The sequence below is a fragment of the Krasilnikoviella flava genome, assembly GCF_900167525.1.
Taxonomy (GTDB): Bacteria; Actinomycetota; Actinomycetes; order Actinomycetales; family Cellulomonadaceae; genus Isoptericola; species Isoptericola flavus.
This window is the reverse complement of sequence record NZ_FUZQ01000005.1, coordinates 440,154-496,779: the sequence shown is the minus strand read 5'-3', so window position 1 is coordinate 496,779 and position 56,626 is coordinate 440,154. Positions and strand designations below refer to the sequence as shown.

Genomic DNA, 56,626 nt, shown 5'->3' with positions numbered 1-56,626 from the left:
GACGTCGGGTCGGTCTCGGGGGCGGGGTCGACGGTCTGCGGTGTGGTCACGCGCCCCAGCCTGCCCGAGGGCAGGACATAAGTACAGGGCCAAATGACACTTGCGGTCCATGCTTAATGACCGCGACGATTGCGCGCGGCCGCGGCGGGTCAGTCCGTGAGGCGCTCGTCCAACAGCTGGTAGCGCACAGGCGGCCGCCCGACCTTCTGTGCCCGTGCGGGGGGCATCGGCCACGCCAGCCCCGCGTCCACGAGCGAGCGGAGCGTGCGGCGCGCGGTGCGGAGCGTGACGCCCTGCAGCTGCGAGATCCGCTCGGCGTCGACCACGCGGCTCGCGTCCCCCGATCCGTCGAGCAGCGTGATGATCTCGCGCAGTGTCTCGTTCTGGGGGTCCGCCACGGGCGCCGGCTCGGGCGCGTCGTCGTCGGCCGAGTCGGTCAGTGCGATCGGGCTGCCCTGCGTCCCGACCAGGTAGGCCAGGTCGCTGCCGGCCCGGGCCACCAGGTTCACGGCGGACTGGGCGTTCTCCTCCGCCTCGAGCGTGGTCCGGCCGAGGCCGATGCCGACCTCGGCTTCGATCCCGAGCGCCTGGCGCACCGAGGCGAGGAAGGGGGCGCGTGTGAGGTCGTCCGTCCCCGAGCGCAGCGAGCCCATGGTCGTGATCACGAGGTAGCTGTGCTCGTCGCGCTGCAGGACCGCTGCGTCCATGTGGCGCGCGTCGTGCAGCAAGGCCCGGTGCAGCGAGAGCTTGAGCTCCTGATACCAGTAGTTGCTGGAGCTCGTGCGGTGCGGGAGCGCCGAGGACGGGAGCCGGACGATGACCACGGCGATGCGCGAGTCCTCGAGGCGGGCGCCGCTGCCGAGGAGGCGGGCCGTGCGCAGCGCGTTCCGCAGGCTGAGCAGCGCGGGCACCATCGTGAGGTTCGGGACGCCGATCTCGGTGAGCGCGGCGGCGACGGACGGAACGGTGGTGATCGCGCCACTCGTGCGTCCGGATTCGAACAGCTCGCGGTGGAACGCGAGGAACTGCTCGGGTGCGACGGACTCGTGGTACTCCATGACGTGGACGTGCCGCCGCGGCACGCCGAGGTCGGCGTACGTCTCGCGGACGTCGCGCTCTAGGGCGGAGTCGATGCTGACCCGTGCCGGGTCGATGGTCCCGTCGAGCGCTCCGCGCAGCAGGGTCGTGGGCAGTGCCGCGCCGCCCGTCGGTACGAACGTCGCAGGCACCGGGAGCCGGCCGGCCGACATGGCGACGTCGTACGGCAGCGGGCCGGCGAACAGCAGGACGTCGACGTCGCCGATGATGCGCATCGTCTTCTCGTGCGCGTCGGACTCGCGATCGTAGACGGCCGTGACGAGCCGCAGCCGCGTGCGCGTCTCCTCGCGCGCGACGCCTGCCATCCGGTGCACGAAGTTGTCGGCGCCGACGACGCCGATCGTGACGCCCTCAGGCGCCGGACCTCCGAGTGCGGCCATCATCAACCTCGCTTCCCGTCCCGACCCCGCGAGCGTAGCGGCGGCGGGCGGCGTGTGACCCCCCGACGGGCCCGCGCTCCGATGGGACGCGGGCTCTACGGAGGGCTGATTTCGAATTTCGTGCATGCCCTATTGTGGATCATGGTCGTGACTCATAGTGTTCTTCGGCATGCGCATCGGAGTCGTTGACCTGGACACCTCCCACCCCGCCGCCTTCCACCCGCTGCTCCTCGAACGGGGCCACGACGTCGTCGCCGTCGTCGGCGGTGACGACGTCGCAACCGCTTCCTATACCGCCGCGTACGCCGCCGAACGCGGGATCAGCCGGGTCGCCAAGGACCCCGCGGACATCGTGGGCGACGTCGACGCCGCGTTCGTGCACAGCGTCGACTGGAACCGCCACGTGGAGAGGCTGCGGCCCTTCGTGGAGGCGGGGGTCGGGGTCCATGTCTGCAAGCCATTCGCCGGCAGCGTCGCGGACATCCGCACGCTCGAGGGATGGGCAGCCGACGGCGCCCGGATCACTGGAGGCTCTGCGCTGCGCTGGTCGGCATCGGCGCGGACGGGCGCCGGGCTCGGTCCGCGGTCCGCGTACGCGGTCACGTTCGGTCACCACCTGGACTACGGCATCCACGCATCCTCGCTGCTTCACGGCATCTTCGGCCCGGGAATCGAGGCGGCTCGGGCGCTCGACGGGACAGGGCGCCGGGCGGAGCTGCGCTGGAACGACGGGCGCACCGCCGTCGTCGACGTCCAGGAGGCGGGCACGGGCTACGGGTTCGTCGCGACGCTCGTGGGCGACGACGGCGTCACGCACCTGGACGCGACAAAGGACGACCTGTACGGCGCGTTCCTCGACGCCACGTGCTCCTACCTCGCCGGCGGCGATCTCGGCCTGACCTTCGCCGAGCTCGTCGAGCCGGAGCTCGCCGTGCTCGGCGCGAGGGCCTCGGCGGCGCACGGCGGCGACTGGATCGCCCTGCGCGGGGATGACCAGCGCCTGGTGGCGGGCGACGTCGACCCGGACGAGTTCGTGCGCAGATACGTCGCGACACGCCGCGCGGCGCTCGGCCTCGCACCCCAGGAAGCGACCCGGTGACCGCGCGGCACTCGCCGCGCGTGCCGGCGGCCGTTCCTGGCTGCGCTTCGCCGGGTAACACACCACGCTGCCCGCCGCCCGTATCTCTGACGAGTACGGCTGCTCTCTGACGAGTACGGCTGCGCGCGGGAATCCTGGTCAGCCTCCCGTCGTCTCGCGCAGTTCGAGTGTCCCAGGGATCTCCATTCGCGCGTTGCGGGGCTCGGTGTCCCCGAGCATCTCCAGCGCTGTGCCGGTCCCTCGCTCGATCTGCAAGCGGATGGTCCGCGGGTGGGTCTCGATCGGCAGGGCGTCGTCGCATCCCAGCAACTGCGTATCCTGCGGCACACGAACACCGCGGGCGGTGAGCCCGTGGAGCACACCCGGGGCGACGACGTCGTCGAAGGCAACCACCGCCTGCGTCTCCGCGCGCCGATGCTGGACGCGAGCGATCGCGCATCGGCATACGTCCCGCTTTCAACCTCCAGATAGCGCACCCGCAGCCCGAGCTCTTGCTCCGCGTCCATCTTGGCGTCGCGACGTTCGCTCTCGGACCAGGATCTGCGGGGGCCGCCGACGTAGCAGAACTCGCGCGTGCCGGCGGCGTGCATGCGCCGCACGCCTTCGACCAGCGCCTCTCGCGATGAGGTCAGGATGCGGCCGATCCCGGCGACATCGCGGTTGACCGGTACGGTCCGGGTGTGGGCGGCGAGGTCGCGCAACCGCACGTCCGAGAGCCGGGACGAGGCCCTCCACCTGCGGCACCAGACGCCTGACGAGCTGTTCCTCGCGCTCGGGGCCGCTGTTCGACTCGACGACGAAGACGCCGAGCTCCCTTCGCTCGGCCTCGCGCTCAGCAGTCCGTATCAAGGGCGGAAAGTACGGGTTGGTGACGTCCGGGATGACGAGGCCCATAGGCGCCGGACCGTCCCGTGATGAGCGCGCGGGCGTGCTGGTTGGGGGCGAACCCCATCTGGGCCGCAGTGGCGCGGATTCTCTCGACCGTCTCCGGACGCAACGGCCGCGGCTTGTTGAAGGCCCGGGACACCTTGACCGGGCGCCCTCGAGCCGTCAGGCCATCTCGACCATCGTCGTCCGAGTTGGGTACGCTGAGTTCCGTCCAGCGACGGTGGGATCCGTGGGCTTCCGGGTATCCCTGCAGGTCACGGCCACCCAGGGCGGCGCCGACCAGGACTCCTGAACCTCACACGGAGAAGTACTTCGCCTCCGGGTGGTGGAAGACGAACGCGTCGGTGGACTGCTCCGGGTGCAGCTGCAGCTCGTCGGACAGCGTGACGCCCACGCGCTCGGGGCGCAGCAGCTCGACCACCTTGCGGCGGTCCTCCATGTCCGGGCAGGCAGGGTAGCCGAGCGACATCCGCGCGCCTCGGTACCGCAGCTTGAACAGTCCCTCGACGTCCTCGGGCTCCTCGTCGGAGAACCCGAGCTCGTCGCGCACGCGCGAGTGCCAGAACTCCGCCAACGCCTCCGTGAGCTGCACGGACAGCCCGTGCAGCTCCATGTACTCGCGGTACTTGTTCGCCTCGAAGAGCTTCGCCGTGTGCCCCGAGACGAGGTCGCCGACGGTCACGAGCTGCACGGGGAGCACGTCGAACCGGCCGGTCTCCTCGAAGAACGACCGCGGGCGGACGAAGTCCGCCAGGCACAGGTGCCGGTCGCGCCGCTGGCGCGGGAAGTGGAAGCGCAGCCGTTCGGTGCCCGGCTCGCCGCCGGAGCCGCCGTCGGGACCGTCGTGGTGCGCGACCACGACGTCGTCGCCGTCCGACCACACGGGGAAGTACCCGTACACCACCGTGGGGTCCATGATCTGGTCCGTGCGGACCCGCTCGAGCCATGCGGCCAGCCGCGGCCGGCCCTCGGTCTCGACGAGCTCCTCGTAACTCGCCCCGTCGTCCCCGCGGCCTGGCTTGAGCCCCCACTGACCCATGAACGTCGCGCGCTCGTCGAGGAACGCCGCGTAGTCGGCGAGCTGGATCCCCTTGACGACGCGGGTGCCCCAGAACGGGGGAGCGGGTACGGGGTTGTCGGCGGCGACGTCCGAGCGGGCCGGCAGGTCCTCCGGCGCGGTCTCCGTCACCGTCACGACGCCGTGCCGGCGCTTGCGCAGCGCGGGCAGGCCGACCGACTCGGGGTCCGCGCCACGCGCGATCGCCACGAGCGGCTCCATGAGCCGCAGCCCCTCGAACGCATCCTTCGCGTACCGGACGGTGCCGGGGAACGCGGAGGCGAGGTCGTCCTCGACGTAGGTGCGGGTCAGCGCGGCGCCACCCAGCAGCACCGGCCACCGCTGGTCGAGCCCGCGCGAGGCCAGCTCCGCGAGGTTCTCCTTCATCACGACCGTGGACTTCACCAGCAGCCCGGACATGCCGATGACGTCCGCGCCGTGCTCCTCGGCGGCCTCGATCATCGCGCTCACCGGTTGCTTGATGCCGATGTTCACCACCGTGTAGCCGTTGTTGGTGAGGATGATGTCCACGAGGTTCTTGCCGATGTCGTGCACGTCGCCGCGCACGGTGGCGAGCACGACGGTGCCCTTCGACCGGTCCCCGTCGCCCTCGACCTTCTCCATGTGCGGCTCGAGCAGCGCCACGGCGGACTTCATCACCTCGGCCGACTGCAGCACGAACGGCAGCTGCATCTGCCCGGAGCCGAAGAGCTCGCCGACGGTCTTCATGCCGCCGAGCAGGTAGGTGTTGACGATGTCGAGCGCCTTGGTGCCGTCCGCCAGCGCCTCGTCGATGTCGTCCTCGAGGCCCTTGCGCGCGCCGTCGATGATGCGGCGCTCCAGCCGCTCACCGACCGGCAGCGCGGCGAGCTCGGCCGCGCGCTGGTCGCGCATCGCCGTCGCGTCCACGCCGGAGAACAGCTCGAGCAGGTGCGACAGCGGGTCGTGGACCAGGTTGCCCTCGTCGTCGTAGCGGCGCCGGTCGAAGACCAGGTCCTCGGCGGCCTCCCACTGCTCGTCGGGGATGGCCGTGCGGGGCAGGATCTTCGCGGCGTGCACGATGGCGGAGTCGAGCCCGGCCTTCGTCGCCTCGTGCAGGAACACGGAGTTGAGCACCGTGCGTGCCGCCGGGTTGAGCCCGAACGACACGTTGGAGACGCCGAGCGTGGTGTGCACGCCGGGGTAGCGGGAAGTGAGCTCGCGGATGGCCTCGATGGTCTCGATGGCGTCGCGGCGCGTCTCCTCCTGCCCTGTCGCGATCGGGAACGTGAGGGTGTCCACGATGATGTCGTCGACGTGCATGCCCCAGTCGCCGGTGAGCTGGGTGATGAGGCGCTCGGCGATCGCGACCTTCGTCTCCGTGGTGCGGGCCTGGCCCTCCTCGTCGATGGTCAGGGCGACGACGGCGGCCCCGTGCTCGCGCACCAGCGGCATGATGCGGGCGTACCGCGACCCGGGGGCGTCGCCGTCCTCGAAGTTCACCGAGTTCACGACGGCGCGACCGCCCACCAGCTCGAGCCCGGCCTGGATGACCGCCGGCTCGGTGGAGTCGATGACCAGCGGCAGCGTGGACGCCGACGCGAGCCGCGAGACGACAGCCCGCACGTCCGCGACACCGTCGCGACCCACATAGTCGACGCAGACGTCGAGCAGGTGCGCGCCGTCGCGCGTCTGGGCGCGGGCGATGTCGACGACGTCGTCCCAGCGCTCCTCGAGCATCGCGTCCCGGAACGCCTTGGAGCCGTTGGCGTTGGTGCGCTCGCCGATCGCGAGATAGGAGGTGTCCTGCCGCAGGTCGGTGTGCGAGTAGAGCGACGCGACGCCGTTCTCCCGGACGGGGTTGCGGTTCGGCAGCTCACGGCCGCGCACCGACTCGACCACCTGGCGCAGGTGTTCCGGGGTGGTGCCGCAGCAGCCGCCCACCAGGCCCAGGCCGAACTCGCCGACGAACTGGGTGTGGGCCGCGGCGAGCTCCTCGGGGGTCAGCGGGTACACCGCGCCGTTCGGCCCCAGCTCCGGCAGGCCCGCGTTCGGCATGCACGTCACCGGCACCTCGGAGTGCTGGGACAGGTGGCGCAGGTGCTCGCTCATCTGGTCCGGCCCGGTGGCGCAGTTCAGGCCGATGGCGTCGACGCCGACCGCCTGGAGCGTCGTCAGCGCGGCGCCGATCTCCGAGCCCATGAGCATGGTGCCCGTGGTCTCGACCGTCACGGACGCGATGACGGGCACGTTCCGCCCGACGTCCCGGATCGCGTCGTGGCACCCGGTCACCGCGGCCTTGGTCTGCAGCAGGTCCTGGCTCGTCTCGACGAGCAGCGCGTCCGCGCCGCCCTCGAGCAGCCCGGCGGCCTGCTCCGCGAACGTGCTGCGCAGGTGGGCGTACGTCGTGTGGCCGAGGCTCGGCAGCTTGGTCCCCGGGCCCATCGAGCCCAGCACCCAGCGCGGGTGGTCGGGCGTGGTGAAGGCGTCGGCCCGGCCTCGGGCGAGCGCGGCGCCCGCGCGGGCCAGCTCGCGGATACGGTCGTCGATGCCGTAGTCCGACAGGTTGGACCAGTTCGCGCCGAACGTGTTGGTCTCGATCGCGTCGACCCCGACCTCGAGGTACGCGTCGTGCACGCTCGTGATGATGTCCGGCCTGGAGACGTTGAGGATCTCGTTGCACCCCTCGTGGCCCTCGTAGTCCTCGAGCGTGGGGTCCGCGTCCTGGATCATCGTGCCCATGGCGCCGTCGGCCACCACGACGCGCGTGCGCAGCGCCTCGCGCAGGGCGGTGGAGCGGGCGTCGGCGGCAGGATCGAGCGTGATCGTCACCCGTGCAGCGTAGCGGCGCGCCGCGCCGCCCGGACGGCGCGTCCACAGCGGCCCGGAGGCGGTTCAGAGCAGCGGTGCGCCGTTCACGGCGAGCAGGATCGAGTACACCGAGGTCGACGCCGTGACGAACAGGCGGTTGCGCTTGGGGCCGCCGAACGCGAGGTTCGACACCTCCTCCGGCAGGTGCAGGCGGCCGAGGAGGGTGCCGTCCGGGTCGAGGACGTGCAGCGCCTCCCCGGCGGCCACCCAGACGCGGCCCGCGGTGTCGACGCGCACGCCGTCGGGGCCGCCGTCGAGCTCGGCGAAGACCTCCCCGCCCACCAGCCGGCCGCCGTCGACGCCGAAGGCGCGCAGGTGCCGTCGCTGCGTGTCCGCGATGTACAGGCGACGCCCGTCGACCGAGAAGGCGAGGCCGTTGGGCCGCTCGAGGTCGGTCGCGACCGCGGCGACCACGCCGGTGCCGGGGTCGACCCGGTACACGTGGCACCCGTCGATCTCCGGCTCCGCGCGCTCGCCCTCGTAGTCGCTCGTGATGCCGTACGGGGGATCGGTGAACCACACGGCGCCGTCGGGCGACACGACGACGTCGTTGGGGCTGTTGAGGCGGCGCCCGTCCCACCGGTCCGCGAGCACGGTCGTGGAGCCGTCGTGCTCGGTGCGCACCATCCGCCGCGGCCCCTGCTGGCACGTGACGACCCGGCCCTGCCGGTCGATCGTGCGGCCGTTGGCGTAGCCCGCCGGGGCGTCGAACACGCTCACCGAGCCGTCCGTCTCGTCCCAGCGCAGCACGCGGTCGTTCGGGATGTCGCTGAAGAGCAGGTACCGGCCGGCGGGCACGTACAGCGGGCCCTCGGTCCAGCGTCCGCCCGTCCAGAGGCGTTCGAGGCGGCTGTCGCCGCGCACGGCGCCGAAGCGCTCGTCGAGGCGTTCGTACACGGCGGGGACGGCGTCGGTCATCACGCGCTCCGTTGCGGGTCGGTGCTGGTCAGGACGCTGCACCGTGCCACACCGGGGCGCCGGGGGCAAGGCCCGGACCGGGCGCCGCCCGGCGAAAAGCCCGTGCGCGCGGCGGGCGGGCGCACCTAGCGTGAGTCCATGGCGACCCCGACCTCCACCGCGCTCGCGCCCCTCGCGGAGCGCGTCGCCGCGCCGTCCGCCCTCCCGGCGCTCGCGGCCGGCGGCCTGACCTGGCGGCCGGCGGCCCGCGACGACGCCCCCGTGCTGCTCGGGCTGCGGAACACGATCGCCGAGGCCGACCACGAGCCGTACCGGGAGTCGCTGGGCGAGCTGGTCGAGATCCTCGAGGCGCCCTGGCGGCGTCTCGAGCACGACTCGGTGCTCGGGTTCGACACCGACGGCTCGCTCGCCGCGTACGGGTACGTCGAGACGATGCCCGGCGACGTGAGCCGGGTGCGCGCCTTCCTGTGGGGCGGGGTCCGCCCGGACCGCCGCGGCGAGGGCATCGGGCGCGAGCTGCACGCCTGGCTGGTCGCGCGTGGACGACAGGTGCTGGGCGAGTCGGGCAAGGCACTGCCCGGCCGTCTCGCCGCCTTCGTGGAGGACGACCTGCCGCCCGCGCGCCTGCGGCTCTTCGAGCGGGCAGGGTTCACGGCGCAGCGGTTCTACTCCGACCTGGAGCGCGACCTGCGCGACCTCGACGCGCACCCCCTGCCCGACGTCGGGCTCGATCCGGCGCTGCGGCTGCTGCCGCTTCGGGCGGAGCACGACGAGCCCGCGCGGCTCGCGCACAACGACGCGTTCCGCGACCACTGGGGGAGCGAGCCGCAGACCCCCGAGCAGTGGACGAGCGGGCGCAGCACGTACGCGCCGGAGTGGTCGTTCGTCGTGGTCGACCCGGCGCCGGACGTCGACGCCCTGCTGACAGACCCGGCCACCGACGCCGAGACGGCCGCCGCGCTGCGTGCGGGCGCGCCGCTCGTCGTCGGGTACCACGTCGCCGCCCGCTACACGGAGGACTTCGCGGTGCGCGGCTACCCGTTCGGCTACACCGACATCCTGGGTGTGCGCCGCGCCTACCGCGGTCGCAGGGTCGCCCCAGCCCTGCTCGCGGCGGGGATGCGGGCCTTCGCCGCCGACGGGATGGCGGCCGCGGCGCTCGACGTGGACACGCAGAACCCGAGCGGTGCGCATGGCCTGTACGCCAGCCTGGGCTACACCAAGCGACACGGGTCGCGGCTCCTCACGATCGAGTTCTGAACACCGTCGGGCGGCGCGGACCGCGGCCGGCGTCCCGGGTGTCCGGCCGGCTTCCGGCGCGGCGCACCGGGGGCCTAGGCTGCGCGACGTGACCGACGTCGTTCATCACGGGCTGCTCCCTGCGCCGCCGCCCCGGCTGCTCCCCACCGTCGCCTCGCGCGCGGCCGCCGTCGCGCTCGCGATGCTCACCGTGCTGCACCTGTCGGCACAGGTCGCGGACGCGGGCACGTGGGCCCGCGTGACGCAGACGTGCCTCATGCCCCTGCTCGCCGTGACGCTCTGGTGCGCGGCGCCGCGCTCGAGGCTGGTCCGCCTGGTGCTCGTGGCACTGGGACTGTCCTGGCTCGGGGACACGGCGCCCGCGGCGTTCGACGGTGACGCCGCGTTCCTCGTCATGGTGGGCTTCTTCCTGCTCGCCCAGGCGGCGTACGTCGTCGCGTTCTGGCCCGCCCGCGGCGCGAGCGTGGCGCGCCGGCCGGCGCTCCTGGCGCCCTACGCGGTCGCGGCGGTGGCTCTCGTCGCGGCGTGCGCGCCCGGCGCGCCGGGGCCGCTGCTCGCCGCCGTGGTCGTGTACGGGGTCTGCCTCGTCGCGATGGCGGTGCTGGCCACGGGCGTGCACCCGGTGGCCGGCGCCGGCGGGATCGTCTTCCTGGCGTCGGACGCGATGATCGCGCTGGGCGCGTTCACCGACTGGTTCGCGCCGCCCGCGTCCGGCTTCTGGGTGATGCTCACCTACGTCGCGGGTCAGGCGCTGCTCGTCGCGGGGGTGCTCGCGCGCAGCTCCAGCCAGGTCTCGGGCTCGGGCACCGGCGTGAAGCCGGCGCGGTCGTAGATCGGCCGGCCGTCGTCGGAGGCCCTCAGCAGGACCCGCTTCAGCCCGAGGGCCTCGACGTCGGCCAGCGCCGCGGCGACGACGGCGCGGCCCAGCCCACGCCCACGGTGCGCCGGGTCGACGACGACGTCCGCGAGCCAGCCGAACGTGGCCCCGTCGGTGACGAGCCGCGCGTAAGCGACCAGCGCGCCCGTGTCGCGGCTGAGCGCCGCGTAGCTCCGGGAGCCGGCGATCGCCGCCTCCTGCACCTCGCGGGTGCGCCCCGCGGCCCAGTACGCGTGCGCGGCAAGCAGGTCGTGCACGCGCGCCGGGTCGATCCGGGCGCGGTCGGCGGAGAGCTCGTAGTCGGCGTGAAGGGCCAGGTCGTCGGGCACCCCGACAGTGAACCAGGCGGCGTGTCGGGGGTCACACCTAATCTCGGGCCATGGACATCATCCTGGTACCCGGGTTCTGGCTCGACGGATCGGCGTGGGACGAGGTCGTCCCGTCCCTCACGGCGGCGGGCCACACCGTGCACCCGGTCACGCTGCCCGGCATGGGGTCGGTCGACGCGGACCGGTCCGGCGTCCACCTCGCTGACCACGTGGGCGCCGTGGTCGAGGCGATCGACGCCGTCCGCGGCGGCGTGCCCGTCACGCTCGTCGGCCACTCCGCCTCCGGCGGCCTCGTCTACGCGGCCTCGGACGCCCGGCCCGAGCGGGTCGCGCGCATCGTGTACGTGGACACCGGGCCCGTGGCGGACGGCCAGGCGGTGAACGCCGACTTCCCGGCCGACGCCGTCGAGTACCCGCTCGACTGGGACGAGTTCGAGGCGGACTCGCTGCGCGGCATGACGGACGAGATCCGCGCCGACGTCATGTCCCGGTCGGTGCCGCAGCCGGGGGGCACGGTGCGCGAGCCGCACCGGCTGAGCGACGACGACCGCCGCCTCGACATCCCGTCGACCGTCGTCGCGTCCGAGATGTCGGGCGAGGTGCTGCGCAGCCTCGTGGCGCAGGGCCACCCGTTCGTCGCGGAGCTCGCCCGGCACCGCAGCTACGAGATCGTCGACCTGCCGACGGGCCACTGGCCGATGTTCACCCGGCCGGCGGACCTGGGGGAGATCATCGTGGCGGCTCTCCGGGGCTGACGGCGTGTACCTCAGCAACTGCCGGACGGTGGCAGGCAGCTGCTGAGGAAGAAGACGTCATGTCCACGACGGGCGCGTCGTGGACACGGCGGGCCGGCGGTCAGCCGATCGCGGCGACCGGCGCACCCAGGGGCTGACCGGAGCCGTCGCGGCGGTCGGTGCTCTCCGGCAGCTCGACGGGCTGACCCGCGCCCCCGACGGCGCGGGCGGGGCCCTCGCCGACCCAGGCGAGGACGAGCCCGTCCTCGCCCTTGAGGAAGCGGTGCGCGCGCACGCCGCCGGTGCCCCGCCCCTTGCCGGGGTACAGCTCGTACGGCGTGACCTTGGCGGACCCGCCGCCCGTCCCGGGCAGCGCACCCGACGTCCCGGCCACGGTGACGACCGTGTGCAGGTCGCGGGTCGCCGCGCGGGCGACGCCGAAGAAGACGACCTGCTCGCCCGCGCCGAGGCGGATGCCCGCCATGCCGGCCGCGGCGCGGCCCTGGGGGCGCACCGCCGAGGCGTCGAAGTGCAGCAGGCTCGCGTCGGAGGCGACGAACACCAGCTCGTCCTCGTCGCCGACCGGGCTCGCGCCGACCACACGGTCGCCGTCCTTGAGGGCGATGACCTCCCACTCGTCGCGGTTCGCGGGCACGTCGCCCGCCGTGACGCGCTTCACCACGCCGTTCGCGGTGCCGAGCGCCAGGGTCGGAGCGTCGTCCTCGAGGGAGACCACGGCCAGGGCCGACTCGCCCTGTGCCAGCGCGACCAGCTCGCTCACGGGGATGCCGCCCGACAGGGACGGCGGGCCGTCGACCGGCGGGAGTGCCGGCAGGTCGAGGACGGACACGCGCAGCAGGCGGCCGGCGGTCGTGACCAGGCCGACGTCGCCGCGGGTGCTCGTCGGGACGTCGCCGCGCATCGCGTCGTGGGCGTGCCGGCGGCCCGCTCGCTCGACCGGCGCGTCCGAGGCCTCGCCCGACGTGCGGGCCAGCAGCCCGGTGGCGGACAACAGCGCCCGGGTGGGGGAGTCCGCGATCTCGAGGCTGATGGCCGGCGCCTTGCTGCGGCCGTTCGTCGCCGCGGGCGCTGTGGCGCCGCCGGCCGAGTCGAGCAGCACGGTGCGGCGCGGGGTGCCGAAGGTGGACGCCACCTCGCGCATCTCGGCGCTGACCACCGCCCGGAGGCGGGCCTCGTCCGCGAGGATCTCCTGGAGCTCTGCGATCTCGCGCTCCAGCTCCGACTGCTCCTTCTCGAGCTCGATGCGGGAGAACTTGGTGAGGCGACGCAGCTGCAGGTCGAGGATGTAGGTGGCCTGCGGGTCGGACAGGTCGAAGACGCTCATGAGGCGCTCGCGCGCGGCGGGCGCGTCGTCGGACGAGCGGATGACCTGGATGACCTCGTCGATGTCGACGATGGCGAGGAGCAGACCCTCCACCAGGTGCAGGCGCTCCTGCCGCTTGGCGAGCCGGAACGACGAGCGCCGGCGCACGACGTCGATGCGGTGGGCGACCCACACGTGCAGCAGCTCCAGCAGCCCGAGCGTGCGTGGCTGGCCCTCCACGAGCGCCACGTTGTTGATGCCGAACGAGTCCTCGAGCGGGGTGGTGCGGTACAGCTGCTCCAGCACGGCGTCGGGGTCGAAGCCGGTCTTCACCTCCACCACCAGGCGCAGGCCGTGGCTGCGGTCGGTGAGGTCCTGGACGTTGGAGACGCCCTGGATCTTCTTGGCCTTCACGCCGTCGGCGATCTTCTCGATCACCTTCTCCGGGCCGACGCCGTAGGGCAGCTCCGTGACGACGATGCCCTTGCGGCGCGAGGTGACGTTCTCGACGCGCGCCGTCGCGCGGGTGCGGAACGACCCGCGGCCCGTGCGGTAGGCGTCGCGGACGCCGTCGAGCCCGACGATCTTGCCGCCCGACGGCAGGTCGGGGCCCGGCACGAAGCGCATCACGTCGTCGAGCGTGGCCTCGGGGTGCTCGATGAGGTGCTGGGCCGCGGCGACCACCTCGACGAGGTTGTGCGGCGCCATGTTGGTGGCCATGCCGACCGCGATGCCGGACGAGCCGTTGACCAGCAGGTTCGGGACGGCGGAGGGCAGCACGGAGGGCTGCGTGAGCTTGTTGTCGTAGTTCGGGACGAAGTCGACGACGTCCTCGTCGAGCCCGGCGGTCATCGCCACCGAGGGCGGGGCGAGGCGGGCCTCGGTGTACCGCGGCGCGGCCGGGCCGTCGTCGAGCGAGCCGAAGTTCCCGTGCCCGTCCACCAGCGGCAGGCGCATGGAGAAGTCCTGGGCGAGGCGCACCAGCGCGTCGTAGATGGCCGTGTCGCCGTGCGGGTGCAGCTTGCCCATGACCTCGCCGACCACGCGGGAGGACTTCACGTGGGCGCGGTCGGGCCGCAGCCCCATGTCGGCCATCATGTACAAGATCCGGCGGTGCACCGGCTTGAGGCCGTCACGGGCGTCCGGCAGCGCGCGGGAGTAGATGACGGAGTACGCGTACTCGAGGAACGACGTCTCCATCTCCGCCGCGACGTCGATGTCGACGATCTTCTCGTCGAACGGCTCGTCGGTGGCGGGTGCGCTGCTGCTCTTGCGCGCCATGCGGTGCGGCTCCTGGTGCTCGGTGACGTGCGGGGCGAGATGCGGGAGTGCCTCCCGTGGACGGCACCAGACTCTAGCCGCCGGCGCCCACAGCGCCGCGCAGGCGCGGCGACGGGACGCCGTCGGAGGGCCCGGATAGCCTGCACGGGTGGACGCACCCGACCAGCCGGACGACCGGCCGGGCCCCGAGTACCCGGTCGCCTGGGAGGCCGACGTCGTGCTGCGCGACGGCACGACCATGCACGTGCGGCCCCTGCGGCCGGACGACGCCGACGCGGTCCAGCGCTTCCAGGAGGCGCAGTCGGAACGCTCGGCGTACTTCCGGTTCTTCGCGCCGGTGCGTCGCCTCACCGACCGGGAGCTGGCCCGGCTCACGCACCTCGACCAGCGCGACCGCGTGGCGCTCGTGGCCGTGCGTCCCGGCGCCGACGACGGGGGCCGCCCGCGCGAGGACGTGCTCGGCGTCGCCCGGTACGACAAGGTCTCGCCCGCCGAGGCGGAGGTCGCGTTCAACATCGCCGACGCCATGCAGGGCAAGGGGCTGGGCTCCGTGCTGCTGGAGCACGTCGCGGCCGCGGCGCGTGAGCGGGGCGTGCGCCGCTTCACCGCCGACGTGCTGCCGCAGAACTCCTCCATGCTCGCCGTCTTCCGCGACGCCGGGTACGCGGTGAGCCAGCACCTCGACGACGGGGTGGTGATGGTCGCGTTCGACCTCGATCCCACGGAGCGCTCCCGCGAGGTGATGGCCGACCGTGAGCACCGTGCCGAAGCCCGGTCGATGCAGGCGCTCCTGTCCGCGCGCCGCGTGCTGCTCGTCGGCCCGGGCCCGGCGGGACCGGGGCCCGCGACGCCGGAGCACCATCTCGCGCAGCGCGTGGTCGACGCCGCGGCGGCGGATCCCGGGGACACCTTGCTCACCGTGCTCGGCGCACCCGGTCCGGTCCCGGACGCCCCCGGCATCGCGGTCGCGGAATCGTGGGACGAGGCGCTCGGCGCCGACGGCGCCGCGCACGCCACGGCCCGTGCGGACGACGACCACGACCACGACCACGACGACGACGCGACCGGCGTCGACCTCGCGCTGTTGTCCGTGCCGCCGGACGACGCCGTCGACGCCGTGCGCCGGTTGGCCGGCCGGGGCGTGCGCGGCGTCGTCGTGCTCGCCGCCGGATACGCGGAGACCGGGCCGGACGGCCTGGCGCGGCAGCGCGAGCTGGTCCGCGCCGCGCACGCGGGCGGTATGCGGGTGGTGGGCCCCGCGTCGTTCGGCGTGCTCACCACCACGCCCGGTGCGCGGCTGCACGCGAGCCTCGCCGAACGGCCCGCGCGGGCCGGCGTGGTCGGCATGTTCTGCCAGTCGGCGCCCGCCGCGGTCACCCTCACCCGGACGCTCGAGCGCCGAGGGCTCGGGGTGTCGGCGCTGGTGTCCGCGGGGCACCGCGCCGACGTGTCCGGCAACGACCTCATGCAGTTCTGGCAGGACGACCCGCGCACCGCCGTGGTGTGCCTCTACCTCGAGTCCATCGGCAACCCGCGCAAGTTCTCGCGGATCGCTCGCCGGCTCGCCGGGGTCAAGCCCGTCGTCGTGGTGGTCGCCGGTCGGTCCGGGCAGGTCGTCCCGCCCGGGCACGCGGTGCGGGCCACGCGCGCCCCCCGCCGCCTGCTCGACGAGATGCTGCGGCAGTCGGGCGTCATCCGGGCCGAGAACACCCACCAGCTCATGGACGTCGCGCAGGTGCTGGCGCACCAGCCCCTCCCGACCGGGGGCCGGGTCGGCATCCTCGCGTCGTCCGCCGCGCTGGCCGCTCTCGTGGCGGAGGCCGCGGCCGCCGCCGGCCTGGTCGTCGCGGCGTCGTCCGACTTCCTGCCGCCCGACGCGACCGACGAGCAGATCGCCCAGGTGACGGACGCGCTGTACGCGCCGGGGGCGTGCGATGTGGTCGTCGCCGTCGACGTGCCCGTCGTGGTGCCGCGGACCGGGGCGGTGGCGCGCGCGGTCGCCGAGGCGGCCGCGCGGACCGGGCGCACCACCGTGGCGTCGATGCTCGGCCTGAGCGGCCTGCCGGACGAGCTGGCCGCCACGGGGCCGGACGGCACGCCCGTGCGCATCCCCGCGTTCTCCACGCCGGAGGACGCCGTGACGGCGCTCGGCAAGGTCGTGACCTACGCGCGCTGGCGCACCGAGGACCGCGGCACGCACGTGCGGCCCGACGGCATGGACGCGCGCCGCGCGCGCCGGCTCGTCGAAGGCTGGCTCCGCGAGGCCGAAGGCGGGGACGGGCGGGTGCTCACCCAGGACGAGACGGCGGAGCTGCTCGACTGCTACGGCGTGCGGCTGTGGCGCTCGCGGACCGTGCGCACGGCGGACGCGGCGGTCGCGGCGGCCGACGCGCTCGGCTGGCCGGTCGCCCTCAAGACGGCGTCGACGGCGCTGCGTCACCGCACCGATCTGGGCGGCGTGCGGCTGGACATCGCCGACGAGGCCGAGCTGCGGGCCGACGTGGAACGCATCCGCCTGGTCGCGCACGAGGTGCTGGGAGAGAAGGACCCGGCGATGGAGGTGCAGCCCATGGCCCCGGTCGGCGTGCCGTGCGTGATCCGGTCGGGCGAGGATCCGCTGTTCGGCCCGAAGATCTCGTTCGGGCTCGCGGGCGACGCGACCGACCTCCTCGACGACGTCGCCTATGGCATCCCGCCCCTGACGGACGTCGACGTCGCGGCCATGGTGCGCACCGTGCGCGCGGCGCCGCGGCTCTTCGGCTACGGCGGGGCGCCCCCGGCGGACATCGACGCCCTGGAGGACGTCCTCGCGCGGGTGTCGGTGCTGGCCGACGACCTGCCCGAGCTGGCGTCGCTGGAGCTGTACCCCGTCGTGGCGGGGTCGGTGGGCGTGAGCGTGCTGCACGCGGTCGTCCGCCTGCGGTCGGCGGCCCAGCGGGCCGACGCACCGCGGCGCGCGCTGCCGGGCTGAGCGCGGTGCCGGCGCCGTGCCCGGGGCCGCCTGGGGACGGCGGTGGTCACGGCCCGCGCGGCGGTGGGAGAATGCGCGGGTGCCGCATGCCACCGCTCGTGAGAACCTCCGTGCCGACCTGTCCGCCCACGTGCGCCGGGCCGGGTACTACCCGGACCTCGTGGAGGACGTCCTCGACGTCGCGCTCGCCGACGAGGACGTGCTCGCCCACCTCGTCCAGGCGGAGACCACCTTCGACGACGCCGTCCGCCGGCACCTGACCGTGCTGGCCCTCACGCCCACCCGCCTGGTGACGGCGCACGTGGACGACCACGAGGGCGACGCCGCCCACCCGTCGTCGGCGGCCGCGACGACGGAGGCCGTGCCCCTCGGCGAGATCCGGTCCGTCGCCCTCACGCACATCGTCGACGAGCCGGCCGAGCACCGCCCCGGCGACAGCGCGTCCGAGCTCACGCTCGCGATCGGCTGGGGCGCCGTCTCCCGCATCGACCTCGAGCCGGCGCAGTGCCCCGACCCGGCGTGCGAGGCCGACCACGGGCTCACCGGCCAGCTCACTCCCGACGACATCGTCGTGCGCGTCAGTGGTGCGGCCGAGGGCCGCGACGCCCTGCGCCGCGCGATCGGGTTCTCGCGTTCCCTGTCGGCCGCGACGGGTGCGGGCGGGCGCACCGCCCGATGACGGCGACGCTCGCGCTGCCCGACGGCCTGCTCGCGCCCTCCTACGGCACGGGCTCGCTCGCCGCCGTGCTGCCCGCCGTCGCGGGCGCCCTCGGGACGGACGTCACGACGGCCACGGGGCTGCGGTCCGCGGACTGCCGCGACGCGCTCGGGCTGCCCTCGGGCGTCAGCCGGGCGGTGGTCGTGCTGGTGGACGGCCTGGGCCTGGGCAACCTCGCCGAGCGCGGCGGCCACGCCCCGTTCCTGCGCTCCCTGGCCGCGGACGGCCGGTCGGTGCTGTCCAGCTTCCCGTCGACGACGGCGGCCGCGCTCGCGACGTTCGGCACGGGCACCGCCCCGGGCCGGACCGGGCTGCTGGGCTACACCCAGCGCAACCCGGCGACCGGCGGCCTCGCGACCACCGTGTCGTGGACGGAGCAGTCCGACCCGTACCGGCCGGGCACCAAGCTCTCGGGCCCGATGCGCGCCGAGCCGGAGTCGGTGCAGCGCGAGCCCACCGTGTTCGAGACGCTCGCCGGGGCAGGTATGCGCGTCACCTCGCCCGGCCCGGCCCGGTTCGCGGGCTCCGGGATGACGCGGGCAGCGCTCCGCGGTCCGCGGTACGTGGCGGCCGAGGGCCTGGACGCCCAGGTGGGCGTCGCGGTGCGGGAGCTGCGCGAGCCCGGGCTCGTCTACCTGTACCACGGCGCCGTGGACAAGGCCGGGCATCAGTACGGGCCGCAGTCGTGGCAGTGGGGCGACGCTCTCGAGGAGGCGGACTCCGAGCTGCGCCGCCTCGTCCGGTCGGTGCCGCGCGGCACGCTCGTCGTCGTCACCGCCGACCACGGGCAGGTGACGGCCGACCCGGCCCGGCAGCACGACGTCGCCGCGCTCCCGGAGCTCGCGCACGACGTCGCCCTGCTGGGCGGCGAGCCGCGGGCAGGCCACGTCTACGTCACGCCCGGCACCGACCCGCGCGACGTCGCGGCGCGCTGGGCGGCGGTGCTCGGGGACGACGCGCTCGTCGCGGTGCGCGACGACGCGATCGCGGCCGGGTGGCTGGGCCCGGTGGCCGAGCACGTGCTCCCCGCGGTCGGCGACGTCCTGGTGGCGGCGCGCGGTGCGGCGACCGTCGTCGACTCGCGCCTGCACCCGTCCGGCGCCCGGGAGATGCCGGGCGTGCACGGGTCGCTCACCCCCGCGGAGATGGTCGTCCCGCTGCTCGTCGCGCAGGCGTAGCCCGCGGGTGCGCGGCCCTCGAACCGGAATTGTCGTGGCAGGCCGCATCGGGCGGTGCCACGATGCCGTGATGGAGCCCCGTGAGCAGTCCTCGGAGGAGCAGGCCGGAGCGGGCGCGTCCCGGTGGACGCGCGCGACCGTGTACCCCGACATGTGGGTGGACCCGGACGACGACCCGCGGGAGAGCGACGTCGAGCTGCTCGACGAGCGGGCGATCCTGCTCGACTCCCTGCGCTCGTACCGGTTGACCGTCGAGATGAAGTGCGCCGACCTGGACGCGGCACAGCTCGCCCGCCGGTCGGTGCCGCCGTCGACGATGTCGCTGCTGGGCCTGGTGCGCCACCTCACGGAGGACGAGCGGCACGTGCGCCGGATCATGACCGGCGAGGACGCGCCGTGGCTGTACCGCACGTCCGAGCACCGCGACGGCGACTGGGACGGGGCGGTGGCCGACCGCGCCGTCGTCGCGGACGCCTTCCGACGCTGGCACGAGGAGGCGGCCGCCACCGACCGGATGATCGCGGGCTTCGACGACCTCGGCGTCACGAACGCGGGGTTCTCCGACCTCGGCGCCGAGCCGGGCGGCGCGATCTCCCTGCGCGAGCTGCTTCTCAGCCACGTCGAGGAGTACGCGCGGCACTCCGGGCACGCCGACCTGCTGCGCGAGTGCGTGGACGGGCGCGTCGGCCAGTGAGGAGCGGCCGGCGCCGGCGACCGAGCCGGTGATCGAGCCGATGACCCGGCTGGCCGCCCGGGTCTGACAGGATCTGGCCCATGGCCGAGCTCGTCTTCTTCTCCGGGACCATGGACAGCGGCAAGTCGACGCTGGCGCTGCAGACCGACCACAACCACGCGGCGCGTGGCCGTTCGGGTCTGATCTTCACGCGCGACGACCGTGCGGGCACGTCCCGGCTGTCGTCCCGCCTCGGGCTCGAGGTCGACGCCCGCGAGGTCACGGACGCCACCGACTTCTGGGACATGGTGGCCGCCGAGCGGCAGTCCGGTCGCGTCGTGGACTACCTCGTGTGCGACGAGGCGCAGTTCTATTCCCCGGCACAGGTGGAGCAGCTCGCCCGCCTCGTGGACGAGGTGGAGCTGGACGTGTTCGCGTTCGGCATCACGACGGACTTCCGCACGCGCCTGTTCCCCGGGGCTGCCCGCCTCATCGAGCTCGCCGACCGCGTCGAGGAGCTGCAGGTGCGGTCCCTGTGCTGGTGCGGCGCGCGGGCCACGCACAACGCGCGCACCGTGGGCGGCGTCATGGTCGTCGAGGGAGACCAGGTGGTGGTCGGGGACGTCGCGGGAGCGCCCGACGGCGGCCCGGTCTCCTACGAGGTCCTCTGCCGCCGGCACCACATGCGGCGCATGACCCAGGCCGACGCCCGCCGCCGGTCGACCGTCACGGGCCAGCTCGACCTGGGCGGCGGCGCGTAGCGCGCGCGACCGCGGCAGTCCGTCAGGGACGGGCCGTCAGGACGACGGCCGGCCGCCGCCGAAGACGATCTCGTCCCAGCTCGGCACCTGCGCGCGGCCCTTGCGCCCGGAGCGGCGCGCTCCCGACGCCTTGTCGGTGCGGGGCGCGGGTGCGGCGGGCTGCGGACCGGGGGCGCCCTGGGCCGGCGGGCCGCTCGGCGCGGGCGCGTCCTCCACGACGTCGGCCCGCCCCTGGGCAGAGGCATGGTCGGCGTCGCCGGCCTGGCCGTCCGACTCGTCCGGCTGCACGCCCGGCATGGGCCGTCGCGAGGCCGACGGGTGGGTCGAACGGTCCGGCACCGCGGCGCGCTGGCCCGCCCGCCGCGACCCGAGGTCCACGACGCTCGCCCCGGCGGGGTCCGCCTGCGCGGCGTCGGGGTCTTTGCCACCGAGGTCGGCGTCGGGAGCGGCACCGTTCGTTGCACCGGTCATGACCGGGGGAGCGCTGACGTGCCCCACAGGGATCGGTGTCGGTACCGCCGCGCCGCCGTCCGCGTCGCGCGCGGGAGACGGCCGCCGCCGGTCGCCGGGGCGCTGCCCGCGCCGCCCGGCGAGGTCGTCCAGCAGCAGCGCCGTGGTGTCGTCCTCGGGGTGTCGCCGCGGCGTGCCGGCGCGGCCGCTCATCGAGGGCACCCCGAGCACGTCGGGGGAGACCGGGTCGTCCGGCTGGCCGAGCCAGCGCGCCTCGTCGTCGAGCGGTGTCACGACACGGCCCTTGGGGTCGAACGTCCATCGTGCCGAGCGGTCGCGGTCGCCGGCGGAGAACCGCACCTCCACCACCCACGGGGCGGTGCCGTCGCGGCGGGCTGACCAGTGGGCCTCGGCGGTCGTCACTCCCCGCGCGGCCAGGCGCGTGTCGGCGACCTCACCGAGAGTCGTGGTCTCGTCGTCACCCGGCAACCGGTGGGCGCGCACCTGCCCGATGACATGGTCGCGCTCGGCGGCCACGGGCCACTCGTAGCGCTGCACGTGCTCGACGGGGAGCCCGGACTCCTCGGCGAGCTCCTCGACCGATGCGCCTGCGCGCAGCCGCGCCTGCAGGTCGCGTGGCCGCAGGGTCGTCGCCGCCTGGGCGCGCAACGCCTCGGTGCGTGGTCGGTCGCGCCGTACCGCGGCGCGCAACGCCTCCGTGATGGGCAGCGTGCTCTCGGTGCCGTCGGGACCGCGCAGGACCAGGCGCTCACCGTCCTCGTGCAGCCTCACGAGCTCGAGCTCGGCCATGCTTCCTCCCTCACAGGTCGCCCGCGGGTCTGTCCGCCGGGGCGGGTCCGCCTGTTCGAGGGTGCCACCGGGGCGCGGCACGGTCGCGCAGGCGCGTCGGTGTGCCGCCGATTTGGCGCGCCCTGTCGTGGTGCGCCTGGGAGGATGACGTCCCGTGGACGCGTTCACCTCCGGCCCGGTCTCCTACCTAGAGCTCGTCGCGGTCTTCGTCGCGGCGGTCTCGGGCGGGCTCGCGGCCGTGCGCAGGCGGTTCGACGCGTTCGGCGTCCTGGTCCTCGCGTGGGTCACCGGCCTCGGGGGCGGGATCCTGCGCGACGTCCTGATCGGGGACACCCCGCCGGTCGGCATCTCGAGCTGGCGCCTGGTCACGGCCGCGCTGGCGGCCGGCGTGATCATCTTCTTCTTCCACCCCGGCCTGGAGCGCATGCGCCGCTCGATCCTCGTGCTGGACGCCGCGGCTCTCGCGCTGTTCGTGCTCCAGGGCACGACGAAGTCGCTCGGTCTCGACGCGGGCATCCTGGCGTCCGTCGTGGTCGGGGTGCTCACGGCCGTGGGCGGCGGCGTCCTGCGTGACGTGCTCGTCGGCGAGGTCCCGCTCGTGTTCGCCGACCGTCAGCTCTACGCCGTGCCCGCCCTCGTGGGAGCGGGCCTCACCGCGGCGCTCTGGTCCGCCGGGGTGCTCGAGGTCTGGACCGCGCTCGCGGTGGTCGCGCTCGTCTTCGGCTTCCGCATCGTGTCTCTCGCGCGCGGCTGGACCGTGCCGCACCCCGGCCCGGGCTGGACCGCCCGCTGGGGGCGACGGTCGGGCAAGATGTAGCGCGTGGAGGATCGAGCGGCTGGTCAGGACCTGTCGGACGACGATGCCGGTGCGGTGCCCCCGGGCACCGATGTCGAGGAGCTGCGCGCGCTCGCCCGGAGCCTCGCGCGCGAGGCCGGAGCCCTGGTGCGCGAGGGACGCCCGGCGCGGGTGGAGGTCGCCGCGACCAAGTCGAGCGCCGTCGACCCGGTGACGGCGATGGACCGGGCCTCCGAGGAGCTCCTGCGCACGCGGCTCGCCGCCGAGCGGCCCGACGACGCGATCCTCGGCGAGGAGGGTGACGACGTCCCCGGCACGTCGGGGCTCACCTGGGTGCTCGACCCGATCGACGGCACGGTCAATTACCTGTACGGCGTCTCGTCGTACGCGGTGTCGGTGGCCGTCGTCGCCGGGCCGCCCGACCCGGAGCGGTGGACTGCGCTCGCGGGCTGCGTGCACTCGGTGGTGGACGGTCGCACCTGGACGGCGGCCCGCGGCGGAGGGGCCGAGCGGGACGGGCGCGCGCTGCGGGTGAGTGCGCCGCCTTCACTCGCCCAGTCCCTCGTGGGCACGGGCTTCGGGTATGCGGCCGAGCGGCGTGCACGCCAAGCCGAGGTCCTCGCCGAGGTGCTGCCGCGCGTGCGCGACATCCGCCGGCTCGGCGCCGCCGCGATCGACCTGTGCCTGGTGGCGGAGGGCGCGCTCGACCTCTACTACGAGCGCGGCATCAACGCCTGGGACGTGGCGGCGGGCGGCCTCGTGGCCGCGGAGGCCGGCGCCTGGGTGGGCGGGCTGCGCGGCCGGGGCCCGAGCAGCACCATGACCGTCGCCGGGGCGGTCCCGGTCGTGGCCGAGCTCGTCGCGCTGCTGGAGGACGCGGGCGCCGACGGACGCGAGGGCGTGACGCGCAGCTGACCGGCTGACGAGGTTCGGCCCTTCCGCGGCGGTTCGCCGGGGTGAAAAAACGTGTCAGCGCCCCCGTCACGCCCAGGGCGAACATCTCACCGGCGAGACGTGTCGGTGCAGGTCAGGGGCGGATGGCGACGCTGTGACACGGGGAACAGCGCGTGGTGTCGCGCGCCCGCGCGAAATGGTGCACAATCCGTGGGCCGACCGGGAACAAAACCCGGTCACCGAGCATTATCAGCGCGTACCGATACCGACCTCACGGAGCGTGACCACACAGATGGCAACCGACTACGACGCCCCCCGCAAGACCGACGAAGACGCGGAGCAGGACTCGATCCAGGAGCTCCAGGCGCGTCGTTCCGACAAGTCGTCGGGTGTCGTCGACGAGGACGAGACGGAGGCGGCGGAAGGCTTCGAGCTTCCGGGCGCCGACCTGTCCGGCGAGGAGCTCGCGGTCCGCGTCCTGCCCCGCCAGGCCGACGAGTTCACCTGCACGAGCTGCTTCCTCGTCCACCACCGCAGCCAGCTGGCGTACGAGAAGAACGGCCAGATGATCTGCACGGAGTGCGCCGCCTGACCCACTGCCGGTCGGGGCACCAGCACCACGGACGACACAGGCCGTCACGTCGAGACGTGACGGCCTTCGTCGTCCCCGGGGACGCCGGGGCTCAGCTCCGGAGCGCCGCGGCGAGCTCCCGCGGCCGCCGGGTCGACAGCAGCCAGTAGGGGGTCGGGTCGAGCGGGTCCTGCAGCTCCACCTGCACGCCGGTGCGCGCCCACGCGCGCAGGCACACGAACGCGCGCGCGTCGAGCGCCGGGCCCAGGGCGGTGCGCATCGCCTCGGCGTCGTCCATCGGCGTCACCTCGCCCAGGAGATCGACCGAAACCTGCGCCCTGCCGGCGCGCAGGTTCCCGTCGGTGACCTCGATGACCGGCGACGTCGCGACGAGCGCCGCGAGGGTGCCCGCGGCGACGACGACGCCGACCACGGCCGCGACCACGTGCGCGAGCGGCCACAGCGTCACCCCGACGATGACGCCCAGCCCGACGGCGCCGCACCAGGCTCCCGGACCGGGCGAGAGCCGCTCCCGGAAGGCCGGGCCGGTGACGGGGGACAGGTCGGGCGCGTGCTCGCTCATGGCCCCATCATCCCAGCACCCCGGGCACCGGGGGGCCGCCCGCCGGTCGGCTACGCTTCCCGGGTGCCCGACACCGCCAGCCAGCCCGTGACCCCGTCCGCGAGCCACGACGCGAGCGCCGTGAGCACCGACCCGAGCACCGTGGATGTGCTGGTCACGCTGCTCGACGACGTGCCCACCCCCGCCTATGCGCACCCGGGTGACGCGGGCGCGGACCTCGTGACCACCGTCGACGTCGAGATCCCGCCGCAGGGCCGTGTCGTGGTCCCCACGGGAGTGGCGATCGCGCTGCCCGAGGGGTACGCGGCGTTCGTGCACCCGCGCTCCGGGCTGGCGGCCAAGCACGGCATCACCGTGGTGAACGCGCCGGGCACCATCGACGCCGGCTACCGCGGGGAGATCAAGGTGATCCTCCTCAACACGGACGTCGCCGAGCCGGTGCGCCTGCGGCGCGGCGACCGGGTCGCTCAGCTCGTGGTGCAGCGCGTGGAGCACGCGCGCTTCCTCGTCGCGACGACGCTGCCGGGCTCGCACCGCGGCGACGGCGGCCTCGGTTCGAGCGGCGGGTTCGCCGGCAGCTGACCGCCCCGGACGCAGACCGGAGGAACGCGCGAACCGGTCTACTGTGGGAGATGGGTAGTGCCCGCCCGGGTCGCCGGGAGGGCAGGACGACGAGAAGGAGATCCTCCGTGGGGTTGTTCCGGCGCAACGCGTCGAAGAAGGCGAGTGACGAGGCCCTCGAGCCCGCGACAGCGGAGGCCGACGCTCCCGCCACCGCCGACGACCAGGGCACGGCGGAGCGTCCCGAGCGCGGGCCGTTCGACTCGGACCAGGTGACGGGCATGGGACCGCGCGTGGACCTCGGCGCCATCTGGCTGCCTGTCCTGCCCGGCCTCGAGCTGCGCATGGAGGTCGACAAGAAGACCCAGAAGGTGACCGGCGTGTCCGCCACCCTCGCCGGGTCGGGCCTGCAGGTGCAGGCCTTCGCCGCCCCCCGCACGGAGGGCATCTGGGACGAGGTGCGTGCCGAGATCGGTGCGTCCATCACCCGCCAGGGCGGCACCGTCGACGACGTGCCGGGCATGTTCGGCCGCGAGCTCATCGCCCGCATCCCGGCCACCGGTCCCGACGGCCAGCCCGCCGTGCGTCCCGCCCGGTTCGTGGGCGTGGACGGGCCGCGGTGGTTCCTTCGCGGCGTGCTGTCCGGGCGTGCCGCGGTCGACCCCGAGGCGGCCAAGCAGCTCGAGTCCGTGTTCGCGAACGTCGTCGTCGTGCGGGACGGCAACCCTCGGCCGCCGCGCGACCTCCTCACGCTGACCCTGCCCAAGAGCGCCCGCCAGGACAGCGGGGACGACGCGGCCGGCCCTGAGGGCGCCGCGCCGCAGACGCCGTCGTTCGACCCGCTCACCCGCGGGCCGGAGATCACCGAGATCCGGTGAACGACCCGGCCACGACGCCGGCTCGTCCGCCAGCCTGGAGCATCTGATGTCCCTGCGAACCGCCGTCCAGCACGCGCTGGCCTCGGCCGACGAGGTCGCCGCCGACGAGGAGCGGCACGAGGCCGCGACCTACCGCGGCTGCACCCCGGTGTCCGACCTCGGCGACCGCCGTCGCGCGAGCGCGGCCGGCGTGCTGCGCTCCGTCGTGCTGCGCCCGCGCGAGGGCGTGCCGACCGTGGAGGCCGAGTTGTACGACGGCTCCGGGTCGCTCGACCTCGTGTGGCTCGGACGCCGGTCCATCGCGGGGATCGACCCGGGCCGGCGCATCCGCGTGCAGGGGCTGGTGTGCGACGTCGACGGGCGGCGCACGATGTTCAACCCCCGGTACGAGCTGCGCGCGCGAGCCGGCGAGTGAGCGACGGGTATCCCGCGGCGGGGAAGCCGACGGGTCCGGCCGCCCCGCCCCCGGACGGTCGCGGGGTGCGGGCGGTCACGGGTGACTCGTTCTCGTTCGCGCAGGCCGTCGGGGGCGTGCGCGGGGTGGTCGAGGCCGTGCTGCCCGGGCTGCTCTTCGTGGTCGTCTACGTCGTCGCGTCGATGGGTGGCGACGACCGTGCCGCTCTGACCTGGGCGCTCGTCGCGTCCGTGGGCGCGGCGCTCGTCGCGGTCGTGGCCCGGCTCGCCCAGCGCACGCCGATCACGCAGGCGCTCGGCGGGCTGCTCGGCATCGGCGTCGGCGTCTTCTGGGCGTGGCGCTCCGGCGAGGCCCAGAACTTCTACGTGTGGGGGCTGTGGACCAACGCGGCGTACCTCGCGGCCATCCTCGTGTCGCTGGCCGTGCGCTGGCCCGTGGTCGGGCTCGTGGTCGAGGCAGTGCGGGGCGGGTTCGCCGACGTGGCCGCCGAGCGTGCCCGCGGCGGCGACGACGGCGGGCAGACCGCGGGTGCCGCGCCCGAGGCGGGCAGCGCCCCGGCGGCAAGCCCGTTCGCCGCCCTGGCGGCGTGGCGCAAGGACCCGGCGCTCGTACGGCGCTACACGCTCGCCACCTGGTTCTGGGCGGGGCTGTTCGCGGTGCGGCTGGCGGTCAAGGTGCCGCTGTACTTCGCGGACAGCGTCGGCTGGCTGGGCACGGCCCACCTGGTGCTGGGCGTCCCGCTGTGGGGCCTGGTGCTGTGGCTCACCTGGGTCGTCGTGCGCGGCGCCCACGAACGGCCCGACGACCGGCCCGAGCGCGGCGAGACGGAACCGGCCGGCCCCGCGGGCTGACCTGGCCTAGTCGTCGGCGTCGGGCCGGTCGGCATCCGGCTCCTGGGCGGCGGCGAGCTCGGGCGGCACGAGCGGCTCGCCAGCGGCGATCGCGGGGACGGACGGGCTGCCGTGGGAGAGCAGGTACTGGAGCGACTCCTCGTCGGCCTGGCTTCCCATCACCAGGACGAGCTCGTCGCCGACCTCGAGCGTGTCGTCCACCGTCGGCGCCAACGGCTGCGCGCCGCGCACGACGCACGCGAGCACCGTGTCCGTGGGCCAGGTGACGGCGCCGACGCGGGCGCCCACCAGCGGCGAGTCGTCGGGCAGCGTCACCTCGACGATGTCCGCGCCGGACTGGTGGAACGTGAAGATCCGCACCAGGTCGCCGACGGCCACGGCCTCCTCGACCATCGCCGTCATGATCCGCGGGGTCGAGACGGCGACGTCGACGCCCCAGGAGCCGTCGAACATCCACTCGTTCTTCGGGTTGTTGACGCGCGCGACCGTGCGCGGGACCCCGAACTCCGTCTTGCACAGCAGGGAGAAGACGAGGTTCGCCTTGTCGTCACCGGTGGCGCCGACGACGACGTCGGCGCTCGTGACGTCCGTCGCCTCCAGGGAGGACAGCTCGCACGCGTCGGCGAGGAGCCAGTCCGCCTCGGGCACCTGGGCGACCCGCATCGCGGCCGGGTTCTTGTCGATGAGCACGACCTCGTGGTCGTGCGAGAGCAGCTCGCGGGCGATGGACCGGCCCACCGACCCCGCCCCGGCGACGACGACGCGCATCAGCTCTCCTCCTGCCGGGGCTCGTGGGTGAGGACCCGCTCGACGGCGGCCGCGTCGTCGGCGCGCATGAGGACGTGCAGCACGTCGTTCTCCTGCAGGACAGAGCCCGGCGTGGGGAGGATGCCGTCGGTGTAGCGCGACAGGAACGCGACCCGTGTCCCGGTGGCCTCCTCGATGCGGTGCACCGTCGTCCCGGCCCAGCCGGGGTGGTAGTCCACCTGCGCGAGGCGGACCTGCCCGGACGGGTCGCGGTACTCGTCGGTGGCCCCGAGCGGGAGCATGCGGCGCAGCACCTGGTCGGCCGTCCAGCGCACCGTGGCCACGGTCGGGATGCCGAGCCGCTGGTAGATCTCGGCCCGTTGCGGGTCGTAGATGCGCGCCACGACGTTCTCGACGCCGTACGTCTCGCGCGCGACGCGGGCGGCGAGCACGTTGGAGTTGTCGCCGTCGGACACGGCGGCGAAGGCGTACGTGTCCTCGATGCCGGCCTGGACCAACGTGTCCCGGTCGAAGCCGACGCCGGTCACCTTCTGCCCGGAGAAACCGGCCGGCAGGCGGCGGAACGCGTCGGGGTTCTGGTCGACGACGGCCACCGAGTGGCCGCGGGACTCGATCGTCTGCGCGAGCGTCGAGCCGACGCGGCCGCAGCCCATGATGACGAAGTGCACGGGCGAAACGCTATACCTCGCGGGACACGCGGTCATCGCGACGGGACGGCGCGCGCCCGAGGGCCGCACCGGGCATAGCATTGCTCGACGTGTCGGACATCGCGGACGCTGCCAAACGGCTCCTCATCGGGCGCCCCGTGCGCAGCGAGAACCTGGGGCACACGCTGCTGCCCAAACGCGTCGCTCTCCCCGTCTTCGCCTCGGACGCGCTGTCGTCCGTGGCGTACGCGCCCGACGAGATCCTGCTGACCCTCGCGGTCGCCGGCATCGCCGCGACGACGATCTCGCCATGGGTCGGCCTCGGTGTCGTGGTCGTGCTGCTCGTCGTGGTGTCGTCCTACCGCCAGAACGTGCGCGCCTACCCGTCGGGGGGCGGCGACTACGAGGTCGCGACGACGAACCTCGGCCCGTCGGCCGGCATCGGTGTCGCCTCCGCGCTGCTCGTCGACTACGTCCTCACGGTGGCCGTGTCGATCTCCTCGGGCGCGCAGTACGCGGCGTCGGCCCTGCCGTTCCTGCGCGGGCACGAGGCGCTGTTCGCCGTGGTGGTCGTCGTGATCCTCACGGTGATGAACCTGCGCGGCGTGCGCGAGTCGGGCACCGTCTTCGCGATCCCGACCTACTGCTTCATGGCGCTCATCGGCCTCCTCGCCGTCGTCGGCGCGATCCGGTACTTCGCCGACGACCTGCCGCTCGCGGAGAGCGCCGGTTTCGAGATCACGCCCGAGGCAGGCTTCGACCAGGGTCTCACCGGGCTCGCGGGCGCCTTCCTGCTGGCGCGGGCCTTCGCCTCCGGGTGCGCGGCGCTGACCGGCGTAGAGGCCATCAGCAACGGCGTCCCGGCGTTCCGCAAGCCCAAGTCGCGCAACGCCGCCACCACGCTGGCCCTGCTGGGCGGCATCTCGGCCACGATGATGATCTCGATCCTGATGCTCGCGCAGGCCACCGGCGTCAAGTACGTGGAGGACCCGCACCAGCTCACGGCGGGCGGGCAGCCGCTGCCGGAGGACTACAACCAGCACCCCGTGATCAGCCAGCTCGCGGAGGCGGTCTTCCAGGGGTTCACGCCCGCGTTCGTGGCGATCTCGATCGTCACCGGGCTCATCCTCGTCCTCGCGGCGAACACGGCCTTCAACGGCTTCCCGGTGCTCGGCTCGATCCTCGCGAAGGACGGCTTCCTGCCGCGCCAGCTGCACACGCGTGGCGACCGGCTCGCCTTCTCCAACGGGATCATCACCCTCGCGGTCGCGGCGATCGTCCTCATCGTGGCCTTCGACGCGCAGGTCACGCGTCTCATCCAGCTGTACATCGTGGGCGTGTTCGTGTCGTTCACGCTCTCCCAGCTCGGCATGCTGCGGCACTGGACGCGCGCGCTGCGCAAGGAGCCCGACCCCAAGGAGCGCTCACGCATGCAGCGCTCCCGGATGGTCAACGGCGTCGGCTTCGTGATGACGGCCACGGTGCTGGTCATCGTGCTGGCGACCAAGTTCACGCACGGTGCCTGGATCACCCTGCTGGCGATGGGCGTCCTCTTCGCGCTCATGAAGGGGATCCGGGCCCACTACGTCCGGGTGCGCGCCGAGCTGGAGCTCGACGACGTCGCGGGCGCGCGCGCCCTGCCCAGTCGCGTGCACGCCGTCGTGCTGGTCTCGAAGATCCACAAGCCGACGATGCGGGCCGTGGCGTACGCGCGGGCGTCGCGCCCGTCGGTCCTCGAGGCCGTGACGGTGGGCGTGGACGCCGAGGAGATCGCCGACCTGCGCGCGCGCTGGGAGGCGCTCGACCTGCCCGTGCCGCTGCGCGTGCTCGACTCGCCCTTCCGGGAGATCACCCGGCCCGTGCTGAAGTACGTGCGGTCGGTGCGCCGCGACTCGCCGCGCGACCTGGTCGTCGTCTACATCCCCGAGTACGTCGTCGGGCACTGGTGGGAGCAGCTGCTGCACAACCAGTCGGCGCTTCGCCTCAAGGGTCGCTTGCTGTTCACGCCCGGCGTCGTCGTGGCGTCCGTGCCGTGGCAGCTGTCGTCGTCGGCGGGACAGACCGGCCTGGAGGGGACGTCGCCGCGGGGCCCGCGGTTCTGATCCCGCCGCGGGCCGGGGGAGAATAGGCCCATGCCCCGACCTCGCCGTTCCGCGCCGCGCCCCCGATCCACCGCCCCCGACCCGGAGGTCGGCCGGGAGGTCGAGCTCGAGATCGGCCCCGTCGCGCACGGTGGGCACTGCGTGGCCCGTCTGGACGGCCGCGTCGTCTTCGTCCGGCACACCCTGCCCGGGGAGCGCGTGCGGGCCCGCGTCACCGAGACCGGGTCGCGCTTCTGGCGCGCGGACGCGGTCGAGGTGCTCGACGCGTCCGCCGATCGGGTCCCGTCCGCGTGGCCCGAGGCGGGGCCCGGCGGGGTGGGCGGCGGCGAGCTGGCGCACGTCGCCCTGCCCGCCCAGCGCCGCTGGAAGGCGGCCGTGGTGGCCGAGCAGCTCACCCGGCTGGCGCGGATCGACCGCGACGTCGAGGTGGAGGCCGTGCCGGGCGACGAGGGACGCGGCGGCCTCGGCTACCGCACCCGCATCGACCTCGTGGCCGACGCGGACGGGCGCGCGGGGATGCGGCGGTTCCGTTCGCACGACGTCGTCCCGCTCGACGGGATGCCGCTCGCGACCGAGACCGTGGCGGCGCTCGCGGACGCGGAGGACGTGTGGACCCGGCGCTGGCAGCCCGGGGCCCGCCTCGAGCTCGCGGCGCCGGCGGACGGGGCCGACCCGGTGCTGCTCGTGGACGACGTGCCGTGGCGCCGTGGCCGTGGGGACACGCGTCCCAACGCGCGGCGTGCGGTCACCGAGACGGTGCGGGCGGGCGGCGCGGAGCACCGGTACCGTGTGGCGGCCGACGGCTTCTGGCAGGTGCACCGCGCGGCGCCCGAGCTGCTCGCCGGCGCCGTGCTGGACGCGGTGGGCGACGCCCCGGGCCATGCGGACGGGGCCACCGTCCTGGACCTGTACTCCGGCGCGGGCCTGTTCACCGTGCCGCTCGCGGCGGCGGTCGGCGCCTCCGGCCGTGTCGTCGCGGTCGAGGGCGACGACCGCGCGGTGAAGGACGCCCGCCGTAACGCCCACGACCTCCCGCAGGTGGAGCTGCACCTCGGCGCCGTGGACCAGGTCCTCACCGGCGGCGACGCCGGCGGGGCGCCGGTCGGGGACGGCGCCGACATCGTCGTCCTGGACCCCCCGCGTGTCGGGGCGGGCCGCGCCGTCGTGGACGCGATCGCCGCCCGCGGCCCGCGACGTGTCGTCTACGTGGCGTGCGACCCCGCCGCGCTGGCCCGCGACATCGCCTACCTGGCCGGGCACGGGTACGAGCTGACCGGGCTGCGCGCGTTCGACCTCTTCCCGATGACGCACCACGTGGAGTGCGTGGCCGTCCTCGACCGCTGAGGTCGCGCATCGAGTGTGCTGGATTGATCCTCATACGGGCCGAATGAGGATCAATCCAGCACGCTCGATGTCATTGCCGGGTCAGGCCTGCCGCGCGGCGGTCGAGGCGAACCCGAGCCAGGTGTGCCGGTTGCGCCACCAGCACCAGCCCACCTTGGCCGCGCCGCGCCGCTCTGCCCCGTCCCGGCCCGTGCCGTTCGAGATCCAGACGGCGGGCGTGCGCGCATCGTAGGAGCCGTTCGGCCGCCGCAGCCGGGACCCGATCGTCATGAAACAGACGTTCCGGGCGAGCGCGTCGGGGGACTGCAGCACCCAGTGGATCCCCTCGGCGAGGGTGAGCGGGCTGCGACCGCGCGCGGCGATCGCCGGCTCCGCCTCCTCGGGTGACCAGTTCGCCATCGCGTCGCCCCGGTCGGGGGCGGCGACGGCGTAGACGTCGGCGTCCGGCACATCGAGGCCGGGCACGGGGGCGAAGTCGTCCACGTCGGTCATGTCCGTGACGACGAAACCGCGGCGCTCCACGGCGTGCCCGCGGGCCGTCGTCGTGCGGCGCAGGTGCGGGGCGAGCGCCGACGGAGCCAGGAGCCTGGGGTGGACCACCAGCAGCGACCCGGCCGGTGCCGTCGGCTCCAACGCCGCGGCGGCGTCGCGCAGCGCGGCGGGGGAGAGCGTCTCGGCCGGGACGATGCCACGCGCCAGGAGCAGCTCGGCCTGCGCGGTGAGCGGCGGCAGGAGCTCACCGGTCTGCGGTTCAGGGTCGGCGCTGGGCCGGGTGTCGGGCAGGGTGTCGGCGGTGGCGGCGGGGGTGCGCGACGGCATGGGCGTCCTTCCGGTCGAGGGCAGCTGGACAACGCCCTGGCCACAGCGCTTGTTCCCGTGCGGCGTACGGGATCTCTCGCCATCGAGTACGCCGGGGACCTGACGCCGAGATATCTTGACGTCAAGATATATGGGCTATGCTGACCAGGTGCCCGGCGTACGCTGGGCGGAGCCCCCCAGAACCACGGCGTCGGGACCGTCGCGCCGCAGCGCGCACACGGTGCCCTCGCCGGCCAGCCCCGCAGAAGGAGCCGCAGTGAGCAGCGTGGACACGTTCGGATCGAAGGGAACGCTGGAGGTCGGCGGGAAGGCCTACGAGATCTTCCGCCTCTCCGCCGTCGAAGGCGCCGAGCGCCTCCCGTACTCCCTGAAGATCCTCGCCGAGAACCTCCTGCGCACCGAGGACGGCGCCAACATCACGGCCGACCACGTGCGCGCCCTCGCGTCCTGGGACCCGGACGCCCAGCCCGACACGGAGATCCAGTTCACGCCCGCCCGCGTGATCATGCAGGACTTCACCGGCGTGCCCTGTGTCGTCGACCTCGCCACGATGCGCGAGGCCGTCGCGGAGCTCGGCGGCGACCCGAAGCGGATCAACCCGCTCGCCCCCGCCGAGATGGTCATCGACCACTCCGTGCAGATCGACGTCGCCGGCCGCGCGGACGCCTTCGCCCGCAACGTCGAGTTCGAGTACGAGCGCAACCACGAGCGCTACCAGTTCCTGCGCTGGGGCCAGACGGCGTTCGACGACTTCAAGGTCGTCCCCCCGGGCACCGGCATCGTGCACCAGGTCAACATCGAGTACCTGGCGCGCACGATCATGACCCGCGAGGTGGAGGTCGACGGGCAGAGCGTGCTGCGCGCCTACCCCGACACCTGCGTCGGCACCGACTCGCACACCACGATGGTCAACGGGCTCGGCGTCCTGGGCTGGGGCGTCGGCGGCATCGAGGCCGAGGCGGCCATGCTCGGCCAGCCGGTGTCGATGCTCATCCCGCGCGTCGTGGGCTTCAAGCTGGCGGGCTCCATCCCGGCCGGCGTGACCGCGACCGACGTCGTCCTCACCATCACCCAGATGCTGCGCCAGCACGGCGTGGTCGGGAAGTTCGTCGAGTTCTACGGCGCGGGCGTCGCCCAGGTGCCGCTGGCCAACCGCGCCACCATCGGCAACATGTCGCCGGAGTTCGGCTCCACCGCCGCGATCTTCCCGATCGACGACGTCACCCTGGACTACCTGCGCCTCACCGGCCGCAGCGACGAGCAGCTCGCGCTCGTCGAGGCGTACGCCAAGGAGCAGGGCCTGTGGCTCGACCCGAGCTCGGAGTCCTACGTGGAGCCGAAGTTCTCGGAGTACCTCGAGCTCGACCTCGGCACCGTGGTGCCGTCGATCGCCGGCCCGAAGCGCCCGCAGGACCGCATCGAGCTGTCGAACGCCAAGTCGGCGTTCGCCCGTGACCTGCCGGCCTACGCCCCCGAGGTCATCGACTCCGTGGACGAGGCCGAGAAGGAGTCGTTCCCGGCCTCCGACTCGCCGTCCACGCACGCCCAGGTGCGGCGCACCGTGCCGGTGACGGACAGCGAGGGCACGCAGTTCGACCTGTTCCACGGCGCGGTCGCGATCGCCTCGATCACCTCGTGCACCAACACCTCGAACCCGTCGGTCATGCTCGCCGCGGCGCTCCTGGCGAAGAAGGCCGTCGAGAAGGGCCTCACGTCCAAGCCGTGGGTCAAGACCTCGATGGCGCCCGGCTCGCAGGTCGTCACGAACTACTACGAGAAGGCCGGCATGTGGCCGTACCTGGAGAAGCTCGGCTTCCACCTGGTCGGCTACGGCTGCGCCACCTGCATCGGCAACTCCGGCCCGCTCGACGAGAAGATCTCCGAGGCGGTCAACGAGCACGACCTGTCGGTCGTCTCGGTGCTGTCCGGCAACCGCAACTTCGAGGGTCGCATCAACCCCGACGTGAAGATGAACTACCTCGCGTCCCCGCCCCTGGTCATCGCGTACGCGCTGGCCGGCACCATGGAGTTCGACTTCGAGTCCGATCCGCTGGGTCGCGACGAGGCCGGTAACCCGATCTTCCTGCGCGACATCTGGCCGTCGCCGGAAGAGGTGCAGGCGACGATCGACTCGTCGATCGACCGCGGCATGTTCACCAAGGACTACGCGGACGTGTTCACCGGCGACGACCGGTGGCGGGCGCTCGAGACCCCCGAGGGCGACACGTTCTCCTGGGACTCCGAGTCCACCTACGTGCGCAAGCCTCCGTACTTCGAGGGCATGGGCGCGCAGCCGGAGCCGGTCGCGGACATCGCCGGCGCGCGGGTGCTCGCGAAGCTCGGTGACTCGGTCACCACCGACCACATCTCGCCCGCCGGTGCCATCAAGGCGGACAGCCCGGCCGGCGTGTACCTGGCCGAGCACGGCATCGGGCGCCGTGACTTCAACTCCTACGGCTCGCGCCGCGGCAACCACGAGGTCATGATCCGCGGCACGTTCGCGAACATCCGCCTCAAGAACCAGCTGCTGGACGGCGTCGAGGGCGGCTTCACGTTCAACTTCGTGAAGAACGCCCAGGACACCATCTACGACGCGGCGCAGGACTACGCGGCGCAGGGCACCCCGCTGGTGGTGCTCGGCGGCAAGGAGTACGGCTCCGGCTCGTCGCGCGACTGGGCCGCGAAGGGCACCGCGCTGCTGGGCGTCAAGGCGGTCATCACCGAGTCGTTCGAGCGCATCCACCGCTCCAACCTCATCGGCATGGGCGTGCTGCCGCTGCAGTTCCCGGCCGGCGAGAACGCCGGGTCGCTGGGGCTGGACGGCACTGAGACGTTCGACATCGCGGGCATCACGGAGCTCAACGAGGGCACCACGCCCTCGACCGTGCGCGTGACCGCCGCGAAGGCCGACGGCTCGGTCGTCGAGTTCGACGCCGTGGTGCGCATCGACACGCCGGGCGAGGCGGACTACTACCGCAACGGCGGCATCCTGCAGTACGTGCTGCGCTCGCTCGTCGCCTGACGGGTCTCGCACCGACGGCGCCCCGTCCCTCTGCAGAGGGGCGGGGCGCCGTCGTTCCCTGACGGTGTCGTGTCGGTGCCGCCGGCGGGAGTCGCCTTCGTCGGCACGGGTCAGGAGGAGGCCGTCGAGGCCGGGAAGCGCGCGGCGCTGCGGGCGCCGTTGCGCGCCGTGATGTGGTCGACGACGGCGTCCAGCACGTCGTGGTCGTCGAGGATGCGGTTGTGGCCCAGGCCGGAGGTGACGAGGAGCTCGCTGCCCGGGTGGGCGGCGTGCAACCGACGTGCCTGGACCGGGCCGACCATCCGGTCGTCGACGTCCTGGACGAAGAGCGTCGGAAGGCCTGCCGGCACAGGGTGCGCGACGAGGTCGATCCGGGCACGCGCATCCGTCACGCCGCCGGGGAAGCTCAGGGCGACGTGATCGCAGAACCGGTCGTGCAGCCGGTCGGGGAGCCCGGCGAGGCGCAGGAACGCCTCGGCCACCGCGTCGAAGCCCGTCGAGGTGGAGAGGGTGGCGAACCGGTCGGCGGCGAAACCGTCGTGGAGCGCCAGCCCGGCGGCCAGCCCGCCCACGGAGTGCCCCACGACGCCGGCGAAGGTTCCCTCCACCTCCTGGACCGCGTGCATCGCGGCGACCTGGTCCAGGGCCGACATCCGGCGCCCCGACGAGTCGCCGTGCGCCACGCCGTCGAAGGAGACGACGGCCAGCCCGGCGTCCTCGAACGCCCGGACGAGCGCGGCGAGCCGGGAGGCGCGGTGCCGCCACCCGTGCACGAGCAGCACGCGGGGGGCGCCGGCGTCGCCCCATCGGTAGGTGACGATGCGGTCGCCGGCGACCCGGACGGTCCCGCGGGTGGCGCGCTCGTGGACGGCGCGGTCCACGGGTCGGACGGGAGCGGGCGGGCCGACGTGCCAGAAGGCGCGCGTGCCCAGGCGGATCGCGAGCGGGGGAGCGACGGCGGACAGCGCACGGAAGCCCGTGCTGACGGCGGTCGGGACGTAGGGCACGAGAGACCTCCTGAGCGAGAAACTGTACGATCGTTCGCACAGTATCACTGAACGAACGGTCGTACACTCGTGCGCATGAGTGCTTCAGCTCCTGCCGCGACCACCGGCGCGGCCCCCGGCGCCGTCGACGGCCGACGACTGCGCGGTGACCGCACGCGCCGGGCGGTCCTCGACCGGGCGGTGCACGCGGCGTCCGTGGAGGGCCTCGACGGCCTGACCTTCGGCACGCTGGCGGCGTCCGTTCCTGTGAACAAGAGCGGCATCGCCGGGCTGTTCGGCTCGAAGGAGGGCCTGCAGCTCGCGGTGGTGGCGCACGCGCGCGACGTCTACCGCGCGACCGTGGTGCTCCCGGCTGCCGGGGGGGAGCCCGGGCTCGCCAGGCTGTGGAGCACGGTGCTGGCCTGGTTGACCTACTCCGAGGAGCGCGTCTTCGACGGCGGCTGCTTCTTCCGTGCGGCGGCGACGGAGCTCGACGCCCGCACGCCCGGCCCGGTGCGGGACGCGGTCGTGGCCGCGCTGCGGGACTGGGACGCCTACCTCGTGCGCCTCGCGACGGGCGCCGTCGAGCGGGGCGAGCTCGCGGAGGGCACGGACGTCGGCCAGCTCGTCTTCACGCTCGACGCGGTGCTCGATCGCGCCGACCTCGCGTCCGTGCTCCTCGCCGACCCGGACGCGTACGCGCGGGCGCGCCGCGCCGCGCGCGGTCTGCTCGCCGCCGCAGGCGCCGACCCTGCCGCACTGTCCGCCGACGGCCTGGACGATTGAGCGCGCGCCGTCCACCGGGTGCCCTGCCCGTGGGGGCCTAGGGCTGCCCGCCTTCGCGCGCCCGCAGGCCGTACGTCCCGGTCGTGAGCGTGGCGTACGACGCGGCGACGATCTCCTCGAGGACGCCCAGGTCCACCTGCGCGAGGTCCTTGAGGTACAGGCAACCCACGCCGGTCGAGTGCGGGCCGAGGCGGGCAAGCGCGCCGGCGTGCGCCTCCACGCCGTCCGAGAGGTACACGACGCACGCCGCCGCGCGCGGGGAGAAGCCCGCCGCGGCGGCGTGGCCCGTGCGCCCGCTGGCGTAGGTGTACCGGTACTCCCCGAACCCGACGATCGAGGCGCCGAACATCCGCGGGGGCTGCCGGGTGACGCGCTCCATGAGCGCGAGCAGGGTCTCCGCGTCCCGTCGCCGGAGCGGGCGTGCGACCTCGGCGACGAACGCGCGCGGGTCGGCGTCGGTCCAGGTGGTTCGCGGGGTGTCTCCGGCCATGGGACCAGTCTGCCTGCTCGTGCGGCCGCGGTGGCGGCCGGTCAGCTACCCGGCCGCGAGGTGGCGTCGCAGCAGGGGTGCCGTCCGGTCCATCGTGGCGGCCAGCCAGTCGGTCAGCTCGTCCGGCAGGGTGTCATGGGTCCAGACGAGCCGGGACCGGCCGTCGTCCAGGGCGAACACCTGCATCGACGTGTTGTCGTGCCGCACCTCGTCGCCGATCCAGGCGTAGGCCAGACGGCGGGCCCCCTCGTCGCGCCCCACGAGCCGCTCCCGCGCGGTCGTGCCGTCGGCGAAGGTCAGCTCCCGGACGTCCGGTCGCACCATCCGGCTCCCGGTCAGCGCACCCCCGGACATGCGCATCGGGCCGCTCTCGAAGTCGCCCACGATCGCCCACACCGATTCCGGCGACGCGTCGACGACGATCTCTCGTACCACTGTGGCCATGGGTCTGCTCCCATTCATCGTTGGCTGTGCTCCGACCTGCTGACCGGCTGTGCTCCGACCTGCTGACCCGCTCGGGCCACCGAGATCCGCGCGGTGCGGTGACCGTGAGCTCACGGCCGAAAGCTGGCCCGGTACTCCGTCGGCGTCCGGCCGGTCAGCTCCTTGAACGCGGCGTTGAAGGCGGACAGCGAGGCGTACCCGACCGCGAACGCGATGTCGGTGACCGGCGCGTCCCCCGCGGCGAGCTCCTCGATCGCGGCCACCACCCGCATCCGGCGCAGCACCGCCCGCCAGGTCATACCGGCCTCCTCCTCGAAGCGCCGTGCCAGGGAGCGTGGCGCGAGGCCCACCTCGGCGGCCACGTCCTCGAACAGGACCCCGTCGCCGAGCCGCTGCTCGGTCAGCGCGAGGGCCCGGCGCAGCTCCGGTGACCGGCCGGCGGGCACGACGACCGGGCTCGGCTGCCGGGCGAGCCTCCAGGTCACGGCGGCGAGCGCGGCGAAGAGTGCCTCCGCGTACGCCGTGAGCGGCTCGTCGGACTCGCCCCACGTGCGGCACCCTGCCAGCAGCTCGCGCGCCAGCGGGTCGAGGTCGAAGACGGTCAAGGGTGCCGGCGGGGTCGGGGCGAACCCGGTGTCGAAGAGGACCGACGCGGTCGTGGCCGGCCGCGGGATGCTCACCCGGATCGGCCGGCCCGCCTCGATCAGTGCGGCCCGCGCCGGCGGCAACAACCACGCCTGGCCCTGCGCCTCCAGCCGCAGGGTCCCGGCGGAGGCGCAGAGCAGGTAGTGGCGGTCCGGGCACAGGTCGCGAGCGGGCTGCGGCGCGAACGTGCGGACGAAGCTGTACGCCCCGCGGGTCATCGACGGTCTCGCACAGGCCGATCCTAGGGGCCTGTCGCGGCACCGGTCAGGCCACCGTCTCCAGCAGGTCGGCACGGAAGCGTCTGCTCTGGGGCGCGTCGGTCATCATCGGCCGGATCGTCGCGCTCGACCGCGCGAAGGAGTCGGACCTCAGGTAGCCGGCGAACGCGGCCTCGTCGTCCCACTCGTGGACCACGGCGATCGCGGTGTCGTCCTCGCGCGCGGCGTAGACCCGGAAGGCGACGTTGCCTGGCATGGCGCGCACCCGGTCGCCCTCCGCGTCGAACTGGGCGAGGGCGGCGGGACGGTCGGTGGCAGCAGTCCTGAAGTCGAGGATCGCGATGAACATGGGGGCCTCCTGGAGCCGGCGGCGGCAGCCGCGAAAACGGGGACGTCCCGATCCTCCGGCAGCACCCGCGGGGCGCGCCCCCGCCGGCAGGACACGTTCACGCCCCCAGCGGACACGCCACGACCCGGCGGACGCGCGGCGCTGCTCGCCGACGCGCGACCGACGCCTCGGCCCTCCTCAGTCCGCCTCGGCGAGGAGCGCCGGGAGGGCGTGCCGGCCGATGGGGACCATGCGGGGGTGCAGCTCGGGGTGCGCGAGCATGTTCGTGGCGAACAGCAACGACCAGCCCGCCGCGCGCGCCCAGGTCCCGTCGTCCCAGCCGATGCCCCCGTTCGCGCGCGCCTGGATCTCGGCCCGGCAGGCGGCGCGTCCGGCATCGTCGAAGCACAGCCACAGCGAGCCCAGGTCGGAGGCCGGGTCGCCGGAGGTCACGTCGCCCCAGTCGACGACGGCGGCAAGCCGGTCCGGCCGCCCGTCGCCGCCGGGGGCCACCACCAGGTTCGCCGGGTGCGGGTCGCCGTGCAGCCACACCGGCGGTCCGTCGTGGGCGGTGGCGTCCAGAGCGCGGTCCCAGAGGCGCCGCGCCGCCGCGCCGCGCACCCCGGCGGGGGCGGCCGCGAGGCGCGCATCGAGGGCCGACGGGTCGCGCGCCTCCGCGCGCTCGCGCAGCGGCACGCCGCGCACAGGGTTCGCCGGCGCGTCGTCAGGTGCGGGCACGTGCACCGCGGCGAGGAGGCGGCCGAACGTCCGCGCCCACGCGGTGCGGGCGGGCACCGGGGTGGCCTCGGCGCTCACGCCGTCCGCCCACGGCACGACGTTCCACGACCACGGGTAGCCCAGCGCCGGGCTGGGGCGGCCGACGCGAACCGGCGCCGGCACGACGACGTCGGGCACCACGGCGCGGAGCCGTGCGGCCAGCGCGGGCAGCGCCTGTTGCTCGTGCTCGACGAGAGGCGCCGCCAGCGCGCGCCGGGGCAGCCGGACCGCGAGGTCGTCGCCGAGGCGCACCATGACGTTGTCCCAGCCGTTCGCCACGATCTCCAGGGGGCGTCCGGCCAGGTCGGGGTGCTGCTCCGCGAGCAGCGCGCGGGTCAGGGGGACGTCGACGTCGATCTCGGCGGCAGGCACCGGGACATCATCGCCGATTCGTCGCCGGGCCGGCGCGGTCCCCGGCGCCCTGCGCCGGCCCCCCTACCCCGAGCGGCGGCCCGTCGTGCCCGCCGTCGCCCGCTGGGCGGTCCTGACCGTCAGAGCTCGCGCTCGCGGCCGCGGTCCCACGGCTCCGTCCACCCGAGCCGCCGGAAGGCGGCGTCGAGGATGCCCGCCGTGAACCCCCACACCAGGTGCGGCACGCCCTCGGCGTCGAGGATCTCGAATCCCGGCCCGCGCCAGGTCTGGTCGCCGCGCCGCAGCACGGTCGTGACCCGGTGGCCGGGGTCGAGCAGGTCGGCCACGGGCGCACGGAAGACGTGCGACGACTCGGCCACGTCGACGACGCGCACGGGGGTAGGCCGCGCCCACCACCCGAGCACGGGCGTCACGAGGTGGTTGCTCACGGGCATGGGGAGCTCGGCGAGCGTGCCGAGCACCTCGACGCCGCCGACGTCGAGCCCCGTCTCCTCGACGGCCTCGCGCAGCGCGGCGTCGACCGGCGTCTCGCCGTCCTCCGCGCGCCCGCCGGGGAAGGCGACCTGCCCCGCGTGCGAGCGCAGGGTGGCGGCACGCTCCAGGAGCAGCACGTCGAGGTCGTGGGCGACGGCGAGCGCCTGGGCGTCGTGGTCGGCGTCGAGGTCGTCGAGGACGCCGAAGAGCACGAGCACCGCCGCGGGGCGGGCGGACGCGGCGTCCAGGTCGCCCCGCGACAGGCCCCAGTCGGACAGGAACGCCCCGTCCGACGCCAGCGCGGCGAGCTGGGCCCGGGCGGCGTCAGACCCCGCGGTCATCGCTCGCTCACCAGCTCGTGGCGACCGGCATGCCCTCGGCGTAGCCGGCGGCGGACTGGACGCCCACCAGCGCACGGTCGTGGAACTCCCCGAGCGTGCGGGCTCCGGCGTACGTGCAGCTGGAGCGCAGGCCCGAGGTGATCTCGTCCAGGAGGTCCTCCACTCCGGGGCGCAGCGGGTCGAGGTACATCTTCCCGGTGGAGATGCCCTCCTCGTACAGCGCCTTGCGCGCGCGGCCGAAGGCGGATCCCGCCCCGGCGGTGCGCGCGGCGACGGCCCGCGCGGAAGCCATGCCGAACGAGTCCTTGTACAGGCGCCCCGTGCCGTCGTCGTGCAGGTCGCCGGGCGACTCGTACGTGCCGGCGAACCACGAGCCGACCATCACCTGCGACGCGCCCGCGGCGAGCGCGAGGGCGACGTCCCGCGGGTGCCGCACCCCGCCGTCCGCCCACACGTGCTTGCCGAGCTCGCGCGCGGCGGCCGCGCACTCCAGCACCGCGGAGAACTGCGGCCGGCCGACGGCGGTCTGCATGCGCGTGGTGCACATGGCACCCGGGCCCACGCCCACCTTGAGGATGTCCGCGCCGGCGGCGACGAGGTCGCGCACGCCGGCGGCGGTCACGACGTTGCCCGCGACGACCGGGACCTGCGGGTCCACGGAGCGCACGGCCTCGAGGGCCTGCAGCATCTTGCCCTGGTGCCCGTGCGCGGTGTCGACGACGAGCACGTCGACGCCCGCGTCGAGCAGCTCACGGGTCTTGGCCGCGACGTCGCCGTTGATGCCGACGGCCGCACCGACGCGCAGGCGGCCCGCGGCGTCGAGCGCCGGGCGGTAGACGGACGAGCGCACGACGCCCTTGCGCGTGAGGACGCCCGCCAGCAGGCCGTCGCGCACCACGGGTGCCAGGTGGATCTTCGCGGCGTGCATCTGCTCGAACGTGGCCTCGAGACCGTCCGCCTCGAGCTGCGCGGCGTCGAGCGCGACCAGGTCCTCCGACATCACCTGGTGCACCTGCGCGAACCGGTCGACGGCGGCGCAGTCGCTCTCGGTGACCACGCCCACGGGCTTGCCGTCGGCCACCACGACCGCCGCGCCGTGGGCGCGCTTGCCGAGCAGGGTCAGCACGGTGGAGACGGTGTCCGAGGGGGCCACCACGACGGCCGTCTCGATGACGGGGTCCTTGGACTTCACGTCGGCGACCACGTCGGCGACGACGTCGACCGGGATGTCCTGCGGGATGATCGCGATCCCGCCGCGCCGGGCGACGGTCTCCGACATCCGGCGGCCCGCGACGGCCGTCATGTTCGCGACCACGACGGGGATCGTGGTCCCGGTGCCGTCGTCCGAGGACAGGTCGACGTCGAAGCGGCTGGTCACGTCCGAGCGGGACGGGACCATGAAGACGTCGCCGTAGGTGAGGTCGGTGGTGGGCTGCTGCCCGTCGAGAAAGCGCACAGGTGTCCCCTGGGAGATGTGTCGGGTGAGGACGAGCCACCTGGGTCGTCCGTCTCCCGAACGCTCGCCGGCGGTCACGTGTTCCCGTCGGCAGGGTCGAAACTACCCCCTGCCGCGCCCGCACGTGGCGGCGCGCGGACCGTGGGACGCTGCGGACCGCATATTGTGGTGTGGCTATGAACGTGGAGGTACGCATGAGCCTGCTGAGCAGCATCGGCTCGCCCGAGGACGTCCGCCGGCTCTCGCCGGAGCAGACGACGCAGCTCGCGGCGGAGATCCGGGCCTTCCTGGTCGACCAGGTGTCGCGCACCGGCGGGCACCTGGGTCCGAACCTGGGCGTCGTCGAGCTGACGATCGCGCTGCACCGCGTGTTCGCCTCCCCCCGGGACACCCTCGTGTTCGACACGGGCCACCAGGCGTACGTGCACAAGCTCCTCACGGGGCGGCAGGACTTCTCGGCGCTGCGCAAGGCGGGCGGCATGTCCGGCTACCCCTCGCGCGCCGAGTCCGAGCACGACGTGGTCGAGAACTCGCACGCGTCCACCGCCCTGTCCTGGGCGGACGGCGTCGCGAAGGCCAACGCCGTGCAGGGCCGGCCCGACCGGCACGTCGCCGCCGTCATCGGCGACGGCGCGCTCACGGGCGGGATGGCCTGGGAGGCGCTCAACAACATCGCCGCGTCGCAGGACCGGCGGCTCGTCATCGTGGTCAACGACAACGGCCGCTCGTACTCGCCCACCATCGGCGGCGTGGCGAACCACCTCCACACGCTGCGCACGACCCGCGGCTACGAGGCCTTCCTCTCGTGGGGCAAGCGCACCCTGCATCGCACCGGCGCGCCCGGGCGGTTCGCGTACGACTGGCTGCACGGGCTGAAGAAGGGCCTCAAGGACGTCGTCGCCCCGCAGGGCATGTTCGAGGACCTGGGGCTGAAGTACGTGGGCCCCGTCGATGGGCACGACGTGTCCGCGATGGAGCACGCGCTGCGCCGCGCCAGGGCCTACGGCGGCCCCGTGATCGTGCACGCGATCACGGAGAAGGGCCGCGGCTACACGCCGGCCGAGCAGGACGTCGCCGACCGGTTCCACGCCGTCGGGCAGATCCACCCCGAGACCGGCCTGCCCGTCGCGCCGTCCCGGTTCGGCTGGACCAAGGTGTTCGCGGACGAGATCGTGCAGATCGGCCGCGACCGGCCCGACGTCGTCGCGATCACCGCGGCGATGCTGCACCCGGTGGGGCTGGCGCCGTTCGCGGAGGAGTTCCCGGCGCGCACGTTCGACGTCGGGATCGCCGAGCAGCACGCCGCCACGTCGGCCGCGGGCATGGCCTTCGCCGGGCTGCACCCCGTCGTCGCCGTGTACGCGACGTTCCTCAACCGGGCGTTCGACCAGGTCCTCATGGACGTGGCCCTGCACCGGGCGGGCGTGACGTTCGTGCTCGACCGGGCGGGCATCACGGGGGACGACGGTGCCAGCCACAACGGCATGTGGGACATGGCGATGCTGCGCATCGTGCCCCGCCTGCGGCTCGCGGCGCCGCGCGACGAGCCGACCCTGCGCGCCGCGCTGCGCGCCGCGGTGGACGTGGACGACGCCCCGACCGTCGTGCGCTATCCCAAGGGCGCCGTGGGCGACCCGATCCCCGCGCTCGAGGAGCTCGACGGCGTGGACGTCGTCGCGCGGCACGTGCCCGGCACCCGCGCGGGCGGCCCGGACGGGCGCCGCGTGCTGGTCGTCGGCGTCGGCTCGATGGCGCCCGCGGCGCTCGGGGCGGGGGAGTCGTTGGCCGCCCACGGTCTGGCCGTCGACGTCGTCGCGCCCACCTGGGTGATGCCGGTGCCCGAGGCCCTCGTCAAGCTGGCCGGCGAGCACGACCTCGTGCTCACGCTCGAGGACGGCGTGGTGGACGGCGGGATCGGCGCGATGGTGGCGCAGCGGGCGGCCGAGCAGGGCGTGCGCACGCCGTTCGTGCACGTGGGCCTGCCGGTGCACTTCCTCGACCACGCCAGCCGCGACCAGATCCTGACGGCGCAGCGGATGCGCGCCGAGGACGCCGTGCGCGACGCGCTGGCCGTGCTCGCGCGCGACTAGCTCGCGCGCGACCCGGGAGCGCCGCCGGTCTCGAAGTAGGCGGCGCTCTCCTCGTCGGCCGGGTAGTACATCTCGATCGCCACCTCGTCGAGGGTGACGTCCCGCGGGGTGCCGAAGGTCGTGATGGTCGAGAACAGTCGCAGCTCGCGGCCGTCGACCCGCAGGTGCATCGGGATCGCGACGTCGGAGTCGATCGACGGGGTCGCCCGCCCCTCCGGGCTGTCGCTGTCGTCGGGGCCCGCCCCGAACAGCTCCTCGTAGAGCGCCGTGAGCACCGGGTCCGGCGCGGCGGCGAGCTGGCGTCCGATCCGGGAACGGAACATCGCCCGCACGTCGGCCAGGTTGACGACCAGCGGAGCGAGCCCGCGCGGGTCGAGGCCGAGCCGCACCAGGTTGACCGGCGGGCGCAGCAGGTCGGGGGCGACGTGGGCGAAGAACGGCTCGACGGCCCGATTGGTCATCACCACGTCCCACCGCCCGTCGAAGACGACCGCCGGGTACGGCTCGTGCGCGTGCAGCACGCGCGCGACGGCGTCCCGGGCGGCCCGGAGGGCGTCGCTGCCCAGCGGGCGTTCGGTGTAGCGCGGCGCGTGGCCTGCGGCGAGCAGGAGCCGGTTCCGTTCGCGCAGCGGCACGTCCAGCTGCTGTGCGAGCCGGAGGACCATCTCGGCGCTCGGGTTGGACCTGCCGGTCTCGACGAGGCTCACGTGCCGGGCCGAGACGTCGGCCGCGATCGCCAGGTCGAGCTGGCTGATCCGCCGGCGACGGCGCCAGCCACGCAACAACTCCCCGACCGTCTGCACGGACCACGACGGTAGACGGCCGCGTGGCCGAGCGCCATGAAACGGGAGTTCATCGACACCGGCCGGGGCGCCGGAAACACTCACTGGCATGAACACGACGAGCACAGCGACAGAGAACCCTGTCACCGAGAGCGCGGCCGCGGAGAACCTGCGCCACGTCCAGCAGGTCGTGGGGGAGGTGTTCGGGTCGGGCGACCTCGGGGCGCTCGAGCGGATCCTCGCGGACGGCTTCGTGCACCATCGACCGGACTCCTCGAGGACACGGGAGGAGTGGGTGGCGGGTCTCCGCGAGTCGCTGGCGGGGGCCCCGGGCATGCAGGTCGAGGTGCAGCACCTGCTGACAGACGGCGACCACGTCGTCATGCACTCGCGACGCCTGCTCCCCGGCGGCGCCTCGATCACCGGCATCGACATCTGGCGGTTCGACGACGGCCGGATCGCCGAGGCGTGGGAGATCCTCGAGCCGGCGGCGGAGTCTGCCGCGCACCTGAGGTGGTGGCAGCCCGCGGAGGGCTGAGACGCGGGTGCGTCCCGGCGCCGGGCCCTCGTAGAGTCGGGCCGTGATCTGGCTGTTCGACCTCGACAACACCCTCGTGGGGCGCGACGACGCCTTCGCCGCCTGGGCCGCGACCGCCGTCGCGGACGCCGGGCGCGGGCCCGACGACCTCGCCGCGATCGTCGCGGCCGACCAGGGCGGCTTCGGCTCCAAGGCGGCGCTGGCGCGGGAGCTGATCGACCGGCTCGGCTGGGCCGACGACGTGCCGGCGGGGATCGAGCGGTTCCGGGGCGGCATCCTCGAGCACGTGCGCGCGTACGACGGCGTGCTGTTCTCCCTGGACGTGCTGCGCGGCGCCGGGCACCGGGTCGCCGTCGTCACGAACGGCACCTCGGCGCAGCAGCGAGGCAAGGTCGCGCGCTGCGGACTCGAGACGCACGTGGACGCGGTCGTGGTCTCCGAGGAGGAGGGGGTCGCCAAGCCCGACCCGCGCATCGTCGAGATCGCGCTCGACCGGCTCGGCGCCGCGGACGTCGACCGGCACCAGGTCTGGATGGTGGGCGACGCCGCGCACGCGGACGTCGCCGTCGGCCGGGCCGCCGGGACCCGCACCGCGTGGGTCTCGCACGGCCGGTCGTGGGACGGACCCGACCGGCCGGATGTCGTCGCGGCGACGACGCGCGAGGCGATCGCGCGCGCGGCGTCGCCCGCCGTCCGGTCGCGGTAGCGCGCTCCCTGTCTCGGACGTCACAGCCCCGCACCCTCGCTTGTGAAAGTTTTCACGATATCCTGAGGTCGTTGGCCCGACCCTGAGGAGCGAGGCATGACGATCGACACGGCACGCACCACGACCGCCGGTGACACGACCGCCGCATGGCAGGGATTCACCCCCGGCCCGTGGTGCGACGAGATCGACCTGCGCGACTTCATCCAGCGCAACTACACGCCGTACACCGGCGACGACTCGTTCCTCGCGGGGCCGACGGAGCGCACCACCGGCGTGTGGGCGAAGCTCTCGGCGATGTTCCCGGCCGAGCGCGAGCGGGGGGTGTACGACGTCGACCCGCACACGCCGGCGGGCATCACCGCGCACGGACCGGGCTACATCGACGAGGACGCCGAGCTCGTCGTGGGCCTGCAGACCGACGCCCCGCTGAAGCGGGCCATCATGCCGAACGGCGGCTGGCGCATGGTCGAGGGCGCCCTGAAGACGTACGGCTACCCGGTCGACGAGAACCTGCGGAAGGTCTTCACCGAGTACCGCAAGACCCACAACCAGGGCGTCTTCGACGTCTATCCGCCCGCCGTCCGCGCCGCGCGCAGCTCGCACATCATCACCGGCCTGCCGGACGCCTACGGGCGCGGCCGCATCATCGGCGACTACCGCCGCGTGGCCCTGTACGGCGTCGACGCTCTGGTCGCGGCCAAGAAGGTCGACAAGCTCGGCCTCGACGTGCAGCCGTTCGGCGAGTCCGTGGCGCGCGAGCGCGAGGAGCACGCGGAGCAGATCCGCGCCCTCGGCGAGCTCAAGGAGATGGCCGCGTCGTACGGCTACGACATCTCCGGCCCGGCGACCACCGCCCGCGAGGCCGTGCAGTGGCTGTACTTCGGCTACCTCGCCGCGGTGAAGGAGCAGAACGGCGCCGCGATGTCGCTGGGACGCACGTCGACGTTCCTCGACGTCTTCATCGAGCGGGACCTGGCCGCGGGGCGCCTCACCGAGCCCGAGGCGCAGGAGATCGTCGACGACTTCGTCATCAAGCTGCGCATCGTGCGCTTCCTGCGCACCCCGGAGTACGACGCCCTGTTCTCCGGCGACCCGACGTGGGTCACCGAGACCATCGGCGGCATGGGCGAGGACGGCCGCCCGCTCGTCACCAAGAACTCGTTCCGCTTCCTGCAGACCCTGTACAACCTGGGGCCGGCGCCTGAGCCGAACATGACCGTCTTCTGGAGCCCGCGGCTGCCCCGAGGGTTCAAGGACTTCTGCGCCAAGGTCTCGATCGACACGTCGGCCGTGCAGTACGAGTCGGACGAGCAGATCCGGCCCGCCTGGGGCGACGACGCGGCCATCGCGTGCTGCGTCTCGCCGATGGCCGTCGGCAAGCAGATGCAGTTCTTCGGCGCTCGCGTGAACCTCGCCAAGGCGCTGCTCTACGCGATCAACGGCGGCAAGGACGAGGTCACCGGCAAGCAGGTCTCGCCCGCGTTCCCCGCCGTCGCCCCCGGCCTGCCGCTCGACTACGACGACGTGCGCGCCCGCTTCGACCGCACCATGGACTGGCTCGCGGAGACGTACGTCGAGGCGCTGAACTGCATCCACTGGTCGCACGACAAGTACGCGTACGAGCGGCTCGAGATGGCCCTGCACGACAGGGACGTGCTGCGCACGATGGCCTGCGGCATCGCGGGTCTGTCGGTCGCAGCGGACTCCCTGTCGGCGATCCGGTACGCCACCGTGATCCCGGTGGCGGACGAGCGCGGCATCGTCGTGGACTACGAGACCGACGGTGACTGGCCGGCCTACGGCAACGACGACGACCGTGTCGACGCGATCGCCGTCGAGCTGGTCGAGTCGTTCATGGCCAAGATCCGCAGCCACAAGATGTACCGCGACGCGGTGCCCACCCAGTCGGTGCTGACGATCACGTCCAACGTGGTCTACGGCAAGGCCACCGGGAACACCCCGGACGGCCGCCGCGCGGGCGAGCCGTTCTCGCCGGGCGCCAACCCGATGAACGGCCGGGACACCCACGGCATGCTCGCCTCCGCCCTGTCGGTGGCCAAGCTGCCCTACGACCAGGCGCAGGACGGGATCTCGCTGACCAACACCGTCGTGCCGTCCGGCCTCGGCCGCACCCGCGAGGAGCAGGTGGCGAACCTGGCCGGCCTGCTCGACGCGTCCGTGGGCTCAGGCGGCTACCACATGAACGTCAACGTCCTCGTGCGCGAGACGCTCGAGGACGCGATGGAGCACCCGGAGAAGTACCCGCAGCTCACGATCCGCGTCTCCGGATACGCGGTGAACTTCGTGCGGCTGACCCGCGAGCAGCAGCTGGACGTGCTGTCGCGGACCTTCCACGGGGGGCTCTGACCATGACTGCCGGCCCGGCGTTGCTGGACGCCCCCTCCCGGCGCCGGGCCGGCGCCGGACTGCGGGGTATCGAGACGCTCGACCCGACCGACGTCGGGCGGTCCGAGCGCCTGGCGCTGATGCGCTCGGGCGAGCTCGGCTCCGTGCACTCCTGGGAGCTCGTCACCGCGGTCGACGGCCCGGGGACCCGCCTCACCGTCTTCCTCAGCGGCTGCCCGCTGCGGTGCCTGTACTGCCACAACCCCGACACGCTCGCGATGAAGGACGGCGAGCCCGTGCTCGCCGAGGACCTGCTGGCCCGCGTGGCGCGGTACCGCGGCATCTTCGACGCCACGGGGGGCGGCCTCACGCTCTCGGGCGGCGAGGTGCTCATGCAGCCCGCGTTCGCGGCGCGCGTCCTGCGGGGCGCCAAGGAGCTGGGCGTGCACACCACGCTCGACACCTCGGGCTTCCTCGGCGCGAACGCGACGGACGCGATGCTCGACGACACCGGCCTCGTCCTGCTCGACATCAAGGCGGGCGACGAGGAGACGTACCGGCGCGTCACGGGTCGCTCGCTCGCCCCGACGCTGCGCTTCGGGCGCCGCCTCGCCGAGCGCGGCGTCAAGGTCTGGGTGCGGTTCGTGCTGGTGCCCGGGCTCACCGACGACTCCGCGAACGTCGCGGCCGTCGCGCGGCACGCGGCCGACATCGAGGCCGTGCGCCCCGGCACCGTGGAGCGCGTCGAGGTGCTGCCGTTCCACCAGATGGCGCGCGACAAGTGGGCCGGGCTCGGCCGTGCCTACGAGCTCGACGACACCGAGCCCCCGAGCGCCGAGGCCACCGAGGTCGTCCGGGACGTCTTCCGCGCCCACGGGCTGACGACCTACTGAGAGGGGCGCCGCAAGGCGTGCCTGTGCGGGCGGGCGTCGCTAGCGTGACGGTATGACGACGCCCGACGACGCACCGCTGCGGCCCCTGGACGAGAGCTGGACGACGGCGCTCGCGGTGGTGGCGCACCCGGACGACATGGAGTTCGGCGCGGCCGCCGCGGTCGCGCGCTGGACGGGCCAGGGCAAGCGCGTGACGTACGCGATGGTGACCAGCGGCGAGGCCGGGATCGACGGCATGCACCCCGACGAGGCGCGCCGGGTGCGCGAGGAGGAGCAGGTCGCCTCCGCGCGCGCCGTCGGGGTCGACGACGTCGAGTTCCTCGGGTTCGCGGACGGGGTGATCGAGTACGGCCTGACGCTGCGCCGGGCGATCGCCGGTGCGATCCGGCGCCGCCGCCCCGAGGTCGTGATCACCGGCAACTACCGCGAGACCTTCCCGGGCGGGATGCTCAACCAGGCCGATCACATCGCGACGGGGCGCGCCGTCGTCGACGCCGTGCGCGACGCCGGCAACCGGTGGGTGTTCCGCGACCAGCTCGGGGCCGACGGGCTCGAGCCGTGGGGCGGCGTGCGGCAGGTGTGGGTCGCCGGGTCCCCCGACGCGGGCCACGGCGTGGACGTCACGGCGACCTTCGACGCCGGGGTGGCGTCGCTGCGCGCGCACGCCGCCTACCTCGACGGGCTCGGGTGGGAGCACTTCGACCCGGCGGAGTTCCTCGCGCGGATGACGTCGGCCACCGGGCCGCGGCTCGGCGTGGCGCACGCGACACCGTTCGAGGTGCTGCGGATGGGCTGGGACGACTGACGGCCAGGCGCGTGCGCTCAGGCGTGGGTGGCCTCGACGGCGCGGTCGACGACGGCGCGCAGGTCGCCCGACTCCGCGTGCCACGCGCGCTGCCGGGCGGCCCCGCCGCCGCCGGCCCACAGCCGCCCGAGCAGGTCGGTGACGGCGTCCAGATCCCCGGCGTCCACCAGTGCCTGGCGCACGTGCGCCACGAGCTGCCCGACGACGTCGTGCGCGGGCGCGGGCCGCCAGGTGTGCGGCGACAGCAGCTCCGTCGACAGCCCCGAGCGCCCGGCACGCCACGCGGCGGTGCGCAGCAGCTCCGGGCGCAGCACCGGCGCGGCGAGACCCTCGGCCGCCTCGCGGGCCGCCGTCTCGACGAGGCCGCGGGCGAGGGCACCCAGCAGGGTGGCCGTGTCGGCGTCGAGGCAGACGTCGGCCACGCGGATCTCGACGGTGGGGTAGCGCGACGAGAGCCGCGCGTCGAAGTAGACCATGTTCCGGTCGAGGATCGTCCCGGTCGCGACGAGGTCGTCGACCGCCTGACGGTAGGCCTCGGGCGACCCGAACGAGCGCGCCGGTCCCGACGTGGGCCAGCGCGCCCACACCTGCGAGCGGTAGCTCGCGAACCCGGAGTCCTCGCCCTGCCAGAAGGGGGAGTTCGTGCTGAGCGCGAGCAGCACCGACAGCCACGGCCCGATGCGGTCGAGCACGGCCACGCCCTCGGCGTCGTCGGCCACCGCGACGTGCACGTGGCAGCCGCTGGTGAGCTGCTCGCGCGCCGTGAGGCCGAACGCCGCCCGCGCCTCCAGGTAGCGCAGGCGGGCCACCGTCGTGCCCTCGAACGGCCACGGGGAGGTGGCCAGCGCCGCGACGCGTACCCCGACCCGGTCGGCCGCGGTCTGTGCGCGCTGCCGGCCCGCGCGGATCTCGGCGGCGAGCTCGGTGAGGTCGTGGCGCGGGTGCGTCGCCGTCTCGAGCTGTTCCTCCATGAACTCCGTCTCGAGCGCGCCCCCGCCGGTCTCGGGTGACCGGGTCAGGTCACCCACGACCTCGGAGGCGTCGAGCGCCTCGCTCGCCCGTGCGACCGGCCGTCCGTCGTCCCCCACCAGCAGGAACTCCTCCTCGATGCCCATCGTCCGCTTCATCGGGGAAGTGTCACACAGGCACCCGGTCGTCGCCGGAGGATGCCGGGGCGACGCCGACCGGCGCGACCCGGCCGTTCCCTCGGTACCCTGGGAAGCCCCGAGGCCGGTCGCGAAGGAGCACCCAGATGACGGTGCGAGGCAAGGACTTCGACGGTGCGCTGGATCGCGCCGCCCACCACGCGCGGGCCTGGCTCGAGGACGTGGGCGAACGCCCCGTGCCACCGCGCATCGACGCGGACGCCGTCGGCGACAGCCTCGCCGGCCCCTTCCCCGATCGGGGGCTCGATCCCGCGGGAGTCGTCGACGAGCTCGCCGCGCGCGTCGAGCCCGGCCTCATGGCGATCGGGTCGGGCAGGTTCTTCGGCTGGGTCATGGGGGGCACCCTGCCCGCGGCGCTGGGCGCCGACTGGCTGGTGAGCGCCTGGGACCAGAACGCCGGGATGCGCTTCTCCACGCCGGGCGTCGTCGCGGTCGAGGAAGCGGCGGGCCGGTGGGTGCTCGACGCGCTCGGCCTGCCCGCGGGCTCCGACGTGGGCTTCGTGACGGGGGCGACGACGGCGAGCTTCACCGGGCTCGCGGCGGCGCGCGGGACCGTGCTCGCCCGCGCCGGGTGGGACGTGCACGACCGAGGTCTGACCGGGGGGCCGCCGGTCCGCGTGCTGGTCGGTGCGGAGCGGCACGACTCCGTCGACCTGGCGCTGCGCTATCTCGGGCTCGGCGCCCCGACGGTGGTGGCGGCCGACGAGCAGGGCCGTCTGCGCGTGGACGCCCTGGCCGCAGCGCTCGCCGACGGGCCGCCGGGGACACCGACGATCGTCGCCCTGCAGGCCGGCAACGTGCACTCCGGGTCGTTCGACCCCTTCGCCGCGGCGATCCCGCTCGCGCACGAGCACGGGGCGTGGGCGCACGTGGACGGCGCCTTCGGCCTCTGGGCGGCCGCGGCGCCGGACCTCGCGCACCTCGTGCGCGGAGTCGAGGACGCCGACTCCTGGGCCACGGACGCGCACAAGACGCTCAACGTGCCCTACGACTGCGGCGTCGCCGTGGTCGCGGACCCGGCCGCCGTCCGCGCGGCCTTCGGCGTGCACACGGCGTACCTCGTGGACGCTCCCGGCCCCGGCAACCCGTACGAGAAGGCGCCTGAGCTCTCGCGGCGCGCCCGGGGCGTGCCGACCTGGGCGGCGCTGCGCTCGCTGGGGCGTGGCGGCCTGGCAGGGCTCGTCGGCGGGCTGGCGCGGCGCGCCCGGGAGATCGCCGAGGGCGTGGCGGGCATCGACGGCGTGCGGGTCGTCAACGACGTCGTCTACACCCAGGTGTGCCTCGCGCTCGGCGACGACGCCCGGACTCGCGCGGCCGGCGAGCGACTCCTCGCCGACGGCGAGACGTGGATCTCCGGCTCCCGGTGGCAGGGCCGGGACGTCCTGCGCGTCTCCGTGAGCAACTGGTCCACGGACGACGACGACGTCGCGAGGACGGTGGAGGCCGTCCGGCGCGCCGTGGGAGGCGCGGGGTAGGCCGCGGGACGCGGGCCGGTCGGCGACCGGCGTCCCTCGCGCACGTGTCCCGGTGCACCGGTGGCCCGGTCCCGACGAGGGACCGGGCCACCGGTGACTCGTGAGCCTTGCGGCTCGGGTCTCCGAGGAGGGCGTGTCAGGCGACGGCCTCGGGGACGTTGGCGACGCCGTCGGGCAGGATCCGACGGCCCAGGACCTTCGCGGAGTACCCGGCGCGGTCGAGGTACGGCGTGATGCCGCCCGTGTGGAAGCCCCACCCGGCGCCGAGGATCATGGCCAGGTCGATCTGCGGCGGGCCGGCCACCACGCTCTCGTCGAGCATGTGACCCACCTCGACGGTCAGGGCCGTCAGCACCGCGTCGAGCACGCCCGCCGCGTCGAGCACCGGGGTGCCGTGGCGACCCTGCTCGCCCGCGGCCAGCGCCTCGCCGAACACGGCCTGGATCGCCGGGTCCACCGGTCGAGGCAGCCCGGGGGCGGGGCGGTCCAGCACGACGCGCGTGCCGTCCGCCACGATCTTCTCCAGGCCGGGGGACGTCGGGAAGCGGTCGCCCAGGTCCTCGCGCAGGGACGTGAGGACGTGCAGCCCGACGGCCGGGCCGACCAGGTCGAAGAGCTCGAACGTGGGCATGGGGAATCCGAGCGGCGCGAGCGCGGTGTCGGCGACCTCGACGGACGTGCCGTTCTCGATCGCCTCGACGACCTTGCCCATGACGAGCACCAGCAGGCGGTTGACCACGAAGCCGGGCCGGTCGGCCACCAGCACGGCGGTCTTGCGCAGCTTCTTCGTGATCGCGAAGGCCGTGGCGAGGGCCTCGTCGGAGGTCTTCTGCGCCTTCACGACCTCGACCAGCGGCATCTGGGCCACCGGGTTGAAGAAGTGGATGCCGACCACGCGCTCCGGGTGCGCCAGGTCGGCGGCCATCTCGGTGACGGACAGCGCCGAGGTGTTCGTCGCGAGGATCGTGTCCTCGGACACGATGCCCTCGAGCTCGGCGAAGACCTTCTTCTTCAGGCCCATGACCTCGGTGACGGCCTCGATCACCACGTCGCAGGTGGCGAACTGGCCGATCTCCGTCGTGCCGTGCACGCTCGCGACGATGCGCGCCGCCGCCTCGGGCGTCATCCGCCCGCGGCCGACGAGCTTCTCGACGGTGGACCGGACGAAGCCGAGGCCCTTGTCGACCCGCTCCTGGTCGAGGTCGCGCATGACGACCGGCACGCCGAGGCGCTGGGTCACGAGCAGCGCGATCTGCGCCGCCATGAGCCCGGCGCCGACGATGCCGACCCGGGTGACCGGGCGGGCCAGGCTCTTGTCCGGGGCGCCGGCGGGCTTCTTGCCGCCCGAGACGAGCTGGAACGCGTACACGCTCGCGCGCATCTCGTCGGACATGATGAGGTCGGCCAGCGCCTGGTCCTCGGCGGCGAACGCCTCCTCGCGCGTGGCCGTGCGGGCGGCGGCGAGCAGGTCGAGGGCACGGTAGGGCGCGGGTCGCGACCCGGCGACGACGGCGTCGAGACGCTGGCGCGTGGCCGCGACGACGGCGTCCCACACCGGCTGCGGGTCGAGCTCGCGCCGGGGCACCTCGACCTCGCCGCGCAGCACGCGCGAGGCCCACAGGAGCGACTGCTCGAGGAAGTCTGCCGGCTCGAGGAGCTGGTCGACCAGGCCGATCTGCGCGGCCTCCGCCGGCTTGAACGGCTTCTGCGTGGCGGGCCGGGTGAGGATGACGTCGACGGCCTTCTCGATGCCGACGAGGCGCGGCACCAGGTAGGCGCCGCCCCAGCCGGGCACCAGGCCGAGGCCGGTCTCGGGCAGCCCGAGCGCGGGGGCGTCGGACGACACGGTGCGGTAGTCGCAGTTGAGCGCGACCTCGAGGCCGCCGCCGAGCGCCAGCCCGTTGACGAACGCGAAGGTGGGCGCGCCCATGGTGTGCAGCAGCTCGTAGGCGCCGTGACCGGAGCGGCCGAGCTCGAGCGCCTGGTCGTGGGAGGTGACGGTGGAGACCTGCAGCAGGTCGGCGCCGGCGGCCAGGAAGTAGGGCTTGCCGGTGACGGCGACGGCGGCGATCTCGCCGCGCCCGGCGCGCTCCTGCAGCGCGGTGAGCGCGGCGGTGAGCTCGGCCATGCCCTCGGGGCCCAGGGTGCTCGGCTTGGTGTGGTCCAGGCCGTTGTCGAGCGTGACGAGCGCGAGGGTGCCCGCGCCGCCGGGAAGCTCGACGTCCCGGACGAGGGAGTGCGTGACGCGCTCGGCGCGGACGCCGGCGCCCGTCGTCTCGGTCGTGTTCTCGGGCATGGGTCAGTTCTCCTCGTCCGTCGCGGTGGTGTGGCCCGAGTAGTCGGCGTGGTGGGGGTTCTCCCAGATCACCGTGCCGCCCTGGCCGAGGCCGACGCACATGGTGGTGACGCCGTACCGGACCTCGGGGTGCTTCGCGAACTGGTGCGCGAGCTGCATCATCAGCCGCACGCCGGAGCTGGCCAGGGGGTGGCCCACGGCGATGGCACCGCCGTACGGGTTGACGCGCTCGTCGTCGTCCGCGATGCCGTAGTGGTCGAGGAAGCTCAGCACCTGCACGGCGAAGGCCTCGTTGATCTCGAACA

At 74.1% G+C, this 56,626-nt stretch carries 51 protein-coding genes (2 of these 51 only partly in view); 27 read left to right on the top strand and 24 right to left on the bottom strand.

Annotation, left to right across the window (positions count from 1 at the left end; all coding sequences use genetic code 11):
- Positions 1–50: the start of a polysaccharide deacetylase family protein gene (locus B5Y66_RS15910; protein ID WP_245807161.1), read on the bottom strand. The gene continues 1,717 nt to the left of window position 1, outside the view; the window shows 50 of its 1,767 coding nt (coding positions 1–50); it begins with the start codon at positions 48–50; its stop codon lies off the left edge, out of view.
- A 99-nt stretch (positions 51–149) separates the two neighbouring features.
- Positions 150–1,478, bottom strand: coding sequence for a hypothetical protein (locus tag B5Y66_RS15905; protein ID WP_079575437.1), 1,329 nt, complete (start codon positions 1,476–1,478; stop codon positions 150–152).
- Positions 1,479–1,647: 169 nt separating this feature from the next.
- Between B5Y66_RS15905 and B5Y66_RS15900 the strand changes: the two genes are divergently transcribed.
- A complete protein-coding gene (locus B5Y66_RS15900; RefSeq protein WP_139820915.1) occupies positions 1,648–2,577 on the top strand; it encodes a Gfo/Idh/MocA family oxidoreductase in 930 nt (309 codons plus the stop codon).
- 138 nt (positions 2,578–2,715) lie between these two features.
- On the opposite strand, the gene B5Y66_RS15895 is transcribed toward B5Y66_RS15900, so the two are convergent.
- The 3 genes from B5Y66_RS15895 to B5Y66_RS15880 form a co-directional block, all read right to left on the bottom strand.
- On the bottom strand, positions 2,716–3,009 hold the full coding sequence (locus B5Y66_RS15895) for a substrate-binding domain-containing protein (RefSeq protein WP_079575435.1): 294 nt from the start codon (positions 3,007–3,009) through the stop codon (positions 2,716–2,718).
- A gap of 751 nt (positions 3,010–3,760) precedes the next feature.
- Entirely contained in the window at positions 3,761–7,333 is a 3,573-nt protein-coding gene (gene metH, locus B5Y66_RS15885; protein WP_079575433.1) for a methionine synthase, read from the bottom strand.
- Between the two features lie 63 nt (positions 7,334–7,396).
- Complete coding sequence (locus tag B5Y66_RS15880) at positions 7,397–8,290, bottom strand: SMP-30/gluconolactonase/LRE family protein (RefSeq protein WP_079575432.1); 894 nt, start codon at positions 8,288–8,290, stop codon at positions 7,397–7,399.
- 138 nt (positions 8,291–8,428) lie between these two features.
- On the opposite strand from B5Y66_RS15880, the gene B5Y66_RS15875 reads away from it, so the two are divergent.
- Both B5Y66_RS15875 and B5Y66_RS15870 read left to right on the top strand, forming a co-directional pair.
- Positions 8,429–9,550 (top strand): GNAT family N-acetyltransferase, encoded by a 1,122-nt coding sequence (locus tag B5Y66_RS15875; protein WP_079575431.1) that lies wholly within the window; start codon positions 8,429–8,431, stop codon positions 9,548–9,550.
- Between the two features lie 88 nt (positions 9,551–9,638).
- Complete coding sequence (locus B5Y66_RS15870) at positions 9,639–10,382, top strand: lysoplasmalogenase (protein WP_245807160.1); 744 nt, start codon at positions 9,639–9,641, stop codon at positions 10,380–10,382.
- Here the strand turns inward: B5Y66_RS15870 and B5Y66_RS15865 are convergent.
- Positions 10,295–10,756 carry a GNAT family N-acetyltransferase gene (locus tag B5Y66_RS15865; RefSeq protein WP_245807159.1) on the bottom strand — a complete coding sequence of 154 codons (462 nt, stop codon included), beginning with the start codon at positions 10,754–10,756 and terminating at the stop codon, positions 10,295–10,297. The two genes, B5Y66_RS15870 and B5Y66_RS15865, sit on opposite strands and share 88 nt — an antisense overlap.
- A 50-nt stretch (positions 10,757–10,806) precedes the next feature.
- On the opposite strand from B5Y66_RS15865, the gene B5Y66_RS15860 reads away from it, so the two are divergent.
- Positions 10,807–11,511, top strand: a complete 705-nt coding sequence (locus B5Y66_RS15860; protein ID WP_079575430.1) for an alpha/beta fold hydrolase — start codon at positions 10,807–10,809, stop codon at positions 11,509–11,511.
- Positions 11,512–11,611: 100 nt separating this feature from the next.
- Here B5Y66_RS15860 and B5Y66_RS15855 read toward each other — a convergent pair whose 3' ends face one another.
- Complete coding sequence (locus B5Y66_RS15855) at positions 11,612–14,095, bottom strand: DNA gyrase/topoisomerase IV subunit A (RefSeq protein ID WP_079575429.1); 2,484 nt, start codon at positions 14,093–14,095, stop codon at positions 11,612–11,614.
- Between the two features lie 148 nt (positions 14,096–14,243).
- On the opposite strand from B5Y66_RS15855, the gene B5Y66_RS15850 reads away from it, so the two are divergent.
- The 5 genes from B5Y66_RS15850 (at position 14,244) to B5Y66_RS15830 (ending at position 20,396) form a co-directional block, all read left to right on the top strand.
- Positions 14,244–17,066, top strand: coding sequence for a GNAT family N-acetyltransferase (locus tag B5Y66_RS15850; protein WP_245807158.1), 2,823 nt, complete (start codon positions 14,244–14,246; stop codon positions 17,064–17,066).
- 79 nt (positions 17,067–17,145) lie between these two features.
- A complete protein-coding gene (locus tag B5Y66_RS15845; protein ID WP_079575428.1) occupies positions 17,146–17,745 on the top strand; it encodes a DUF5998 family protein in 600 nt (199 codons plus the stop codon).
- Positions 17,742–18,962, top strand: a complete 1,221-nt coding sequence (locus B5Y66_RS15840; protein WP_079575427.1) for an alkaline phosphatase family protein — start codon at positions 17,742–17,744, stop codon at positions 18,960–18,962. Before B5Y66_RS15845 ends, B5Y66_RS15840 begins: the two co-directional genes overlap by 4 nt.
- Positions 18,963–19,032: 70 nt before the next feature.
- Positions 19,033–19,656, top strand: a complete 624-nt coding sequence (locus tag B5Y66_RS15835; RefSeq protein WP_079575426.1) for a DinB family protein — start codon at positions 19,033–19,035, stop codon at positions 19,654–19,656.
- A gap of 80 nt (positions 19,657–19,736) precedes the next feature.
- Positions 19,737–20,396 (top strand): thymidine kinase, encoded by a 660-nt coding sequence (locus tag B5Y66_RS15830; RefSeq protein ID WP_079575425.1) that lies wholly within the window; start codon positions 19,737–19,739, stop codon positions 20,394–20,396.
- A 36-nt stretch (positions 20,397–20,432) separates the two neighbouring features.
- On the opposite strand, the gene sepH is transcribed toward B5Y66_RS15830, so the two are convergent.
- Complete coding sequence (sepH, locus tag B5Y66_RS15825; RefSeq protein ID WP_079575424.1) at positions 20,433–21,656, bottom strand: septation protein SepH; 1,224 nt, start codon at positions 21,654–21,656, stop codon at positions 20,433–20,435.
- Positions 21,657–21,810: 154 nt separating this feature from the next.
- On the opposite strand from sepH, the gene B5Y66_RS15820 reads away from it, so the two are divergent.
- The 3 genes from B5Y66_RS15820 to B5Y66_RS15810 all read left to right on the top strand — a co-directional run bounded on the left by B5Y66_RS15820 (position 21,811) and on the right by B5Y66_RS15810 (position 23,938).
- A complete protein-coding gene (locus B5Y66_RS15820; RefSeq protein ID WP_079575423.1) occupies positions 21,811–22,473 on the top strand; it encodes a trimeric intracellular cation channel family protein in 663 nt (220 codons plus the stop codon).
- A 30-nt stretch (positions 22,474–22,503) separates the two neighbouring features.
- On the top strand, positions 22,504–23,367 hold the full coding sequence (locus B5Y66_RS15815; protein ID WP_079575541.1) for an inositol monophosphatase family protein: 864 nt from the start codon (positions 22,504–22,506) through the stop codon (positions 23,365–23,367).
- A gap of 271 nt (positions 23,368–23,638) precedes the next feature.
- The gene (locus tag B5Y66_RS15810; RefSeq protein ID WP_079575422.1) at positions 23,639–23,938 is read left to right on the top strand and encodes a DUF4193 domain-containing protein; all 300 of its coding nucleotides are present in this window, start codon (positions 23,639–23,641) and stop codon (positions 23,936–23,938) included.
- Positions 23,939–24,029: 91 nt separating this feature from the next.
- Here B5Y66_RS15810 and B5Y66_RS15805 read toward each other — a convergent pair whose 3' ends face one another.
- Complete coding sequence (locus B5Y66_RS15805; protein WP_079575421.1) at positions 24,030–24,500, bottom strand: DUF3093 domain-containing protein; 471 nt, start codon at positions 24,498–24,500, stop codon at positions 24,030–24,032.
- A 120-nt stretch (positions 24,501–24,620) separates the two neighbouring features.
- On the opposite strand from B5Y66_RS15805, the gene dut reads away from it, so the two are divergent.
- The 4 genes from dut (at position 24,621) to B5Y66_RS15785 (ending at position 27,205) form a co-directional block, all read left to right on the top strand.
- Entirely contained in the window at positions 24,621–25,082 is a 462-nt protein-coding gene (gene dut / locus B5Y66_RS15800) for a dUTP diphosphatase (RefSeq protein ID WP_139820931.1), read from the top strand.
- Positions 25,083–25,189: 107 nt separating this feature from the next.
- Positions 25,190–25,939, top strand: coding sequence for a DUF3710 domain-containing protein (locus tag B5Y66_RS15795; protein WP_079575419.1), 750 nt, complete (start codon positions 25,190–25,192; stop codon positions 25,937–25,939).
- A 46-nt stretch (positions 25,940–25,985) separates the two neighbouring features.
- Entirely contained in the window at positions 25,986–26,354 is a 369-nt protein-coding gene (locus B5Y66_RS15790; RefSeq protein ID WP_079575418.1) for an OB-fold nucleic acid binding domain-containing protein, read from the top strand.
- A 65-nt stretch (positions 26,355–26,419) separates the two neighbouring features.
- Positions 26,420–27,205 (top strand): DUF3159 domain-containing protein, encoded by a 786-nt coding sequence (locus B5Y66_RS15785; RefSeq protein WP_079575540.1) that lies wholly within the window; start codon positions 26,420–26,422, stop codon positions 27,203–27,205.
- Between the two features lie 6 nt (positions 27,206–27,211).
- On the opposite strand, the gene B5Y66_RS15780 is transcribed toward B5Y66_RS15785, so the two are convergent.
- Positions 27,212–27,973, bottom strand: coding sequence for a potassium channel family protein (locus B5Y66_RS15780; protein ID WP_079575417.1), 762 nt, complete (start codon positions 27,971–27,973; stop codon positions 27,212–27,214).
- Complete coding sequence (locus B5Y66_RS15775; RefSeq protein WP_176168905.1) at positions 27,973–28,626, bottom strand: potassium channel family protein; 654 nt, start codon at positions 28,624–28,626, stop codon at positions 27,973–27,975. Before B5Y66_RS15775 ends, B5Y66_RS15780 begins: the two co-directional genes overlap by 1 nt.
- A 104-nt stretch (positions 28,627–28,730) precedes the next feature.
- Here B5Y66_RS15775 and B5Y66_RS15770 point away from each other — a divergent pair, with 104 nt between their 5' ends.
- Positions 28,731–30,722 carry an APC family permease gene (locus tag B5Y66_RS15770; protein ID WP_079575539.1) on the top strand — a complete coding sequence of 664 codons (1,992 nt, stop codon included), beginning with the start codon at positions 28,731–28,733 and terminating at the stop codon, positions 30,720–30,722.
- A gap of 30 nt (positions 30,723–30,752) precedes the next feature.
- Complete coding sequence (locus B5Y66_RS15765; protein WP_079575415.1) at positions 30,753–32,066, top strand: class I SAM-dependent RNA methyltransferase; 1,314 nt, start codon at positions 30,753–30,755, stop codon at positions 32,064–32,066.
- Between the two features lie 81 nt (positions 32,067–32,147).
- On the opposite strand, the gene B5Y66_RS15760 is transcribed toward B5Y66_RS15765, so the two are convergent.
- On the bottom strand, positions 32,148–32,885 hold the full coding sequence (locus B5Y66_RS15760) for a DUF5701 family protein (RefSeq protein ID WP_245807157.1): 738 nt from the start codon (positions 32,883–32,885) through the stop codon (positions 32,148–32,150).
- Positions 32,886–33,141: 256 nt separating this feature from the next.
- On the opposite strand from B5Y66_RS15760, the gene acnA reads away from it, so the two are divergent.
- Positions 33,142–35,907 (top strand): aconitate hydratase AcnA, encoded by a 2,766-nt coding sequence (gene acnA / locus B5Y66_RS15755; RefSeq protein ID WP_079575414.1) that lies wholly within the window; start codon positions 33,142–33,144, stop codon positions 35,905–35,907.
- Positions 35,908–36,017: 110 nt separating this feature from the next.
- Here the strand turns inward: acnA and B5Y66_RS15750 are convergent, their stop codons facing one another.
- On the bottom strand, positions 36,018–36,914 hold the full coding sequence (locus B5Y66_RS15750; RefSeq protein WP_079575413.1) for an alpha/beta fold hydrolase: 897 nt from the start codon (positions 36,912–36,914) through the stop codon (positions 36,018–36,020).
- A 75-nt stretch (positions 36,915–36,989) separates the two neighbouring features.
- Here B5Y66_RS15750 and B5Y66_RS15745 point away from each other — a divergent pair, with 75 nt between their 5' ends.
- Complete coding sequence (locus tag B5Y66_RS15745; protein ID WP_139820913.1) at positions 36,990–37,679, top strand: TetR/AcrR family transcriptional regulator; 690 nt, start codon at positions 36,990–36,992, stop codon at positions 37,677–37,679.
- Positions 37,680–37,716: 37 nt separating this feature from the next.
- On the opposite strand, the gene B5Y66_RS15740 is transcribed toward B5Y66_RS15745, so the two are convergent.
- The 7 genes from B5Y66_RS15740 to guaB1 all read right to left on the bottom strand — a co-directional run bounded on the left by B5Y66_RS15740 (position 37,717) and on the right by guaB1 (position 43,224).
- Positions 37,717–38,169 carry a DUF1801 domain-containing protein gene (locus B5Y66_RS15740; protein ID WP_079575411.1) on the bottom strand — a complete coding sequence of 151 codons (453 nt, stop codon included), beginning with the start codon at positions 38,167–38,169 and terminating at the stop codon, positions 37,717–37,719.
- Between the two features lie 45 nt (positions 38,170–38,214).
- Entirely contained in the window at positions 38,215–38,613 is a 399-nt protein-coding gene (locus B5Y66_RS15735) for an SRPBCC family protein (RefSeq protein ID WP_079575410.1), read from the bottom strand.
- A gap of 110 nt (positions 38,614–38,723) precedes the next feature.
- Entirely contained in the window at positions 38,724–39,476 is a 753-nt protein-coding gene (locus B5Y66_RS15730) for an AraC family transcriptional regulator (protein ID WP_079575409.1), read from the bottom strand.
- A 46-nt stretch (positions 39,477–39,522) separates the two neighbouring features.
- Complete coding sequence (locus B5Y66_RS15725) at positions 39,523–39,825, bottom strand: putative quinol monooxygenase (RefSeq protein WP_079575408.1); 303 nt, start codon at positions 39,823–39,825, stop codon at positions 39,523–39,525.
- Positions 39,826–40,002: 177 nt separating this feature from the next.
- Entirely contained in the window at positions 40,003–40,953 is a 951-nt protein-coding gene (locus B5Y66_RS15720) for an aminoglycoside phosphotransferase family protein (protein ID WP_079575407.1), read from the bottom strand.
- A gap of 119 nt (positions 40,954–41,072) precedes the next feature.
- Positions 41,073–41,768 (bottom strand): NUDIX hydrolase, encoded by a 696-nt coding sequence (locus B5Y66_RS15715; protein WP_079575406.1) that lies wholly within the window; start codon positions 41,766–41,768, stop codon positions 41,073–41,075.
- Between the two features lie 7 nt (positions 41,769–41,775).
- On the bottom strand, positions 41,776–43,224 hold the full coding sequence (guaB1, locus tag B5Y66_RS15710) for a GMP reductase (RefSeq protein ID WP_079575405.1): 1,449 nt from the start codon (positions 43,222–43,224) through the stop codon (positions 41,776–41,778).
- 194 nt (positions 43,225–43,418) lie between these two features.
- On the opposite strand from guaB1, the gene dxs reads away from it, so the two are divergent.
- The gene (gene dxs, locus B5Y66_RS15705) at positions 43,419–45,314 is read left to right on the top strand and encodes a 1-deoxy-D-xylulose-5-phosphate synthase (RefSeq protein ID WP_079575404.1); all 1,896 of its coding nucleotides are present in this window, start codon (positions 43,419–43,421) and stop codon (positions 45,312–45,314) included.
- On the opposite strand, the gene B5Y66_RS15700 is transcribed toward dxs, so the two are convergent.
- Positions 45,311–46,117, bottom strand: coding sequence for a helix-turn-helix domain-containing protein (locus B5Y66_RS15700; protein WP_079575403.1), 807 nt, complete (start codon positions 46,115–46,117; stop codon positions 45,311–45,313). The genes dxs and B5Y66_RS15700 overlap by 4 nt on opposite strands.
- Positions 46,118–46,205: 88 nt before the next feature.
- Here B5Y66_RS15700 and B5Y66_RS15695 point away from each other — a divergent pair, with 88 nt between their 5' ends.
- From B5Y66_RS15695 to B5Y66_RS15675, 5 genes are all read left to right on the top strand, one after another.
- Positions 46,206–46,634: a nuclear transport factor 2 family protein gene (locus B5Y66_RS15695; protein ID WP_079575402.1), complete on the top strand. Its 429-nt coding sequence runs from the start codon at positions 46,206–46,208 to the stop codon at positions 46,632–46,634.
- Between the two features lie 43 nt (positions 46,635–46,677).
- Positions 46,678–47,340, top strand: a complete 663-nt coding sequence (locus B5Y66_RS15690; RefSeq protein WP_079575401.1) for an HAD family hydrolase — start codon at positions 46,678–46,680, stop codon at positions 47,338–47,340.
- Positions 47,341–47,436: 96 nt separating this feature from the next.
- Positions 47,437–49,707, top strand: a complete 2,271-nt coding sequence (pflB, locus tag B5Y66_RS15685) for a formate C-acetyltransferase (RefSeq protein ID WP_079575400.1) — start codon at positions 47,437–47,439, stop codon at positions 49,705–49,707.
- 2 nt (positions 49,708–49,709) lie between these two features.
- Positions 49,710–50,579 carry a pyruvate formate-lyase-activating protein gene (pflA, locus tag B5Y66_RS15680; RefSeq protein WP_079575399.1) on the top strand — a complete coding sequence of 290 codons (870 nt, stop codon included), beginning with the start codon at positions 49,710–49,712 and terminating at the stop codon, positions 50,577–50,579.
- A 52-nt stretch (positions 50,580–50,631) separates the two neighbouring features.
- On the top strand, positions 50,632–51,384 hold the full coding sequence (locus B5Y66_RS15675; RefSeq protein WP_079575398.1) for a PIG-L deacetylase family protein: 753 nt from the start codon (positions 50,632–50,634) through the stop codon (positions 51,382–51,384).
- A gap of 17 nt (positions 51,385–51,401) precedes the next feature.
- Here the strand turns inward: B5Y66_RS15675 and B5Y66_RS15670 are convergent, their stop codons facing one another.
- A complete protein-coding gene (locus tag B5Y66_RS15670; protein ID WP_245807156.1) occupies positions 51,402–52,511 on the bottom strand; it encodes a carboxylate-amine ligase in 1,110 nt (369 codons plus the stop codon).
- A gap of 125 nt (positions 52,512–52,636) precedes the next feature.
- Between B5Y66_RS15670 and B5Y66_RS15665 the strand changes: the two genes are divergently transcribed.
- Positions 52,637–54,025: a pyridoxal phosphate-dependent decarboxylase family protein gene (locus B5Y66_RS15665; protein WP_079575397.1), complete on the top strand. Its 1,389-nt coding sequence runs from the start codon at positions 52,637–52,639 to the stop codon at positions 54,023–54,025.
- Between the two features lie 136 nt (positions 54,026–54,161).
- On the opposite strand, the gene B5Y66_RS15660 is transcribed toward B5Y66_RS15665, so the two are convergent.
- Complete coding sequence (locus B5Y66_RS15660) at positions 54,162–56,321, bottom strand: 3-hydroxyacyl-CoA dehydrogenase NAD-binding domain-containing protein (protein ID WP_079575396.1); 2,160 nt, start codon at positions 56,319–56,321, stop codon at positions 54,162–54,164.
- A gap of 3 nt (positions 56,322–56,324) precedes the next feature.
- On the bottom strand, positions 56,325–56,626 hold the end of the coding sequence (locus tag B5Y66_RS15655; protein WP_079575395.1) for a thiolase family protein. The gene runs 949 nt beyond the window's last position; 302 of the gene's 1,251 nt are visible here — the last part of the coding sequence; its start codon lies off the right edge, out of view — the gene reads right to left on this strand; the stop codon is at positions 56,325–56,327.

Bases quoted from the DNA above. Each gene is read 5' to 3' on its own strand.
- B5Y66_RS15905 (WP_079575437.1), bottom strand. From the start codon at position 1,478: ATGGCCGCACTCGGAGGTCCGGCGCCTGAGGGCGTCACGATCGGCGTC.
- B5Y66_RS15900 (WP_139820915.1), top strand. From the start codon at position 1,648: ATGCGCATCGGAGTCGTTGACCTGGACACCTCCCACCCCGCCGCCTTC.
- B5Y66_RS15880 (WP_079575432.1), bottom strand. From the start codon at position 8,290: ATGACCGACGCCGTCCCCGCCGTGTACGAACGCCTCGACGAGCGCTTC.
- B5Y66_RS15875 (WP_079575431.1), top strand. From the start codon at position 8,429: ATGGCGACCCCGACCTCCACCGCGCTCGCGCCCCTCGCGGAGCGCGTC.
- B5Y66_RS15860 (WP_079575430.1), top strand. From the start codon at position 10,807: ATGGACATCATCCTGGTACCCGGGTTCTGGCTCGACGGATCGGCGTGG.
- B5Y66_RS15855 (WP_079575429.1), bottom strand. From the start codon at position 14,095: ATGGCGCGCAAGAGCAGCAGCGCACCCGCCACCGACGAGCCGTTCGAC.
- B5Y66_RS15840 (WP_079575427.1), top strand. From the start codon at position 17,742: ATGACGGCGACGCTCGCGCTGCCCGACGGCCTGCTCGCGCCCTCCTAC.
- B5Y66_RS15835 (WP_079575426.1), top strand. From the start codon at position 19,033: ATGGAGCCCCGTGAGCAGTCCTCGGAGGAGCAGGCCGGAGCGGGCGCG.
- B5Y66_RS15830 (WP_079575425.1), top strand. From the start codon at position 19,737: ATGGCCGAGCTCGTCTTCTTCTCCGGGACCATGGACAGCGGCAAGTCG.
- sepH (WP_079575424.1), bottom strand. From the start codon at position 21,656: ATGGCCGAGCTCGAGCTCGTGAGGCTGCACGAGGACGGTGAGCGCCTG.
- B5Y66_RS15810 (WP_079575422.1), top strand. From the start codon at position 23,639: ATGGCAACCGACTACGACGCCCCCCGCAAGACCGACGAAGACGCGGAG.
- B5Y66_RS15805 (WP_079575421.1), bottom strand. From the start codon at position 24,500: ATGAGCGAGCACGCGCCCGACCTGTCCCCCGTCACCGGCCCGGCCTTC.
- B5Y66_RS15790 (WP_079575418.1), top strand. From the start codon at position 25,986: ATGTCCCTGCGAACCGCCGTCCAGCACGCGCTGGCCTCGGCCGACGAG.
- B5Y66_RS15780 (WP_079575417.1), bottom strand. From the start codon at position 27,973: ATGCGCGTCGTCGTCGCCGGGGCGGGGTCGGTGGGCCGGTCCATCGCC.
- B5Y66_RS15775 (WP_176168905.1), bottom strand. From the start codon at position 28,626: ATGGGCTGCGGCCGCGTCGGCTCGACGCTCGCGCAGACGATCGAGTCC.
- B5Y66_RS15765 (WP_079575415.1), top strand. From the start codon at position 30,753: ATGCCCCGACCTCGCCGTTCCGCGCCGCGCCCCCGATCCACCGCCCCC.
- B5Y66_RS15760 (WP_245807157.1), bottom strand. From the start codon at position 32,885: ATGCCGTCGCGCACCCCCGCCGCCACCGCCGACACCCTGCCCGACACC.
- B5Y66_RS15745 (WP_139820913.1), top strand. From the start codon at position 36,990: ATGAGTGCTTCAGCTCCTGCCGCGACCACCGGCGCGGCCCCCGGCGCC.
- B5Y66_RS15740 (WP_079575411.1), bottom strand. From the start codon at position 38,169: ATGGCCGGAGACACCCCGCGAACCACCTGGACCGACGCCGACCCGCGC.
- B5Y66_RS15735 (WP_079575410.1), bottom strand. From the start codon at position 38,613: ATGGCCACAGTGGTACGAGAGATCGTCGTCGACGCGTCGCCGGAATCG.
- B5Y66_RS15730 (WP_079575409.1), bottom strand. From the start codon at position 39,476: ATGACCCGCGGGGCGTACAGCTTCGTCCGCACGTTCGCGCCGCAGCCC.
- B5Y66_RS15725 (WP_079575408.1), bottom strand. From the start codon at position 39,825: ATGTTCATCGCGATCCTCGACTTCAGGACTGCTGCCACCGACCGTCCC.
- B5Y66_RS15715 (WP_079575406.1), bottom strand. From the start codon at position 41,768: ATGACCGCGGGGTCTGACGCCGCCCGGGCCCAGCTCGCCGCGCTGGCG.
- dxs (WP_079575404.1), top strand. From the start codon at position 43,419: ATGAGCCTGCTGAGCAGCATCGGCTCGCCCGAGGACGTCCGCCGGCTC.
- B5Y66_RS15695 (WP_079575402.1), top strand. From the start codon at position 46,206: ATGAACACGACGAGCACAGCGACAGAGAACCCTGTCACCGAGAGCGCG.
- pflB (WP_079575400.1), top strand. From the start codon at position 47,437: ATGACGATCGACACGGCACGCACCACGACCGCCGGTGACACGACCGCC.
- pflA (WP_079575399.1), top strand. From the start codon at position 49,710: ATGACTGCCGGCCCGGCGTTGCTGGACGCCCCCTCCCGGCGCCGGGCC.
- B5Y66_RS15675 (WP_079575398.1), top strand. From the start codon at position 50,632: ATGACGACGCCCGACGACGCACCGCTGCGGCCCCTGGACGAGAGCTGG.
- B5Y66_RS15670 (WP_245807156.1), bottom strand. From the start codon at position 52,511: ATGAAGCGGACGATGGGCATCGAGGAGGAGTTCCTGCTGGTGGGGGAC.
- B5Y66_RS15665 (WP_079575397.1), top strand. From the start codon at position 52,637: ATGACGGTGCGAGGCAAGGACTTCGACGGTGCGCTGGATCGCGCCGCC.
- B5Y66_RS15660 (WP_079575396.1), bottom strand. From the start codon at position 56,321: ATGCCCGAGAACACGACCGAGACGACGGGCGCCGGCGTCCGCGCCGAG.